This window comes from Dyadobacter ginsengisoli DSM 21015, assembly GCF_059568735.1.
On record NZ_JCANTY010000002.1, the window covers coordinates 865,072 to 922,742 of the forward strand.

Below are 57,671 nucleotides of genomic sequence, written 5' to 3' on the forward strand. Positions count from 1 at the left end.
TGAGGTCGATCAGCTCCTCGTCGGAGAACTGGGCAATCGCTTCATTATACACGGCGTCTGTTACATGCACCGCCGTCACCGCCTCGGCCCATGCCAATGCAGCGCGTTCACGATCGGTATAGTACGGTGTTTCGCGCCATGCGCTCAATCCATAGAGGCGCTGCTCAGTTTCGCCCATCGCGCGCAACTCCTTGGAATGCATATCCAGGCAGTATGCACATTGATTGATCTGGGACACCCTGAAATCGATCAGTTCGATCAGCGGGTGTTCCAGTGTTGTTTTTTTAAGATATCCGGCCAATCCGAAAAGTGGCTTCATTGCATTTTGTCCTTTTGCGAAAAAATTAATTCTGGATTCCATTTCGAGAAATTTTAAAGTTTAAAAACCCTATGACAATCCAGTTTTCCAATCTGGACAGAAAAGGAAAAAAATTTTCAGTTTTTTTCTGAAACTACTACCCTATGCGAAAAGGGCGTTTTAAATACAAAATAATTATCCCACAATAAAAGATAAAAAAGTCTTTTATTGTAAAAACAGCCATTATCTTTGTGACTGTTTAAAGAGTACGAAACCGAACCGGCCAGATGAGTATTTTTTCAAAAACGTGTGAGTACGCAATGCGGGCTGTGTTTTACATTGCGCAGCGCTCGGAGGAAGGCCAGAAGGTGGGAATCCGTGAAATAGCGGTCCATATCAACTCACCGGAGCCGTTCCTGGCGAAAATTCTACAAAAACTGAGCAGGGATGGCCTGATCCTGTCATCCAAAGGCCCGCACGGCGGGTTTTACTTCGACTCGGGCGGTCTGCTCCGCCCCCTGGCCGATATTGTCCAGGCCATCGAGGGGGACAGTATTTTCACCGGCTGTGGGATGGGCCTGAGCTATTGCTCCGAAGCGAATCCTTGTCCGCTGCACGACGAATTCAAGAAAGTGCGGACCCAGATTGTGCTCATGCTCAAAAATACAACCATCGGACAGTTCAATGAAGCCTTGCTTCGCGGACAGCTCACTTTAAGCAAGTAAAATTTTTTAACCAAATAAAGGACAAAAAAGTCTTTTATTTTAAACCATCGTTTTCATCATGTCACCACAACAAAAAGACCTCGTGAAAGCAACCGTGCCGGTATTGAAAGAGCACGGCGTACTGCTGACCACTCACTTTTACAATCGCATGTTTACCCATAACCCGGAGCTGAAACACCTCTTCAATATGGGTAACCAGCAGAACAAGCGGCAACAAACGGCTCTCGCAACCGCGGTGTTGGCGTATGCGGAGCACATCGAAGATCCATCGGTGCTACTGGCGGTAGTGGATACAATCGGCCACAAACATGCGAGCCTGGACATTCGCCCCGAGCATTACGCCATTGTGGGCAAACACCTCATCGCCTCCATTGCCGAAGTACTAGGGGAAGCGGCCACACCTGAGCTGCTTGAAGCATGGACAATCGCGTACAGGCAGCTGGCCGCATTGATGAGCGGGCATGAGCAAAGCCTGTATGATGAAAAAGTAAGCGTACCTGGCGGCTGGTCGGGGTGGCGGCCTTTCAAAGTCCGTGAAAAAATCAGAGAGTCGGAAGAAATCACCTCGTTTTATCTGTATCCCGTGGATGGAGGCGGGGTCGCTGATTTCAAGCCCGGCCAGTACATCAGCGTTCGCCTGTTCCTGCCTGAATACAATTTGCTGCAACCACGACAATATAGCCTATCCTCCGCCCCCAACGGCGAATATTACCGCATTTCCGTCAAAAGAGAAGCAGGTAGCCAACACCCCGACGGCATGATCAGCAACCGCCTCCACGATTTTGTACAACCCGGCGATGTACTGGACCTCTCGGCCCCGTCGGGTAACTTTACCTTGAACGGGCACGACGAAAAACCACGGGTCTTCATCAGCGGCGGAGTCGGTCAAACCCCGCTGATGGCCATGCTGGAAACGCTCGTCCGATCGGAATCAACTGCGCCCATTACCTGGATACACGGTTGCAAAAATGAGCAGGTCCACGCATTCAAGGCCGATCTCGACGCCATCGCCTCGGAGGTAGCGCATGTGCAGAACCACTTTTTCTACGATAGCGCCGACACGCTCGCCGAAAACGAGTACCGCGGATGGGTATCCCTGGATCAGTTGCCCGCTGACGCATTGCATCCCGAAGCCCAATACTACATTTGTGGTCCCGCTCCATTCATCCGGCAGCATTACCGGTTCCTGGTTGACCGCGGCATCGAAAAGTCGCGGATCCATTTCGAAGAGTTCGGCCCGCTATCCCTCTCGATGAATTAAGTCCGGCGGGGAGGTTACGCCCGCCGGAACCTCCCCCAGGCTACAAAAGCGGCCATAATTCCAAAAATCACATTGACCCCGATCACCGGCGCCTCTCCTCTCGCGATATGAAACAGACCGGCTGCCAGCATTAACAGCACCAGTCCTATCGCAGCCAGCGGCATAAGCGCCGGCCTGATCCCCAGCACCCCTGGCAGCACCAGGCCGGCGGCTGCCGACAGATCCAGCACCCCGGTAAGCTTCACTAACCAGGGCGCTATTTCGCCTGTCCACGGCCACATCGCGGAAAGGTCGTGGCCCGATTGAAACAGTTTCAGTGCCCCTGCCCACACCAGGCTAGCAGCCAGCAACCCCTGCACGATCCAGAGCGTAATATGAAGTACTTTGGAAGGTTTATTGTTTGTCATAAGGTGATGTTTTTGTGAATGCTCAAAACTAGCTACATTCGCTTTCCATCCGATAGCACTATCCACAGGGGAAAGTAATATCCGAATGGGAAGTAATGGCAAAAACGCAACATAACACATATGCTTACAGGAAGAGGCTGCCCGAAAACCGCATTATCCATCCGCGACGCGCTGGAAGCACTGGAAGGCCGGTGGAAATTACTAATATTGTTTGCCCTTTCGACAGGGCCACTGCGTTTCAGGCAATTGTCTGCCGAAGTACACGGCATTACCGATAAAACACTGTCAAAAGAACTTAAAAACCTGGAAATGAATCAGCTGGTAAACAGACGGGTGTATGATACCTTTCCTCCCACTGTGGAGTATTCCATTACAGAGCACGGCGCGTCGCTGGAAAAAGTCCTGGAAGAACTCCATTTCTGGGGCCTTACGCACCGCCAAAAGATCATGGCACGGTAACCGGATTTGCGGTATCTCACCAGCGTTCTTCTTCAATTTCTTTCGCCAGTCTCCCTGTTATATCCACCCGCGCATCACGAAAAACGAAGATCACAGTTCCATGTTCCCTGGCGAACGTGTTGGTGACCGAATCGGCTGTATAGGCGATGCCAAACAACGGACCGGTTCCTGCCATTTCGTCCCCCCGCTCCCACGTATTCTTGACCCGGATGAGGTGCTTGTACTTTTTATCCAGTTCAAACCAGTTCACATAGTCGGCATTAAAAGTGACCGCCCGGATCCCCAGCTTCGTGTAGTAATTGATGGCCCCTGCCTGACCGTAGTTGTCACATAACACGATGGTCGCTTCCTTGTCCGGCATACTGGCATAGGCGGCGTCCACCTTCGCCGCCAGCTCTTTCCAGCCCAGCATATCCGCAAAATCCTGCGGCAGTTGATGATCCTTTCCATCCTCCCAGCGCAGCAACCCTAGCTGCCGATACCGCTCCGGGTTACGGACGATCTCCTCAGGCTTTTTGTTTGGAAAAGCAAAGTCCAGCAATGGAATGAAAAAGAGTATCGGGATCATAACAAATATGGCCCGCAGCCAGCGTGATCTGACTTTTTCTGCCAGATAAACCGCGCCAAAGGCAATGTAAACCGGGTAAATGCCGATCGCATAGTAACTTTTTGCACGGAGAAAAGTAAAAATGGCTAATGTAAAAACGAATGCGAAGAAAAACGGCCTGTATCTCAAAAACGGCCTATCAAACCAAAGCGCATAGAGTCCTGCGGCAATTACAAAAAGAGAGCCAGCGAAAAAAAGCACCTGCTCTTTCAGAAAATCTGCTCGGCTTACATTCACGAGCTGGGTCTCAGCCAGCAACTTCATGTGGTGAAACACCGGGAAACCATTCTGATACTGCCAGACCATATTCGGGGCGATCAGCAACAGCGCGAGCAGCAGGGCCAGATATACGTGACGGTCCAGCAGCAGCCTGCGTTGCGAAGTTACGAGAACTGCCGGCAGCAGACCGACAATCAAAAATGCAATATTGTATTTGTTCAAAAAACCGATCGCGAATGCAGCGCCGAAGAAATACAGCCACCTCGGATTCCCGGAACCCAGGTACCTGATCAGCAAAAAGTAAAGGGTCGTCCAGCACAAAACATCCAGTGAGTTAGGCTGGAACAGCTGGTTGAGTCTCAGTAATACCGAGAAAAGGATGCAGGAAGCCGCCAGCACGCAGGCAAACAAATTCCCTTTCAGCGCTTCTACGGTTTTCCATACGACCAGGATCGTCATTGCGCCAAACAGTGCCGGAAACAATCGCACCACCCAGACCCCGTTCCCCATCCAGCCAATAACCGAAGCCACCCAGGACGTAACAGGAGGCACCGACAGGTATCCCCATGCGGGATGATGCGCCTGGTCCAGATGCAGGTATTCGTCGCGGTGCAGGTCATAATCGGGAATGATCAGGAAGTATTGCAGGAGGAATTTCGTGAAAATGAATGTTAACAGGATGGCTGTTCTGTTTTTCAAGCTCGGCATGGCTTCAGAGAAAAAGGGGATCGATGGACTCTGCTTCAAATCTAAAACAAAACCGACAGCATTAACAGGCCATCAACGACCGTCCGTCAAAAAGATGGCGGCCCGGAACAAACCGGACCGCCATTTCCCGAGAACAGCTTCTCAACACCTGATCTGATGCTACTGCGCTCCTGACGCCAGCACCGCCTGCGCACCCATCACCACCATCAGACTGCCCAGTGCATTGGAGGGATTTACGAAAACCAGGTATACGTCGTGGGGTTTCCCATCCGTGCCGGCCGCGGGTTTGAGCGGCAATTCTAGGGCTACCGGTTTGAAATCCAGCTTGTCCGACGGTTCCAGAAACTCCGATTCCCCGATGACCTTGCCTGTGGGACTATCCAGGCGGAGTTCTACTTTGCCACCGGATGCATTAAGCTGAGGCTTCGGAGCCATGGCCATGACGCGAAATGCCGTCACGCCATTCAGATCCACCTGTCTCAAACCCATATAGGCACCTGATTTGGAAGGAATGGCCAGGTTATTACCCCCATAGGACATTTTGTTTACATTGTCATACACATCAAATCCGTGCACATCCACGATTGAATTCCGCAAGACGAAAGTTTGTTCGGAGCGCAAAGCGGGCAACCCCTTGACGCCCCTGTCTTCATAAGAAGCCCTTACCACAAACACGCCTTTGCCTTTGTCACCGGCGGGCAGGCCTGCTGTGTAATTACCTTTCACCGGTAAAGACGCAGGAGCGGCTCCGTCGGCAGACAGGTTCAGGATATATTTCACCATCTCCGACGCGTCGGTAGCAGAAAGCTGGGGGTGGGCAGCCATGGCCGTCTCCCCCCACACGCCGCCGCCGCCATTGATGACTTTCTTAGTCAGTGTTTCCAATGCCGCACCGTTACCCTTGTATTTACGGGCAACATCTGCATAAGCGGGGCCGATGGATTTCTTGCTTACGCTATGACAAGCCTTGCAGTCACTTGCTTCGATCAGCTTTTTGCCTGTTGTAAACTGCGCTGCCGCATCGGCTGAGCGGTGCCCCTGTGCGATCGCCACCTTGTCGAATCCTTCGGGCAGGTAATCGATATTGACTGCCACACTCGCGGGATCGATTCCATTACCCAAAGTACCATCTTCCTTGTCCTTTACCTTTACATCATAGCTGAATGGCTTGCCCGGCACGAAGAAAGACTTATTGGCACCGGGCATATCCAGGCTCAGCACCGGCGCTTCATTACCCACGGTGATGTCTACGGATTGCGAATTAGTACCCCCTTTACCGTCATTAACCGTAAGCGTAGCCTTGTACAGTCCTGTTTGAGCGAGTGTTAACTGTGCGTTCTGCGTGCCGATGGTCTTGCTGAACCCGCTTTTGGAAGTAATTTTCCAGGAGTAAGTTAGCGCATCCCCGTCGGCATCGTCGGTACCAGCCGCGGTGAGTTTCAATGCAAGTGGTGCCGAGCCACCGGATTTGTTGGCGGCCATCTGTATTTTCGGCTTGCGGTTCCCTCCATTGTATTCGATCCGGATCAGGCGGGCATCGTCGTTGGCACTAAACCAGCCGGAACCATATTCCAGCATATACAGGTCGCCATTCTGCGCGAACTCCATATCCATCGGATTTGAAAATTTATAGCTCGGCATAAAACGCTCCATGGAGGCATAGTTGCCCTCCTTATCCATTGTCACAGCCATAATCCAACCCCGCATCCATTCATAGGCCAGCAGCTTTCCATTGTAGTAAGCGGGAAACGACTGAGGTGCATTTTTAAATTCTTCGGCATAAAACACAGGACCTGCCATGGCATTCCGCCCACCTGCGCCCACGAGCGGAAACTCGGGCGAGGCATCGTAAGGATACCAGATGAATGCCTTCTGCGCTGGCGGCAGTACCTTCAAACCGGTGTTATTCGGCGAGTTATTGGTCGGTGCAGCTACATCCCACTTATCCCCCGAAGTCGATGCTGTGAAATCAAACTTGTTGTAGGCTTTATTGTCGCCTACGAAATGCGGCCAGCCAAAATTACCGGCTTTCCGGGCCTGTCCTACTTCGTCATGACCCGCCGGGCCGCGATCAGCGCCGGGCTTGGCTGCATCGGGTCCCACCTCTCCCCAGTATACGTATCCCGTTTTCTGATCGACCGAAATCCGGAAGGGATTCCGGTGCCCCATCGTGAATATTTCCGGCCGGGTTTGTGGTGTTCCCTTCGCAAACAGGTTGCCTTCAGGAATGGTATACGTTCCATCCGGCTGGGGTTTGACCCGGATGATCTTACCCCGCAAATCGTTGGTATTGGCCGACGATTTCTGTGCGTCCCAGGCCGCCCTGCCTTCGCGCTCGTCACTGGGGCTGTACCCGTTCGATCCGTGCGGGTTGGTATTGTCACCCGTCGACAAATAAAGATTACCCGCTTTGTCCCAGGCAATGGATCCGGCTGTGTGACAGCATTCTTCCCGCTGCGTGGGCACATCGAGCAAAATCTTGCGGGACGTCATGTCCAGCTCATCGCCTTTCAGTTCGAAACGCGCCAGCACGTTCTTCGACTCCGCGGGATCGGAGTAGTAGAGGTATATCCAATGGTTCTTTGCAAAATCGGGGTCCTTGTTCAGGCCCAGCAATCCATCTTCTCCCATCGACTCTTTGCCTTCCCTGCTCACATATTTCGTACTGACGGGAATTTTGGCAATGGTTTTCAGTTCTTTGGTTTTGATATGATAAAGAAGGACTTCGCCTTTTCGCTGTATAAAAAGAATGCGTCCATCTCCGAGTACGCTCAGTTCCATCGGCTCATCGAGCTTCTCTGCCAGGATTACCTTTGAAAACCGGTTCTCTTCGGGCCGGGCCTTGGAAAAATCAATGGCACGGGGTGTTTCCCCTCCCGAAGTATAGCGGATTCCGGCCCATAAATGATTCAGAAACAAAGGCTCTTCAAATGTTTCGTCGGTATGGCCCATCGCCGTGTAAAACGACCGGCCACCATCGAATTCCTGATACCAGCTCATGGGGTGAAAATCCGGGTTCTTGCCTCCTGTATAGGTCTTTTCGTCAATTTTCAGGACTACATTAATTTTAGGAGAAATGTTTTTGAAACTGTAAAACTCATCGCTCCGCTCAAATTCATCCGGCATACCTTGTGTAGCCCAGTGATTTTTCTCTGTCACGATAAACTTGCCTTTCTGGACATTGTTGGGCATCGGGTGATCCAGAAACCAGGCTCCCGCCAATGCACCGTACCACGGCCATTCGTATTCCGTATCCGTGGCTGCGTGGATACCCACATAGCCGCCACCCGCCTGTATATAACGCTCGAACGCATTCTGTTGCTCAGCGTCGAGGATATCGCCGGTCGTGTTCAGGAAAACGACCGTATTGTATTTTTTCAGATTACTTTCCCGGAATAGCGACGCGTCCTCGGTAAAGCTTACAAGAAAATCTTTCTCCGCGGCCATTTTCGTCAGCGCCTTTTTCCCTGCTTCTATGGATTGATGCCTGAATGCAGCCGTTTTGCTGAATACCAGCACCTGCGTTTTGGAGGACTGCGCGAAGGCCTGCCCTATCAGAAGCCACGCACACCATAGCAACAGGCCGGCTCCCGGTATTTTTTTCTTCATCTCGGTAGATTAGTTTGGATTGAGTGATCAACAAATGTAGGCGAAAAATTATTATTGTCTATATTTGAGACAATAAATTTTATTCAATTTAATACCTTTGTAATACAATAATAAGTTACAAATACGTGGGCAAAATCCGTCGTGCACTCCTTTATGAAATGTTTCCCGCGCCTGCTTTGGGCAGGAAGGGACTATCGACGATATTGCCAGCTTAAACTGCCGATCAATTAACCAGGGGATATGCATTCACCCAGCGAACAAGACTACATCCAACAACTCTCTATCGACTGTGTTATCTTTAGCTACCGGGACGCACAGCTCCATGTGCTGGTGCCCAAGCTCAATTTCAAAGGTGATTTCTGGGCCTTGCCCAGTGGCTTCATCTACCAGAACGAGGGGATCGATCAGGCGGCGCGCCGGATCCTGGAAGAGCGGACAGGCATCAAGAACATCTATCTCGAGCAATTCAAAATATTCGGAGACGCCAACCGTACCAATATCCGTTTCCTGGAACGTCTGATCGGACTGAACCAGGACACGCCGGGCGACAAGCGTTTCAATCGCAAGGAGTTTGAATGGATCACCCGTCGGTTTGTTTCAATCGGGTACTACGCCTTGGTAGATATCAACAAGGTCATTCCTCAAAAAACGGAGCTTGATGAGTCCATTGAGTGGTACCCCGTAAAGTCATTGCCACCTATGATCATGGATCATGAGGATATGGTGCTGACTGCCCAGAATACACTCCAGCTCAATCTGGATCAGAAACTGATCGCATTCAACCTGTTGCCGGAAACCTTCACCATGCGGGAGGTTCAGGAACTCTACGAAGCTATTTTCGACCGCTCATTCGCCCGCAACAATTTCCAGAAGAAGATACTGGATCTCAATGTACTGGAACGCCTCGAAAAGAAATTTACCGGGGCTGCCAATAAAGCGCCATATCTCTACAGGTTCCGCAAGGAAGGTATTCTCGCCCCGGTCGGGCCGTGACAGGCAGCCGGAATACGCTGCACAGGTTTTCACAGCCGCCTCCCCACTTTGATCTGATCGCCGCTGTCGTCTATTTCAAACAAGAACGGAATGCGAATGGTACGTCCGCCAATGCTCCTGTGGCTGTGCACAGCCATCAGTAATTTCCCTTCAAATGTGCGAAACAGCATGCCATGCCCGAAATTGGGTGGCGTTATGGGTTTCGGCTCCTGCACCCAGGGGCCGTCGAGGGTTCCGCTTTGGGAATAGGCCACCCCCTGGGTATATACATCGTAAATCCAGCTTGTCCAGAGCATACCCAGCTTTCCGGTTTGCGTGCGGAACAGCCAGGGACCGTCGGTAACCTTGTTTGGACGATCTGTACCATCTTTGTTTTTCTCCCGGCTCCATGGCGAATCGCTGGCCAGAAACAAAACCTGAGGCGCCCCGGTGGTTCCCGTAAAATCGGGACGCAGCTTAATCTTTTCGACAGTTCCGTTGCCATTCTGCAACCATTCATGGCAGTATATCATATAAGGTTGGCTGTCTGTGTCGGTCCACAACGTTGCGTCGAGCGTGAGTTTATCTGCGGGCAAGAAAAGAGAATCTCCGGCGGGTACATATGGCCCCTCGGGTTTGTCGCTCAGGAGTATGTGACATGCGCGGCGCTCCAACCCCTCGCCGACTTTCACGGCCTTGTTCGTAAAAGTGGCGAAATAATAATACTTGCCCCTGTAAGCATGGAGCTCCGCAGCCCAGATCATCGGGGACGGTCCCATCCACGACTCCGGGTCCGGCTGAGCGATTGTAAAAGGTCCTGTCCATTTTTTCAGGTCTTTGCTTTTCCAGAGCTTCCCGCCTGTCCCTGTCATGTAATAGGTTGAACTGCTTTTATCTGCGAGGATAAAAGGATCGCTCAGCCGGATCGAGTCCAACGGGACGTCGTTTTTCAACGTTTGCCCCGCATTCTGGGAAAAGGCATCCATGCCGTAGAGGAGGATGGTCAACGTCAGCAAGATCTTTTTCATACAATTTCCTGATTGATGGATAGCACTTTTGCCAGACAACCCTTGTGTCGCAACCCGGCACACGACAGCCAGACAAAGCCGGGATCGCGTCGCTAATACTTTTTCCGTCCCCTAATATTTTAAACTCGGCGATACATTTACGCCCTGACGTTCCGGTTGTATAAAAACAATCCGGGCAAAATCATCGCCCGGATTGTATTATTCCATTTATTTTGACAGGCTTACAATCTAATCAGGTTCAACGTCGGCAGCGGCCCGCCGGGAAATTGTTGCAACTTTCCGCCCTCATCAAGTCTGCCCAGGTCCACACCCGCGAAACCAATCCTTTGAATTATACCGCCCACTACTTCTTTTGCATATTCGTCATTCCCGGAATAAAAAATAACCCGGTTTCCGCCGTTCTCTACCGGATCGGCATCGAGCACTGCCGGCGTCAGCGTGTTGAAGGCCTTTACCAGACTGGCCCCGGCACATAACCTGCCACTACTTCACTCGAAAGCATCCCTGAAAGATTGGGCAGTACGAATCCGGGCAGGATCGGGTTGGTGGGGTCTATAACGATCTTGCCTGCCCAGGACGGGATTTGTGCCGTGACTCTTTCAAATGCTGCCATGGCAAGCCGAGAAATATAACATCACTCTCCGCTGCTTCCCGGGGCGTTCCCGCCTTTACATCATCACCCCATATCGCTGCAACCTCTTTCAGCGAATCGGCGCCCCGGCTATTGCTGATGATTACTTCATAACCTGCCTCGGCTACTTTTTTAGCAAACGCCCGTCCGATATGGCCGGCCCCGATAATTCCTATTTTCATGATTTCTAAAATAATTAAGGTGTTGAAAGCCGGAGAAACTACTCCGGCACGAACCGTTGTGATCAGGCGTTCTGCCCGCCGTCCACAGTAATGGCGGAGCCGGTCATAAATGACGCGTCCGGACTTGCTACGAACGCTACTACCGCTGCAATTTCGTCCGGAGACGCATACCTGCCCAAAGCGAGCGTCTGCTTCACGTTTTCGGCAAATGCGGTGTCCTCCGGGTTCATTTCAGTGGCAGTCGGGCCCGGATGGATTGTATTGACGGTGATTCCCTTTGCTCCCTGGAAAACATCACCAGCACCGTATCCTCCAATGCCTCGATATTATTCACGGATGGTTTTCCCGTCAAGAGGCTCTCCCGGTCGCCAGCCCACCAGTTTTCGACTGAAAATTTAAGGATATACTCCACCCCTTTTGTCATCGGCACGGTACGTTCGCAGACATCCCTTGCATACGAAAGCATAATGTTTCCAGACATCGCCTTCCTGCAACAGATATTGCCGTCGTCTTAGCCTTTTCACAAAGCTCTTTTCGGCGATTCCGGCTATTTCCTCATCGGAGAAACTGCCTTTTGTATGCAAGTATTTTTGAAAAACATCAACCATTCGGCTGCGCTGTTAGGGTGCAAAAACAACCGGAAGATTATACCGGATACGAACGGGTTTCCCGTCCCTCGCCGCCGGCTTCCATTTGGGCATTGAAGCGATAACCCTTACCGCTTCGTCGGAAAATTCTTTGTGTGTCCAGTCCAGCACTTCGATGTGGGTCAGCGAGCCATCCGTGCCGACTACAAACGACACCAGTGCCTTCCCTGCCATACGGCGGCCAACTCCCGGGTGACGTGTATTCTTCCCGATATACCGGTACATGGCCTTCGTGCCTCCGGGAAATTCGGCACTTTCCAGAACGCTCTCGCTTCCGTCTTCCTTATAGAGCTTTTCTTCCAGCATCTTGCCTTCATCGTCAAACTTGCGGTAGGTATCGAGCTGTCCGTTTTCATAGTAATGCAGATCCTCACCAATGGCTACGCCGATTGCATAGGTGGTCCTTTGTTTCAGTTTACCATCAGCATAAAACCATTCGAAGAGCCCCTGGTGCCGCTTCATTTCTTTCTCGATAAAAGCACCCGACATCTGGACCTGACCGCTTTTGTAGAAATCGCGCACCTTCCAATATCCGTCTTCACCATTATAGGCAATCCTTTTGTATTCTGCCTTCGAAGAATCGGCAATTTCCTTCCAATCGGCATCGTAAAAAATATGCAGCGTGTCTGTCTGGCCAAAACCATGGATTGACAGGCTTACCCAAAAGCAAAAACTCAACACAAAAATGCGGTTCATGAAACTACTGTGTGGCTAGACCTGAATTCGTGCTAAGATAAGGAACGATGACATAAAACGGGATTTTTAATGGATTGAAATAATCTGACTGTACAGCTCAGTTTTATGGTCGGGATCGCTGGTGAAGGAAACCGCGTACTTGCCGGCAGGAACTGCGCCAGGGATATTGTAAGCCAGAAACACCATAAAGCCATCAAAAATACCGTAAGTCTCTCCCGCATATGCAATCGTGTACACTTTCCCGGTCGATAGGTCCGTCAGAACGAGATCGTTTCTGTTGGGAAACGGGCCCTCCCGCTGGACATATATGAGCAACGGCTCTTTTCTGGAAATCTGCGCGACGGATTCGTAATAGGTAAGCCCGACCGCGGGGCCCGATAATACAGGTTTGATGCCGGAAGGCTGGGTGACGATCCGCAGGATGGGCTGATCGGTATATTTCCGGATGTAAACCTGGTCGTCGCCCATATACCGGAGCGGACCAATCCTTCCTTCATAGGGATACACCACTTTGCCATTCTCCCAATAAGTAACTTTATAGTTTCCGGTCGCGATATCCTCCGGCACCTTCCCCGACAATATCCCCGCATTCTTATAGCTAAGCGGTATCCGGCGGCTTTCGATGAAATCATTCTGAATGACCGTCTCATATTTCGCTGTTTTAGAAATATTGTAACCCGGGATCTCGAAATATCTGCTATCCGGCAACATCAGCCATGTCCATCGTGCGAGCTGCGACGGTCCAGACCGCACCGAAATCTGGTTTGAAAATAGTTCCCGTTTTGTTCCCCAAACAACTTCCGCCAGATAATCCCCGGGGGCCACTGTGGCCGGGAATGACAATTTCAGTTTTTGGGTATCATCCTCGTATACCGCGTCGGGATAGATACTGTATGCAACCGCACCCGTCACTTTGTCTTTAAGCACCACAATCGGATTCTCAACAATCTTTCCGCTATCGTTTACCGTGGTGGCCGTGCCCTTCAAGCTAACCGGAAAGGGGATCATAGTCTGCGGCCCCAATAAAACCTGGTGATCTCTGGCTGGCTCCCCCAGCTCAACGGCCTTAAACGGCACCACACAAATCGTGTATGTTTTGGGCTGCCGGGTGTTGCTTTCCAGCGTCAGGCTGAGCCTTTTTCCCTCATAGCTAAAACCATTCACCAGATCCGAGTTGATCTGATAACCGGAACCCAGTACAATGTCAGGTTTAATAAAATCACCGGCCGGATAATTCTCCGGCAACCGGATCACGATGATGTCTTCCCCTACTGTAATATCTTTTGCATCAACCCCGTTAACAGCGAAATCAATGAATTCGATCTCTTTAACAGGGCCCGCTGCGGGCGCAGGATTCTCTTTATCCTTGCATTGAAGGAAAAACAAACCCATGAAAACGGCGAAGCATAATATCCTGTTCATAATAAGTTTAGCTAATGGTCTGTCGCAAACAAAACGGATGTTGTCTTTACTGATCCTAAGCGGTTGCGTCTTTCTGGACACGCATTGCCAGCGAGACGTTGCTTGCAATGGAAAATCGTACAGCGCAAATTTACGAACATCGGCAAGCCAATCAAACCTGCGGTGTGCACGAAAACATTAAAGATTTCAAGAGGAGATTCCCGGCAGACTTAACGATCACCAATATACGAGCTTCAAGCGCGTCAAACAGTAGATTTTTCAAAAACTTGCCCACGTTGCAAGCATACCCTAACTTCACGGCACCCCATTTCGAATTTATCCAGCTTGAACGTCTATGCGAATCCTGTTTTTCTCTGCCAAAAGCTACGACAAACATTTCTTTAATCTCCACAATCAGGAACACGGGCATCAGATCGAATACCTGGAAACGCATCTGGGTCCCCATATCGTCAACGCCATCGACGGGCAGGAAGCGGTGTGCGTGTTTGTTAACGACAAAGTGAATGCACAGGTTTTGGAAGCGCTTGCTGCTAAAGGTGTCAGGATCGTGGCGCTACGCTGTGCAGGATTCAACAACGTGGATCTGGATGCGGCACGCAAACTCGGAATAAGGGTGTGCCGCGTACCTGAATATTCACCTGAGGCGGTGGCAGAACACACCGTTGCCATGATCCTGACCCTGATCCGCAAAACGCACAAAGCTTATAACAGGGTCAGGGAGCAGAATTTTGCATTGAACGGGCTGCTCGGCTTTAACTTGCATGGCAAAACAGTAGGCGTGGTAGGAACAGGCAAGATCGGGAAAGCCTTTGCAAAGATCATAAATGGGTTCGGCTGTAAAATCCTGGCATATGACCCCTACCCGGATGCCACATTTTCGAACGTTACCTATGTCCCGCTGAACGAACTTCTTTCGACATCCGACATTGTGTCGCTGCATTGCCCGCTTACCCCGGAAACGCATTACCTGATCAACGGTGTGACACTTGCCGCCATGAAACCGGGCGTTACGCTTATCAACACCAGTCGGGGCGCGTTGATCAACACGCATGATGTGATAGAGGCGCTCAAACAACGTCACGTCGCCTACCTGGGTATCGATGTCTACGAGCAGGAGGAGCATTTGTTCTTTAAAGACCTTTCGGAAAGTATTATCGAGGATGATACCATCCAGCGTCTGATGAGCTTCCCCAATGTACTGGTCACCGCGCATCAGGCCTTTTTCACCGAAGAAGCCCTTACGGAAATCGCACAGGTAACGCTGGGCAGCATCACCGCGTTATCCAAAGGGATCGAGCCTGATACGCGTGGCGTTTTACTGATTTAATATAGCGCCGGTTAATGTAGTACAATAAACTTTCCACTCGAATATGACTCTTCTTTTGCCCATTCGATGCGATAAAAATAATTCCCTGCTGCATCCGGCAGCCAATATAAATCCATCAACCCCGTGTCGTCAGCCATAAAAGTTCGTTGGTGCCTGATATTGCCATTTTTATCAAAAATCCTCAGGACCGCCTGTCCTTCCGGGTAATCTCTGGGCGTGAATTTCACATATTGCATCGCCGGGTTGGGGGAAACAACCACTGCAACTTTGCTTTCATCGGCGGATCCGATACTGAATTCGATATAAAAAGGCTCCGCCATGTTCCCGGCCCGGTCTTTGATCTGCCTGACGGCCAGCTGATAGACTCCTTCTGTCAGTGTGCTCACTGGCAGCACGGTTCGAGTGGTTTTATTATCCGTTTGTATTGTAGAGATGTTAATACCATTCGCAAAATCTTTTCTGGGCGCGCATTCATTCTCACCGCAAGGGCAATCAGGGTCTTCACAGGATTTGATACTAATCTCAAACTGTTGCTCGTCGGGCAATAGCAGCCGGTCATCGGTAAGTAATAATTCTATCTCCGGTTTCAGCCCAACCGGGTCACGATTCTGTATCGTGCGTTTATTGAAGGTTACCGACAATACAGGTGCCACCATGTCTTTAACTGACTCAAAAGGATAGTAGTGATGCGCACTCGCCTGAGACCAATTGACCAGCAATTCACTGTAATTGTTCGCAATCTTGTCGTCCAGGGATAGATGGCGTGGATCGAGGGTTACCTCTATCCGAGTCAGGTCCGCACCAGCCCTGACATTTTCAAACAACACGGTTTCCTTATATTTTACCCCCGGAACGGTGCGACTCAAATGTTCCGTTTTGCCGCCCGCGAAATGGATCACCACGTCAATGTCCAACTTTTCTTTGGAATCATACATCCCTTTATTTTCAATGACAGCCTGTATCGTCAGGGATTTTACGTTGCCCAATGTCTCACCGTCAGGCGCCACCAGCCGGATCCCCTCGTCGGGGTGAATAGAATAATCGGGTTTATCCAGTGCAAAGATTCTCAGCGCAGGATCGCCCTGCAAGACCGTTTGATGCACATTGGCCACATCCGACGGATTAGTGTTATTTTTCAGGATTGCCTTAGCTACTTCTACCTGGATCCAGCCAATGGGCATGTCGGGATACTCTTGAAAAAGTTTGAGGTAAAGCTGATGGAGATAATTGGCGGATACCGAAAGATACGACTCAAAACTGTTGGCTAAAATCGCAATGGCGCCCCTTCCCGGTGCCAAGAGCCAATCTAGGGAAAGCGGCATCCTACTTGCTTCGGGTTGCGGTGAATAACTGTGCCGGTCGCTGAAAACATTCCCCGCACTGCATCCATTGAAATACATCAGTGCATATCTGGAATTGACTTCATACTGACGGTCCGGTTCCGTGATGTAGCCAAAATTATAATCCATCCGAACGGGCGAACCATGGCCGAGGTAGCTTATCAAACCCACCCCCGCATTGATCTCAGGTGTAATATTGGCCTCTATCGGTTCAAGGATTCCCCGTGGCTTCGCAAATGCCTTCACATCAGCACCCAATGATCCGTCGGTAGCGATGGGAGCCAGACCAGCAAGCATATTCTTCATCGTGGAAATCTCCTCCGTGGATTTTCCACCATTGACGTGGAGCACATTTTTCCGCCACATCAGGTCTTTCCCACCGACGTTCTCGTATTCTTTCACTTTTTGCAAATAATCTTTCACCTGTGTGTCGGCAAATGCTGCCAACCTGCCAATCGGCACCGCAGGAACATTTTCAGGGACGCCGTCCAATCCGTCCACCAGCAACACATCCGATCCGGGAAAACCAACGGTGGGTACCTCTCCGGGCAATTCCCGCACCATCCGCTCACTGTATGTAATGGATTTTCCGATCAGAAAAATGTATTTGTCCTTCTGATCGCTTTTGGAAAGAAAAAAACTAACAAAACGCTTAATGGCTATCGGACTGGGCTCACCATAATTGAATTGATTATACAGGTCAGCTACATCAACGACCAGGGTCTGGTGCCGGCCGCCGGCTTCCGAACTTCGATAAGCCGCATATTCTGCCGATACATCCAGCAATGCTTTGTGCGTAATAATAATGTAGTCATACTTTTCGGGCGCCAATGGCAACAACGGCACCGGCTTTACTTTTCCTGCCGGGATTTCACGGGCAGGGCCGGATATGATCATTCGCAAAGACATTCCTTTTTTCCGAGGAACCATCAAAGACGGTCCTGTACCTTGCAAAATAACCGGTTCGTCCGGGTCTGTAATGTCGAAGACAAGCGACCCGGCTTTTAGTCCCGGCGTCGAAACCCGGGTCCAAGGGTCATTTGTAGGGTATAATTTCAATACCTTACCTGGTACTCCGTCGATCTTCTGTGAATAGGTTACCTGGTAGAATGAAAGGGAGTAACTGTCTTTCATCGCATTGCTTTTGGTGTCGATCGCCAGAACACCTTTACCCGAAGCATCCAGGTCAGACGGTTTTAGCTGAAACGAACATCCATTACCAACAAAGTTGGAATTAGTTACGGATGCCTCCAATCGCAACGACTGATTATCCTTCCCGACATACAAATTGATGGTCCGGTCGTTGTTACTCCTCCCGTGCAAAAGCATACTGACCGTAACGCTGCCCGACGGCCATTCGGCAGGTTCCGTTAGCTTGATTGCGTGATAAACCCGCTCAGAACCGACCGTACTTGGCCCGGTTTTACTGGCGCCTTTTTCGTAGAAACTGTTAAAAAAATGAGCACGGAGAGGTTTGGCCGTACTCAGGGAATAATCGGAAAAGAAAGTGGTAATGTCCGTCTGTTCATGAACGCTGATTAGTGGGAGTTTGGCATCTGGCGTCTGGTTGACGACTTTGGCACGTTTGCCAGATTTCTCTGCGAAGGTTAAAAAATAAGCACTTTCATCCGAGAAGAGGCTATAATGGGGGTTCATTCTGGACTTCGCCGGCCGATACAACAGCGAATCCGTAGCACCGTCATTTTTAACCGCATAAAAGGTAAGACCGGCTTTGTCGGCAGATATGATGGCTACTTCCCTACCCCGATGCCATAGTTGAAGCAATTCGGGATGGGTAACATTGAACTCTTTCGGAAGTGTTGAAAATGAGAGATGGTATAAACCGTTTTCAGCGATGGAAACCTTGACATAAGGCTTACCGTACCCGATCCAGCTATTTGCAAACGGAGATCCCCACTGGCACAAACCGCTCGGAGAGAAAATAGTGTAAGATATACAGACTAGCAGCCCCAGAAAGACTGTTTTTGACAAATTTATATTCATTCCCGATTGGATTATTGAAGTTGTTGCTGCATCGGCTTCGGCGGGTGTCGTACTTCTTGTTCCGCCATGCCGTCAACGATCAGTCGGGAGTGCTATTATCAAACAATGACCCAGAGGTGCAAATGAGAAACTCTAAGGAGATAAAGATCTCTGCCCCCCGGCAAAATCCAATGCCATGACGTTTTGAACAAAGTCTTTTGGCGTTTTAAACAAAACAGCGTCTCTCTGTCCGGCCCTAGCTTTGTATCAGAAAAAAATCAGAAACACAATGAACAAAGACAATCGCAACGGGGCACTACAACGGCCTCTCCTTTCGGGCTTCAACGCCGGTTCGACCACTCATGACGTAATCAGGGGAATTGACCTGACCGGCCAGACCATTGTTGTTACAGGCGGCTACGCGGGCATTGGTCTGGAAACGGCAAAAACGTTTACGGAGGCTGGCGCCACGGTAATCGTGCCGGCACGTGATGTGAGCAAGGCTGCTAAAAATCTCGCCGGTATTAAACAGATACATATCGAAGCAATGGATCTCATGGATAGCGCCTCAATAGACGCATTCGCTTCGCGCTTTCTGACGGCTTACGACAACCTGGATATCCTGGTCAACAATGCAGGTATCATGTGGGTGCCGCTCCGGCGTGATGCCCGTGGTTACGAATCACAGCTTGCTACCAACCACCTGGGACACTTTCAACTGACGGCACGTCTCTGGCCGGCCTTGAAAGCACGAGGCGCAAGAGTGATCAATGTTTCGTCGTTCGGGCACCAGATTACCTCTTTTGATTTCGAAGACCCCAACTTCAATCAGCAGGAATACGAAACACTTCAGGGGTATGGCCGGTCCAAATCCGCTAACAACCTTTTCACCGTAGAATTTGACCATCGTGCCAAGGATTTTGGCGTGCGGGCATTCTCTTTACATCCCGGATCGGTGATAGGAACGGACCTCGGCAGAGTTGCACCTATGGAACTGTTCCGGCAGATGGGCACCCATGATGCCGACGGCAACCTGTTCCCGGAAGTTGCTGCCCGCTTGAAAAACCTGGATCAAGGGGCTGCCACGAGTGTCTGGTGTGCCACGAACCCGTTGCTCAACGGCATCGGAGGTGTTTACTGTGAAGATTGCGATGTTGCCGAGATCGATAACGGCAATATTGTGCACCAGTACGATGATCCGTCAACGCTACGAGGTGTCAAGCCTTACTCCCTGGATGCGGAAAATGCCGCAAAATTGTGGACATTGAGTGAAGAAATGACAGGGGTACAATTTCCCGTAAATTGATTACAACCAGCCGCATTCATGGAATTCGAAACAAAGTACATCACACCCGACATCAAATTGTCGGAATTCAGTGGCAGGCACTTTAAAACAGAGGTGGTGTTTGAGCATCATATGCTGGTCTGGTTTATATCTGGTGAAACGAAAATCATACAGGCCAGTGCGGTTCACACTTTCAATGCCGGTGATATTTTCTTGATTCCGCGAAACCAGCTGGCTACTGTCATCAACTATCCGACAGAAGGCCGACCGCATAAAGCGGTGGCGATGCACCTTACACGCGAAACACTGCGCGCATTTTACTCCCGGTACAAATCCACGGTGCGGATACGGGTCATGCCCCGGATTTTCTGCTTTCGAAACCATCCGCTATTGGAAAGTTGCCTGGCGTCACTGATCCCGTATTTCGACCTGGGAGATGCCCTGCCCGCGGACATCGCAGCGATTAAAATAGAGGAGGCTATCAGTATATTAAGATCTATCGACCGGGATGTAGACGGCATCCTGGCCGATTTCGACGAACCGGGTAAGATCAAACTGACCGATTTCATGGAGCAGCACTATATGTTCAACCTGCCCGTCGAACGGTTTGCCTACCTCACTGGCCGCAGCGTCGCCAGCTTCAGAAGGGATTTCAAGAAACTTTTCAACACCACTCCTCAAAAATGGCTGACCGCCAGACGGCTTGACCTCGCCTATTACGAAATCATGGAAAAACAACGGAAACCCGTCGATGTGTTTCTCGAAGCGGGTTTCGAAAACTTGTCTCACTTTTCGTATGCTTTCAAAAACCAATTCGGGCATTCACCAGGATTGCTGGCAAGATCAGCTCCTGAACGTCAAAAACAAGATTCCAGGTCCCCAATCGGGTACCCGGAATCGGTCACTACACACTAAACCCTGCCGATACACGGTGCTACCCAATACGCAAGCGTAAACGATAGCAGACAGGTAAATCAAACGCAATATTTAGAAGAGCCCCAAGCTCATCGCAGATCTGGCCAGTGCCTCATCTACTGATTACAATTTTTTGGTTTACGACTTCGCCGCTTTTTGTAAGAATCCTGGCAGTATAGACTCCCGCTGTGAATCCGCTCACCGCAATTCTCTCCTTGGGTATTCTGCCCGAACTGTAAACGCGTCTACCCGCTCCATCGAACAATTCAACCGATTTAAGTTTGGCCAGAACGCTCGCACTGGTAATCAGGTATTCGCTCGCCGGGTTGGGGAACAAAGCGATCCCTTGTCCTTCGAATAAGATATTACGTATAACACTATACGCACTTGTTCCATCCTGATCAATCATGTGCAGCCGGTACAGGTTTTCCCTTTGAAAAGGCTCTTTGTCAGTTGCAGAATAGGTCCGGGTTATTTTGCTCTCTCCAGCTGCGTTTACAGTGGCGATAATCTCCCATTTCTTACCATCCTGGCTTCGTTGCACATCGAAACGTTCACTGTTGATTTCCTCAGCAGTCTGCCAGGTCAATAGAATAGTCCCCGCTTCCTTTTTTGCATTGAAATCAATAAGAGATACTGGCAGAGTAGGTTGCGTGTCCGTCATTTGCGTACCCTCAAGCATAATGGGACGACGATCCTGACCAGCAACGTTGGTCCATGAACTTCCCATTTTTGTCAAGGACCCCCTCGGGAAAATTTTGTTTGCAGGAGAAACTGGTCCTGAAAAACTCACCGTAAAGGTAGCAAGCTTTGTAAAGTCGCTGGTAGTAATGTCGTCTTGCTGCACGTCGCGCGTCACCGTAAAACCTACCTCTGCCCTATTGAGTCCGGGTGCTCCAGGAACGGCGGGCTGTACGCCGGCGCGATTGGCGTGAGCAGGATCGGCTACACCAGAGCCGCCGGTGACAACAACACCAGCAGGAACTTCAACATCCAGCCTCAAATTAATCGCCTGCCAGTTGTCATTATCCGGCCCGTCGTAAAGTGGATTGTTCGTGGCCGACCCCTTGGCAACGAGGTCAAAAGTCCAGGTGAGTCCGTCCGGGCTAACCGCTTTGTTAGCAAAATCTACGATGATTGTTTGTGCTACGCTACTCTCACACATCGCTCCTGCAATACCGAGCAGCGTTAATGTCTTGATTAACCATTTCATATTAATATCTGTTAATTTAAATGCTCAAATTTTCGGCTAACTCTTTCGAATGTAGGGCCGCGTTTTAACGACCGCGGCCCTCATTCTGAACTGGCTAGAATTTGCTGATAATGGAATATAACCCTTTGTAGAAGTTGGCATTCAAATATGATACGTCAACATCATCGACAGAGCCGTCCATATTCAAATCCTCCTTAGCGTATTGATCCATCACACCTCCATGGAATGCATCCAGCATCAGGTCCCGATCCTCAACGGAAAGGGCATCGGTGGCGTTCAAATCGCCTGCCGGCATACACCAGGTTCCTTTCACAGAGATCATCTGCGCAGGTGCAGAGCCGTCATTATAGGCCTGTCCCTCTGCATCTGTGAAATTATAGATCACATCCCCGGTAGCGAAGGAATTGATTACATTGGTCATAATCGGTAAGTGATTCCGGTGTCTTACTACGATGTGGATTGGTTGTAGTTGCGGTTTGAAGCCAAGTTGTGCCGATCCGTTTAATCCCTGAACGTGACCATCCGGTTCCAGCAAACCCACGTTTTCATCCAATAGAACCGATGGATCCGCCGCACTTCGTATTTCGACTTTTATCCAATCAACTAAAAGGGGAAATGCGCTATTAGGGCGCGTTCCGCCCATCCCATATGGATCTGTCAACGGTAGAAGACCGGACTGGTGTAAGTTCGTGTGCATATCAGCCGAATTGGCATCGATCGCACCTTGAAGTTTCACCCGAAGATTTACAAAAACCTTACACTCATTGATTGTGACTATTACCTTCGCTGTTGAATTGTCGGTATTATAACAGTCATTCGCAGCATCGTAGAGAAAAAGATAGTAGGTTCCAGCGGGAACATGGTTCGGATTAGCAACTAGATTGCCTGGCGTATGATTGGGATCGGTGAACCACTGATGAATTGTGTTCGCCGGAGGACCACTTACTATCAATGTGTTGATATCAACACCATCAGAGGGGCAGACATTCGACGCACCGCTACCAGTCAACGGGACCTGTGTAGAAGGTGCATTACAAATTTTCGGACAAGGACTCGTAATTGTCACTACGACTGACGAGGTAGACCATCCAGTATTATAGCAATCGCCATTGATATCATGCAAGAATGCATAGTAAGTTCCGCTTACACCTACTGCAAATGGATTGGCGACTTTGGAACCAAAGCGATAAGCATTGTTATACCACACTACTTCTAGACCTCCGGGAATTATCCCGCCAATCACAGAATTCAAATTGACGGTCAGAGAATGCGGACAATTATTGGCAAGTGCGTTATTTGTGAGGGTCACCTGTTTGGATCCTGTTGCAGCACAAGGCGTACAATCCACAATGATTACTTCTACCGTAGCTGTCGAGTTATCGGTATTGAAGCATCCTGTTGTGCTGTTGAACAAAAAAGCATAATAGGTTCCCATTGTACTAACATTGGCCAGGACAAGCGTACCATTAGCATGATTAGGTGTGCTATAAAAGACTACCTCGTAGCCGGATGGCGCACTGCCGCTATACGCAGAATATAGGTTTACGGTCTGGGAAGGACAAGCGTTGACAAGCGTATCGGTATCTAATTGAACTTGAGTCGCATTGATACCGGAAACGATAACCTGAGCCGTCGAAATGGCAGCATTATAGCAGTTCGCAGCCGGATCGTATACAAACGCATAATAGGTCCCCACAATTACGGCTGTCGGATCCGCAACTTTGGTATTTACGTCGTGATAGGAAGTTGTGAACCATTCGACTGAAGTACCAGGTTGAAAATTGTTATTGCTGGCGATTAAATTATTCAGATTGGCTGTTTGCCCGCATGATAGGACGACACTGTTTGAAGTCAGTTTTACCTGCTCATTACCCGCCTTGCAACATGGCGTATTAATGATCACACTCAAAGAGTTGGTTGCCGTAATTGTGCTGTAACATTGGGAAGTTGTATTGTACAAAAACGGATAATAAGTCCCGCTTTGTGAACCAGCAATCAATGGATCAAGTTGTGGGCCCGAATGATCAGCATTGTCGAACCATCTTACGACATGTCCCGTGGGTAGGGGAGAAACGACATATGACCCCAGCGTAACTTTGGTTTCCGGACAGGCATTGGTCGCCACGGTCGTTGTTAATTTGACTTGCGGATTATCTCCTACCTTAACTGCGGACTTGCTCACTTGCCGGTTGTAACACTCATAAACAGGATTGTATTGAAATACATAGTATGTACCCTTTTGTACATTGGACTGATCTGCTGCTGCTACTTCTGTCCCCGGTAACATCCCCGAGGTCGTAAACCATTTGTTTTCAATTCCGGCTGGCGGAACGTTAACCAGTGTGTTCAAATTAAAGCCTGTACTGGGACATAAAATGTCTACATCCGTCTGGCTAATAGGCACATCTCCCGTCACCGTTGAAGCACATGGGAAAGGATAGTTGTTTATATCGAAATTGACATATCCAATCTGGCCCTGATCCATTTGCCCCGCAGATAACTTAAACACCAGCGTGCTGGCCATCGCTGTAAAAGTAAATGTTCTGGTAATCCAGGTATTATAGGGAGTAGGCTGAAATCCAAACACCGTCTCTTGCTCCCCAACCAGTACCGAAGGTTGCCCGGGCGTACTGATGGTCACCTTGGCTGACTTCCCAAACGTCGATGATGACAACCGAGAAGACAGGACAGCATATACAAAAGTATAAGACTGACCTTGCTTAAATCCACTCACAGTAGTTGAAATAGCCTCCTGAATATCCCCCTGAACGTTGTTCTGACTATACAAGGAAACAAAATGGTGCGTGATATTACCTAGATTATGCGAATATTCGGAGGGAGGATCCGGCAGTGGGGTGGGTTGCCCTAGGTTATTCGTCCAGGTTCCCTGGATCTGTCCCCAATAGGTTGGGCTCGACACAGCGGGTTGATAGCTGGGATCTGCTTTGGAATATCCCTCGGGTACACAGTTACTACATAGTTCATCCGCAGTAGGCGGAAATGTCGGCTGTGCGTAAAGCCTGGTAAATGCTAGCAGCACAAGCAGGAACAGGATGAATTTCAATTTAATAAAAAGTGTGTTCATAATTGAATTGATTAATTAAGTAAAAGTGTGTCCGAATCATACTTAGAAATCCATTAAGCCACCTGATTGCCTAATGCGCCGCAAATATTTCTTTTACTTAGAGGAGGATGCCCGATTAACCGATTAAATGCGAGAGCTCTTCACAAATATTCTGTTATTGATCGTTTTCTTGTAATCCGATGACCCAGAGGCAACCGGCCGATGATTCTGCGGTATTTCATCCGCGCCATTTCTGCGAATGCTGATTTTCAGTCAGCGGCAAAAAGCTACGAACCTGAATATCCCCGACTCTAAACCCAATCAAAAACACAGGGCCCGCAAGTGTTTGCGGGCCCTTATAAGGGACAGGACGTCCTTTGAAGAAAAGAAAGAAACTTGCGAGAAAACAATGCAGGCTAATTTTCCCGCACGTACCTGGTTTTGCTATCGGTACACGCCTGAGTCGAGAGACTGTCACCTTGTAATGTAAGCTGCCATTGCGGACACACGCCGCACAGCACCAGGTAGCAATTTGGGCCAGCCGGCGGCGCAGCACCAATGGTTTTGATTTCAAACGTGTTGCCATTCAAAAGATAGGACGATGGCGGACAGCACGAGCTTTGTCCCAGTTCGTCGAGCAGAATCCCGTCATAGCGGAATTGGATGAAACGACTGTTTTCCTTTGATACTACATCCTTGACTACCGTATCGCCACGGATGTATTCGTATTCCACCAGCCGCCATTTCCCGACCAGGTCTTTCAATTCCGGTAAGGGTTCGGGGTCCTTTTTGTCTTTGCAATCTACCAGGGCGAAAGCCATCAGAAATAACAGCAGATATCTGTTCATAAGTCAATGTTTTTTACCTAAGAGTCATGCAGTACCTTGATCGTTGGAAGCTGACGGCGCAAAAATCTTGCAAAAACTATTATCAACTTTTAATACACAAAAAAGCACCCCACTTTTGTCGTCCAAACCGCTGTTTATTGACAAACAAAACTACCCGAATTTGAATTCTTTTTTTCCCCGCCTGCAAGGATATTGGCATGATATGCTGGGTAACAGGGACGCTTTCACATTACAAAGCCGCATATACCATTTTGCTTGCATCGCCACCATTGTGGTTATGCTGTATGTGCTGATTTTCAGCATTGCCGTTGGCATGAGACCCTATGCCCTCATCACAACGGCACTAATCCCGCTTCAGGTCTCCCTCTATTATCTGTCTCGGGTGAAGCGCCGAACTGCCTTGTCGTCCAGTATTTACTCTCTGCTTTTCCATTGCTTTTTCGTTGTAAGTTATCGGCTGACCTCGGGTATAACCGGTTCTACCCTGCTTTCCTTCTGCCTTGTTTATTTTCTTTCTCTCGCCATCGCTTCACGCCGGCAATATGCGATTCTGACGTTGGTCAATCTGGGTTTCGTAGGAACGTTGCTCGTCTTGGAGTATAACGATCCTGCGTTCATACTCGGCGACTATACAGATCGAAAGGAGCATTTTATTGACATTGCATCAACTTATACGGTCAATATCGTATTATTCCTGATCGGGTTGGGCTTCATTATCAGGAATTATAGTAAGGAAAAAGAGAGAGCCGAGGAAAGAGCCATGATGCTCGATGAGTTGAACGAAGAAAAGGCCAGACTGATCTCCGTCATTTCTCACGACTATCATACACCGCTTGTATCCCTGAAGAAATACCTGGACATCATAGAAAATTATGACATAACACCCGATGAGCGGCGGATGCTCGAAAGTGAAATACGCCAATCTATTGTCAATACCCAGAACCTGCTGATGAATTTGCTCGATATGACAAAATCCGATATCCAGCGATCCGGCCTCAGCAGGTACTTCGACATCCAGGACGCCATCGGAAACACCCTGCATGTCTATAGTGACATTGCCAGGGCCAAAGGACAGCAATTCAACATCTCGCTGCCAGAAGATCTCCGGCTGCGGGGGAATCCTCACCTGTTTACGATCGTTATCAGAAACCTGATCAACAATGCAGTCAAGTTTTCAAAAGCGGGTTCGACCATCAACCTGACCTATGAGTTGCAACAAGGTCGGCTTCATGTTTTTTGCATTGCCGACAGCGGACCTGGGATCCCGGAGGCTGCCCAGAGAGAAATCATCGAAAGTTGGAAAAATCCATCCAGAAATACCTCACGCTCCGGCGGCCTGGGACTGGCATTATCAAAAAAATACACCGAAGCCTTCGGAGGGGAGCTCACATTTATAACCAGTGAAGGCCACGGCACATCTTTTTACGTCAAAATTCCATTGGCTTAACAGAGCAGCATTCTAACATGCAAACTGTGTTGTTTACCGAAATCTACTGCCATTACAGAGAGTCAAGGGTTGAAATAATGGCATTGATCAGCCCTTTATCAATATGGTTCGCGTCTCCGGAAGCATCGATCACCCGATACGCACGATCCTCATCTTTTTCGAAGATCAGTTTACGCCCCTCAACCTGGATATGCAGCTGATAGGTATAGCCTAATGTGACCAGTTCAAGAGGAAATTCGTGCGTAATACCAAGGTAAGAAACGGGGAGTAAAATGGATTCAGTCATGCACAAAAATAACCCGAAATAGCGATTTGGCCAATTTCTGCCTCTGCTAACCGGGCCAATGCCTTCACCATCAACGCGAGAATTTCCTGGAACCTGCCACACACGCGATAACGCCCGCCGTAATTCCCCACATGCCTGCGCTCACCTGCTCGTGAAGCAGGGAAGCTGCCAGCACAAAACCAAAAAATGGTTGCAACAACTGTAATTGCCCAACAGCAGCGATACCCCCCTGGGCCAGTCCGCGATACCAGAATACAAAACCAAGAAACATGCTGAAAAACGACACATAACCCAGACCTATCCAGCCGGAAGCACCCACTTCCGACAAATCAGATGGCAGAAGAATCCAGGTGAGCGGCGCCATAACCGGCAGCGAGAGTACCAAAGCCCAGGAAATCACCTGCCAGCCGCCCAGCATCTTGGAAAGCCGGGCTCCTTCCGCATACCCCAGCCCACAAAGCAGGATCGCCAGCAACATCAGAACGTCGCCAACGGGTGATGCCGAAATGCCCTGCATCGCGGCGTACCCCGCGACGAGTAAACTGCCCGCCAGAGAAAATATCCAAAACGCCGGTCTTGGCCGCTCGCTCCCGCGAAACACGCCGAAGATCGCTGTCGAAAGGGGTAACATACCTGTGAAAACAATGGAATGTGCCGACGTAATATATTGTAATGCCAATGCGCTCAGCAGCGGGAAGCCAATCACCACCCCAAGTGCAACAATCGCCAAAGGCAGAAGCTGGTTCCGCGTGGGCCGCTTTTCCCGGAAGATCAGCAACACGCCAATAGCCAACGTACCGGCGATCGTCGCCCGGGCAACCGTCAGAAAGATGGGCGACATGTCGGCCACAGCCGCCCTCGTAGCCGGAAGCGAGCCACTAAAGATTAAAACGCCGATGAATCCGTTGATCCATCCACCGGTAGCATTTCCCGGGAGCTTGTAAGAAATTGATTGATCACTCATATTGAACGATTACTTTATGGCCCAAAATTAGAGAAGATATCAAGACGACCACAGTATCAGTTTTGAACAAAGTAATGGATACAGTTATATTTGCATGATGGGGAAAAATTTTCTGTATAACGACATCGCTAATAACATTGCCGGTCAGATCAGGACCGGTGTTCTGAAGGCGGGTGACCGGCTACCCTCGGTGAGAATGCTTTGCCAACAGCACAGCGTAGGTATGAATACGGCCAAAAGGGTATTCCTGGAACTGGAAGCACAGTCCTTGATCCACTCCAAACCGCAATCGGGTTACTTTGTTAGTCAGCCGGCGTACCTGAAACTTCCGCTTCCGGCAGCCAGCAGGCCTTCGCCCGTAGCACACCATCAGGAACCGAACGAATTGATCAGCAGGGTTTATGCCAACATGGGACGGAATGATCTCACGCTTTTTTCCATTGCGGCTGCCTCCGGCGATCTTTTACCAAAGGCAAAACTGAAAAAGGAAATAATGCTCGCCATGCAGGGATTGGGGGCCGGCGGTACCGAGTATGAATCCGTGCAGGGAAATGCCAAACTCAGGAGAATGATCGCCGTGCGATCCCTCTCCTGGGGCGGAAATCTAACGGAAGACGACCTGGTTACTACTACGGGAGGCATGAACGCATTGTCCTTCTGCCTGATGGCATTGACCAAACCCGGCGACACAGTGGCGATCGAAAGCCCCTGTTATCCCGGTATTCTGCAACTGATTGTCAGCCTAGGCCTCAAAGTGCTGGAACTGGCGACGCACCCGGTTACCGGAGTAGACACCGACGCCCTGACGCGGGCCATTCCCACTATCAACGTCTGCCTGCTGGTCCCAAACTTCAATACCCCGCTGGGCAGTTGCGTTCCTGACAACACCAAAGAGAAAATCGTGACGCTCTTGTCTCAACACAACATTCCCATCATCGAGGACGATATTTATGGTGACCTCTACTTTGGTACGCGACGTCCCAAATGCTGCAAAACATTCGATCAGGAAGGGAATGTACTCTGGTGCGGGTCCGTCTCCAAAACACTGGCGCCGGGATTTCGGGTGGGCTGGATCGCGCCCGGCAAATACAAGGATCAGATCCTGAAACTAAAACTGGTGCATGCCATTTCAGCTACTTCGCTCGTTCATGAAGCGGTTGGGAATTTCCTTCAGACAGGGCGGTACGAAAACCATCTTCGCCAGCTCCGCCGCACTTTGCAGAACAATTATCAGCATTATGCCAGGGCCATCACCGACTATTTCCCTGAGGGCACCAGAACCAGCCGGCCACAGGGCGGGCTGGCGCTCTGGGTGGAATTCGGAAAGAACATCGACACTGCGGAACTGTATGAGCTTGCCATGAAGAAGTCCATCAGCATAGCGCCCGGCCGCATGTTCACGTTGCAAAATCAGTTCCAAAATTGCATGAGGCTATGCATCGGACTGCCATGGAGCGAGGAACTCGATTTTAAATTGAAACAACTCGGGGATCTTGCGAAAACACTGCATGAACGCGCTGCACCGCAGGTCGCTTCAAATCCCGATTAGCGCAAAATTGATATCTTAAACCCGAAACCATCATGAAAAACGTCGTCTCTATGCGTTTAACACTTGCCTGCCTTTTACTTGTCGCTTTTCAAACCATTGCCCAACAACTACCCAAACGGCCTGTGATTACCTACCGTAACCCGGTCATTGCGGGGGATTTTGCCGACCCTTCGGTGATACTTGTCGGTGATACCTATTACGCAGCGGGCACTTCGTCGGAATGGGGGCCTGCTTATCCTGTTTATACATCCAAAAACCTGGTAGAATGGGAATATGTAGGTCCGGTGTTTGAAAAATTGCCGCCTTGGACGGTCGGCAGCTACTGGGCGCCCGAGTTGTTTTTCCGGAATGGCACTTTTTACGTGTATTACACAGCCAGACGCAGATCCGATCAAAAATCCTTCATCGGCGTGGCAAGTACTACCGACCTCCGTAAAGGTTTCAAAGATCACGGCTTATTGCTGGAATGGACCAATGAGGCGATCGATGCTTATGTGCTCGAAGACAATGGTAAACTATATCTCACCTGGAAAGCATATGGTCTCGACAAGGGTAAGGGAATCGAAATTCTGGGAGCAGAGCTCAGCGCCGACGGTCTGAAAGTGACCGGAAAGGCGTTTCCGATGATCAAAGCCGATGCTGGCAACTGGGAAGATGGCGGGGCGGAAGGCCAGGCGATTTTCAAAAGAGGAAAATACTGGTATATGCTTTACTCAGGCAATGCGTGCTGTGGCGTCAATTGCAATTATCAGGTAGGTCTCGCACGCGCGGAAAAAATCCGGGGTCCCTGGGAAAAGTACACCGGTAATCCGGTACTGTTTGGAGATGAAACATGGAAATGCCCCGGGCACGGTACGGTGGTCGTTACCCCCGACAAACGTTACTTTTACTTACACCATGCATACAATACAGCTGGTTTCAACTTCCTCGGGCGGCAAGGCGTGCTGAGCGAACTGGTTTGGGAGCCCGCTTCACAGTGGCCGTCGTTCCGGTATGGAAAAGCCACACCGATCCAGGCTGAGGCCCCGCTCTCTGCTACATCCATCTCCAATCCAGACCTTTATGCCAACTACGAGCGCGATACATTACGTCTGCCCTGGGTCTTCGACGCCCGTTTCAAGAAACCAGACTATATTATCGAAAGAAGCGCCCTCCGCATTTCGAACGACAATCCGGCCCTGACCGGCAATTTTCTGGGACTCGTGGCGAAAAAAGGCAGCTATACCTTTTCGGCCGAAATGACGGCATCGCCCGATCTTGCCCAGCATATCATTCTGTATGGAGACGCTGATAATGCCATCGGACTGGGTGTCAAAGGGCATACCATCGAGTTGTGGACTTTAAAGGAGGGCAAAAAGGAAACTGTGAAAACCCAGGAGATTCCCGACAGATACCAGGACGTAGAGCTGCAGGTAAAAACCAGGTTCGGACAATTCTTTGAGTTCAGCTGGAACGTTGCCAGGCATAAAATCGATTCGCTCGCAACGCCTGTCCACATGGAAGCGCCATGGCTCCCCCGCTGGGACCGCGCACCACGTATAGGTGTAAATGTATCGGGAAATGGCGCCGGGACAGGCCAGATCAAGTCTATCCGGTTGAAATACGAATGAGTGTATTCAGCTATTGTCCAGGACTGTGATAAAACACCTATAAAGCGCTGGTATCCGGCCACGAGCCGACCCGGAAGTACAAACGGATCTTCACGTGCAGAATGAAGAAAAGGAACCCGGAGAAAGATGCGATGGGCATAAAAATCTGCCATGAATGCGGCTTTGCAAAGAACTACTTTGCGGAAACCGCTGTCCCGACCAGCGAACAATGCGCCCTCTTCCCGGTGATAAAAGATGAAGACCTCGCCGACCTTATCAAGCAAGCTGCTGTTCGACAGCTCATTCCCGGCATTGTCTCCTACATCGGCCCCCGTCAAAGAAATCCCGGCGGGCGGCATCACAACTCTCTCGACCGATTTCAGGTTCATGGGAAAAACCATGGCACAACTGATCGACACAAAGGCGATCTGCACAGTCGGAAATCCCTGGCAGCTGAATACAAGACGGTCGTCGTAAGGAGCTCCATTGCCAAACTCTTTGCAGCTTCAATGCACCTTTACAACCTTTCGGGGTGGCTATTCTTATTTCAAATTTCAAGATGTCCAACAAAAATTAACGCAAATTTAATTCAATAACGATACGTTAATTTTAGACATTTCTGCAAAAAATATTTAATTAAAAACGAATACAATAGAAGTCTCTTTTACCAGTTATATCGATAGTAACCCTTCTAGAAAAATACTATTATTTTTGATAATAGCATAACAAAAAACATCATATTTTAATCATCCATAAAGTAATTCGTTTGTAGATCTTTCTCGACAAATGACGGCAACTCCCTATGCCTATTTTAAATTAGGATTAGCATTAAATTAATATTCAGCATTCCTTAAATCAATTCTTTCATTTCAAAAAAACGACGCTATGCCTGTTCAAGAGTTTGATTCGATCAGAAAAATAAGTACGCTTCCATTGGACGCCAACTCCATGAAGTCAGACGGAACACCTTACACATCGGTTACGGAGGCGCACAACAGTGTCCCCGCGGGACATATCGCAGTGGGTGACATCCGCATCGTCAATTCCGGCAGCGGCATTCGCGAATTCTGGTATAAGGGCGGAACAGCGCTGGTGAATCTGGTAAAAAAATATCCTGACAGCGGATTCGGTGAAACATTCAGCGATATTATTCTGCAAAACAGACAGGCGGGCTGGGGACCATCGATCGTCAGCACGGCGTCCAGCGCCGAAGCCAACGGAGGCGATGTCGACGCGCTTCATAAGACGATTACAATTGGATCGGGAGCAGGAACAGGGATCGGCACCTACCTCATGAAATCGTTCTCCAGTGGCGATTTTGCCGGATATGAGGTAGGAGACGCTATAAAAATCCGCCTTTTGCTAACGGAGAACTCTCCCGTCCTCATCGGGAACATTACCTCCGTAACATTGACCTCCGGAGGCACCAACGTCCCGCTGGCACCCGAGGATGTGGTCACCAGACCCTATCCGGAAGATAATCTCAAAGTGGAAATCATCATTTCCTACGTGCTCCGGGCGGCTAGCGAAGCCCTTGCCGTCAAGCTGTCTATTGTGGGCAGTACACCTCCGATCACCACGCTGCGAATTGTAAGCTGGGAATCGTTGAATGTGATGAACGAAACGCAAAGCTACATAGCCGCTACGAACATCGTGGACCAGGCTGTCCGGAATTTTGAAAAGCTGTACCCATTTTTTGAGCGAAGTGCCGTGATATCCATGGCGGATACCAATGTAGCGGTCGACAACCGTGCCAAGTTACAGGACGAGTTCGAAAATGCCCGCCAGAAAAGTGGTGTGATCATATTACCCAATGGCACCATAACCGTGAGTGATACGCTCAATATCAATGGCGGACTTTATATTAAAGGACGTGAGAATACGGTCTTTAACCCCACAACCACAGTAGCCAATAAATCACTATTTAACGTAAATACTGCGGATACCATCCAATGCGAAAGCTTCACAATCCATCGTGGAAATAGCAACACCTCGCTTACCAGCTTTAAATTCAATTCAACATTTATAAGCAAAGAGAGTATATTCAAGCGGATTGTATTTTCCAACATGGTCAATGGTTTGTTTTTAGATTATGCGGATGGATTTGTCATCGAAGAATGTTTATTCCTGGGTGGTGAAAAAGGATTGATCCTCGGCAATGTTGCACCAGGCTCCGTGAAGAATATAACCGTACGCAATTGCAGATTTGAAGGCAATTCGATTAATGGCATATCATCCCAGTCAGGAAATGATCTGAGGATCACCAACAATATTTTCAGGGTCGGATCTAACGGCCATATCGCAAGGTGCATTTCCATCATTCCCGCAGGAGGGGTAAGCGGAACTCCCGTCACTTTCGAAAACACGGTGATTGGGGATAATGTGTTCGAATCCTTTACCCAACATGCCATCCGGGTAGCAGCTTCCGCAGATTCCAGACTATCCAGTCTGCAAATCAGCGGCAATTTCTTCCGTGATGAATCTACGGCTACCGATTGTTCCCCGATCAATGTAAATGGAGTTCTGACAACCGACTCCACGCCTGTGTACAGCTTAAATTGTGTAAACATTGCCAACAACCAGGTCAGGAACAAAAACAGGGCGGTGTGGGTCGAAAAAGCTTCCAACCTATTAGTATCCGGCAACCTGCTGGTAAAGGACGGAAGTTACGCCGGTGCACAAGGACTTTACATCGATTCATGCCCCGATCCGAAAGTCACCAGCGGAAATGTCATCTCCGGGCAGATTGTAGCCGATCATATCACTTTCTAGACGCAAATCACTTCCACTATGCCTGTCACCATCACTACCACGTCGTCGGTCGTACCCGATGACTATATCAATAACAAGGCGAATGCGATTTATCCCGTCTTTGTGGACAATCTGCCATATAGTTCATGGGTTTCTGAACATGTCATGGACAATTCACCCGATCATCCGGAAAAAGACCATTTTCAACTGAAAGCTACCGGGGCCACCACATTCACATGGTCGCTCGTTTCAGGCAGTCTCCCAACCGGGCTGACACTGGCAACAAATGGAAAAATTTCCGGAACGCCGGTAGAGGAAGGACTTTTTAATTTCAGGGTTAAAGTAGTAACAGATGCCGGCAACGCAGAGAAAGACCTTTCCGTTACCGCATTCCCGGAACGATCCCGCTGGCTACGAGACGCCCGTTTGGGTGTCACCGTTCACTGGGGTAGGTTTACGGATCCTCAAATCAAAACACTTCCACCATCCGGGATTACAGATTTTCAAGACCGGGTAGATCAGCTGGATCCCATCGCATGGGCCACGCAATTTGGTCAGTGGGGTGCTGGCTTTATCGAGTTTTCCGGAATTTGGCAGGACAGTTTCCGCAACTGGAATTCTCAGACTGCCACCAGGTATCAATTACATGTTGATTCAAGCCATGACTACCTTAGCCAGATCGTAACAGCATTTCATAATGCTAACCTAAAGGTACTGTCTTATTTCCCGCCGGATTACAATGGCAATATCATCGATAGCAAAGATCCTGTCGTCAGGTATTCCCTGACCGATGGGGATGCCAACGGAAACTGGGGGGGACCTAACCTGGGCTTTGTCCGAGAACTTGTTGTGGACAAAAAATTGGACGGCCTATGGATCGATATCGGTGGAGCTTCAGATGTATATCCGCCCGTCGCGATAAATCCCGGTTGGTTTTACTGGACAAGTGTGTTGCCGGTCATCCGATATAACAATCCCTTCTTCATTTTTGGTGTTAATCCGGGTGTCAGGGACTCTGTTTTGAAAGTAAAGAAAGGTAGTACACAAGTGAGGTATCCTTATGCCGACTTCGTTATCTATGAGAGTCTGCAAACAGATTCCACAAGTGCAACACTTCTGGAAACCGCGACTCCCCTGCTTTCAAAGAAAAAAATGGCGGTTTACGTCTCCAACCAGATCAGTAATCGCTTCGCCTGGGGACCACTCGCACCAAGCGCGCCGATCAAAAATACACAGGGGACACTCGATAATATCGCCAAAAACTGGGAAGCCGGAGCGACTGTTTCGGTGGCTTTGCCTGTGCAGAAGAGCGGCTTTTTGCTCCACGAGCATTATCAGCCTATCATGACTGCCATCGGGCAGTACGTTACGGATAATAAGGCTTTCAGTGCCGACCTGAAAATCGAGTACGTCGATGGAAAAGTAGTCATTACCTCGCCGGTACCTGCCCGGATATTCTACACTTTGGATGGCAGCAATCCCGACACCACCAGGCACATTTACTCTGGCCCTATTGCCTTGACACATAACACCAAAATCAAGGCGCGAACCAAAGAGGTCGGAAAATTCATCGGATTTGTAAAAGAGCTCTATGTTGAGTCGTTTCCTAATCCCAATTATGGCTGGAAGCTATTCAACGGCACGACAGGCGACGTGACCAAGAAGGAGGTTGCCGGAAAGCCTTACTACCGCGGGATGCAATTCACCGTAGGCAGTTCGCCCATTGTCCTGACAGCCGTAGGCAGAAAATCGTCGGGTACGATAAGCGGTCCTCACGACATCATCATCAAGCGGTATTTTGACGAATATCCGGTCTACTCAGGCTCGATCAAGCCCTCGGACACGGAAGATGATGGCTACCGTTACAGCAACACTGCAGAAATCCGCCTGGAAGCAGGAATGACGTACGTGGTTTGCATCCAGGAAAATGACGTGGACGACTATAAATCCAACGCTTTTGGTTCTGTTCCGTTCAGCCAGGATATACGGATTACCGCTCCCTTCATTCTGAGCATTAACGGAGATTTCTTCCCTATTCCGACCGATAAGATCGGACAGCTGATCAATCTTAAATATCGCGTCATAGAATCCGAGCGAAGTACCAATTTTGCCTTGGGTAAGCCAGCAGTCTTTATGAGCAACAACACGCCCACCTATGAGCTGGGAGCTTCGTCGCTGTATTTTGCCAGCAACGCGACCAACGGCAACCCGGAAGCGTGGGCGCGCGCGGGCGGTGAATATGCATACACATTGGAAGTCGACCTGATGACGGCAGTACGGATCGACCGCATCGAGATCCTGTTCAGAGAGGAGGCTTTCGCTACTCAGTTCGTTGTGCAGACGTCCATGGACAAAATCGCAAAAACAACGATAGCCGAGCGAAAAGACAACAATCAAAAGGCCATTACAATCACTTTTGAACCGGTTGTAGCCCAATATATCCATATCAAGGCATTGCAACCCAGTGCGCAGAATCAGCCCGGAGGCCAAATGGCCATTGCCGATCTCGGCGTTTTCTGTGACAATCCATCATTTAACTGATCAATTCATGAGTTTACCTGTCAGCGATTTAGATTTTCAGAAAAGTCACACCAAGTTTATCATTGGAAATGAGGATGTGATTATCATCAGCAAAGGCCTGCACGCGACCAACGGTATTTTTTACCGTATTACACTCACCGCAGGGCTCAATGTTTTCGACGAGCGTGGTGGTTACAGAAGTATCGCTCAAACCAGTATCGATGTTTATAACTATGAGATTCTTTGCCTGTCGGGCAGCATTGGATCATATAGTGACCCTCAGATTTACATCAAAGGCTCTGGTCAACAATTGTATCTATACAAGTTCCCATTTAACGAACTTTCCCAGACAGAGCCATTGGAAGGATATGCCGAAATCGGCGCGGTACTCAATTTCGTATGGACATCACAGTATCCCTCTTTCGACGGCCGAAAGACCAGGTTCCAGAAAGCGCACGCCAAATTCATCATTGGAAATCCGCAGGGCATTTCCATTATCGATAAGGGCGATACAGTTACTGTCAAGGTCGAAGGAGTATATGTTTTTGATGAAATCGGTGGATACAGAGTCGTTCACTCATCGAGTATAACACTGAGTAACAATGAAATACTCTGTCTTTCAGCCGCCCAGGGGAGCTATTCAGATCCCAAACTCTATACCAAAGGTGCCGGTGAAACCTTGTATCTCTACAAGTTTCTATTCAATGGGACGACCCAGCTGGAAGCCCTTCCCGGCTATGCGGAGTTGGGGGCTGTCATGAACCGCGTTTGGACTCCCTACAATCCTTCGTTTACGGAAAAGGTGTACGACCGCTTTCGTGATTTCGAAGAAAAAGGCCTTTTGATGAAACGGTCGGACGAGCACTCTCCATTTCGGGACAAGATCCCCAATTTTGTAAAAAAATGGAGAAACCGCCGAGAAGACATTAACATCGTCATGCTCGACGGTTCCATCAGTACCGATATGGGTTACAGCGTCAAAAGGACCGATGAAGCATACAGGCCGCCGTGCTGCACGGAAAGAAACATTCCGTCTTTCATTGAGGAGAAATTGAGATGGAAGCAACAGCAATACCGAAGATACGACGCCAAGGTAGAGAATAGCCCTTCAAGCGATCCCGTTTTTACTGAGGATTTCTCCGGCGGAACCGCCGTTGTTACCAACAAGGATAAGGCATGGGACTGGGTTTATAAAGACAGCAATGGCAACTACATCGATCCCCCGGTCGCGAACTACAATGGACTTACCCGCATTCTGTCGGGGGCCAATCCCGAAGTAAGCTATGCTTTCAGGAGTACGTGGAAGCGATGTGATTTTGTGCACCGGACTGATTACCTGTCGTCAGCAAATCTTCAGATTACCGTATTGAATGCCAGCCAGCAACCGGTAAACGGGATTATCAAAGTATACATCGAAACATCCGACACCTGGATTGAAGCCAATGGCCATATCTTTTCCGCAAAGGAGACCGACGAAATATTGGCAGGGAGCTTCCAGATGACGACATCTTCGGGACTCATCACGTCGACCGGCCTCCGGAAAACAATATTTCAGAAACGGCTCAAAATGCTGAGAACAGGAACGGGCGAGAACACGATTTCCATCAGGAGTACCGATGGAGGACGTCTTTGCTACTGGGGCATTCAATATTCCAACACCGAGCAAATGTTCAACCTTATCGACTATGCAAGGGGCTCTCACAACATTGCATCTTTGAAAGTGTTCGAGTCCTGGGCAGTCGACTACTGGAAGCCGCAACTGATTTTATATGCGTGCAACACGATTAATGAAGGCGCTAGTTGCGCCCTCCCCACATCATTAGATTCGCCTCAAACTTTTGCTGGAAAATTCAAAACGTTTATAGATAGTCTGCTGATAAAACCTTATCAACCAGAGATCATTGCTTACATACAGTTTTGCATGCGTAATCAGAAACTGGTTGATGCCAGCGATGCTGTGAGTTCGACGTTCATCAACGGTTATGGTTCCGCTACCGTGTTTGACTACCATGATGCCCTGTTTCAAACGCTTCAGGAACTGCCTATTGCCTCTGCCAATGCATTCTACGAATTCTGGAACATCGCAAAGAGACGGTCCGAGTATTATGGCACGTCTATTTACAATGAAATGCATGGTGCGGCAGGCGCGGCGAGCGACAGTTTCACTATCGATACCACCCATCTCAACGAATATGGTGCGATGGTAGGATGGCGGTTTTTGGAGAAATATTTCAATTTTTAGAATCTTCTGTTCCCATAAAAGTAAAAGGTCCATTCTACGGATGGTCCTTTTACTTTGACTGCTACCCGGCTGTTCAGCGGCGCCTCTCATCATAAAAATAATCGCTTTTTTTATCAGATATTTCCTATTCAATTAATTTATCATACATTTGCCGCAATGGTCTCCGCGTTCCCGGAGACTAGCTAACCGCTTTATTTGAGACCTTATCTTCCTGACGATGTCTGAAACATCATTGCTACATGAAGACGTCACATTGCTGCACCGTATTGCGGGCGGTGACGAACAGGCTTTCAGGATCATTTTCAACCGGTATCACCACCGGCTCGGTGCGCACATTTACAGGGTTACGCAGTCGCGCGAGCTCGCGCAGGAAATCACGCAGGATGTTTTCCTCAAAATCTGGATCAACCGGGAGACGCTGACCGACATTGCGAACTTCAAAGCATATCTGTTTACCGCTTCCAAAAACCAGGCCCTGACCTATTTAAGGAAGATGGCGATGGAAAAGAACCGCGTTACGGCTCTCGAAAACACGATGGATGTACAGCACGACGACGATGCCGACGAAAATGCAAGGTATCTGCTCATCGATGAAGCCATTGACCACCTGCCGCCCCAACAACGCCAGGTATACCTCCTCAGCCGCCATGAACGTCTGAAATACACCGAAATAGCCAGCCGCCTGAGCCTTTCCCGCGAGACGGTGAAAAAGTATCTGCAACTCTCATCCGAGTCGATCAGTAACTATATTCGTAAAAAGTTAATTATCAACACATTACTAATAATCTCAATTTTTATTTAAAAAAAGCGACGGGACACTACCCCCTTTTTTCCTACTTCTTTCGTCTTTCATACAAGATTCTGATTTTTTCAGCTTGACTAAACCATTGGCGCGATGGCAACATCTCCAGAGAGGCTTTCTTTGCTGTTCAGGCGTTACTATTCGGGCATTGCGACGTCCGGAGAAACGAACGAGCTGTTGGACCTCATCCGTTTTTCAAAAAGTGATGAAGCGCTCGCCGATGCACTCAGGCAGGCCTGGGAACATCTGAACGAGCATGAGAAACAGTTTTCGGAGGCTGAAAGCGATAGCATGCTGAATGCCATTCTGAATGATATCGAAAACGATGAGCCCGCTCCGGCGACCTACCGGCTGCGCTGGTGGCGCTACGCTGCCGCGGCCGTTGTTTTGATCGCCGGTGCATTACTCTTTTACCAATACAAACACCGTACGGTATCGCTACCCGGGGTGGTTGAAACGCCCCGCATTACCAACGACGTTGCTCCCGGTGGCAACCGCGCCCTGCTGACCCTGGCCGATGGCTCCAATTTTGTCCTGGACAGCGTACCCAAAGGGCTATTGGCGAAAATCGGTTCTTCGGAAATCATCAAAACGAACGAAGGACAGCTTGCCGTCGCCACGGAAAACGCTCTATCAGGCATTGATTTACAAGCAAATACGCTATCTACTCCCAAAGGTGGCCAATACCAGCTTCTGTTACCGGATGGTAGCAAAGTATGGCTGAATGCCTCGTCATCCATTAAATTCCCTGCACTTTTCTCAGCTGCGGAACGAAAAGTCGAAATCACCGGGGAAGTTTACTTTGAAGTTTCGAAAGACAAAAAGAAGCCTTTCAAGGTCAAGTTTGGCGATTCCGAAGTAGAAGTACTGGGTACCAGTTTCAACATCATGGCCTATCCCGAGGAAAAGAGTTCGAAAACCACGCTGGTGGAAGGCTCCGTGAAGCTGAGAAGCACCGGCAAGTCCAGAATGCTGGTGCCCGGGCAACAAGGAGCTATCTTTTCAAACGGAACAATCGTGACGGCAACGGTGGATACCGAGCGGGAAACGGCATGGAAGCAGGGGCTGTTTTATTTCCGGGATTCGGGGATCAACGAAATCATGCGGGATGCCTCGCGCTGGTACGATATAGAGGTTGTATACCAGGGCAAAATGCCGAAGCGACAATTTACCGGGAAGGTATCCCGGAATGTCAATATTTCCGAACTACTTAATATGCTGCGCTATGCCGGGGTCAACAGCAAGATCGAAAATAAGAAAGTGCTGATCTCCATGTAGTGTCGTATATAGCAATGCGTTAACACTGTCATTCCTGAACCCACATCCTTAAAATCATGAAATACACTGGAAACTCTCCGCCCCGCCAGTGGCCGGCATAGACGAATAGATAATAAAACAGGGAAAATGCTGCGAACATCTCCCCTGAAAACGTCCGGGCTATGCACTAAGCTTCCGTCAAGAAAGTCATTGTTCACTTACCCAAACCTTACAAATATATGCAATTAATCCACTTACTCCGGAGCCGGGGGTGCCCTCGCGTATCCATACCTCCGAAACTGATCCTGACAATGAAACTGCTCACGTTTCTCCTTCTGGCAACACTCTCGCAGGTTTCGGCCGACGGTTTTAGCCAGAAGATCACCCTCGACGAGAAAAACGTTCCGCTGGAAACAGCGCTATCGGCTATCGAAAAGCAAACCGACTACCTCTTTCTGTACGATAAGCTCGATATGCCCAGGGGGCAGAAAGTGAATTTGCAGATCCGGAATGCTTCTATTCAACAGACGCTTAATCTGTTGCTCCGAGACCTGCCGCTTTCTTACAAGATCTTCAATAAAAGCATCGTGCTCAGAAAAGAAATCAAAGGGAAAGAGGATACACCGGTTGGCACCGGCAAGAAACCCGAAGCCCGGCAAACCGTTAACGGACGGGTTACCGACGGTCAGGGAGAAGCATTGCCCGGCGTGAGCATATTGATTAAAGGAACGCAAACCGGTACCACTTCAGATGTGCAGGGCCGGTACAGTATTGAAGTCGACGGACCTGAGGCCGTTCTGATTTACAGTTTCGTAGGCTACATCAGCCAGGAGTTGCAGGCCGGCAATCAAAGTGAGATCAACATTAAGCTCATCGGGGATATCAAGGCTCTGAATGAGGTGATCGTGATCGGCTATGGAACGATTAAGAAAACCGACCTGACCGGCGCTGTCGGCACAGTAACCGGAAAACAAACTGAAAACCAGGCAGTACCCACATTAAGTCAGGCATTGCAAGGCAAAATGGCCGGCCTTACCGTACGTCAGGAAAGTGGAAATCCGGGTGCCGGTGCCGAAATACGCATTCGCGGAATGGGTAGCTTCGGAGCGAAAGCTAACCCGCTGGTCGTCATCGACGGCATTATCACCAATGGCGGGCTCACCGACCTCGATCCCAACAGCATCGAATCGGTCACCGTTTTGAAAGACGCCTCGTCTGCGGCCATTTACGGTTCCCGGGGCGCCAACGGAGTGGTCCTGGTTACTACCAAACGAGGCAACACCGGCAAGGAAGTGATCAGCTTTCAATCTTTTTACAGCTTCGACAAGGTGATCAGCAAAATCGGCACGGTAGACGCCTCGACTTATGGTTCGATGGTCAATGATTTTTATGTCAACCAGGGCAAGGAAGCTCCGTATGCCAATCCCGCTTCGCTTGGGAAAGGCACCAACTGGCAGGATGAGATTTTCAGGACCGGGGGCAAACAGAACTATTCACTTTCGCTTAGCGGCGGGACCGAAAAGAACCTGCACGCCATTACCATGAGCTATTACAAAGGCGACGGGATCGTGATCAATTCCAAATACAGCCGCGCCAATTTTCGCGTCAACAACGATATCAAACCACTAAAAGGACTCAAACTCAGCAGTAGTTTCGGGTTTAGTTACGGCGCATTGAAACAGGGTGACCCGCAGGGGGCCGTGAATGCTTCACTGATCTACGCGCCCAATGTGGTGCCCTACAAGGAAGACGGCAGTTACGGCATCGCCGACCGCGCAGGCCAGCCTACCACCATGACGGCCCCGCTCGTGTACGCCTACGAAAGAAACAACCGTGAAAACCGGCTGGGCTTACTCGGCAATCTCTTTGCGGAATATGAGATCCTGCCCGGGCTGAAATTCAAAACAAGTATCGGAGCGGAATATATTAATCTGGATATCAAGAACTTTGTACCCTCCTACAACTTCGGCCTCGGCAACTCCAACGGAATCGCGACGCTGAACCGGGAATTGAGAAGTACCAAAAACTACATTCTCGACAACATCCTGACTTACAGCAAAACCTTCGGCACAGCGCACCATCTCGACCTGATGGCAGGATACACTTTCCAGGATGAACGTTACGAATTTGTGCGCGCGTTCCGGAACACTTTCAGCCGAAATGATGAAAACCTGCAAGTGCTCGACGCAGCGACTTCCAATGATCTGGCGCGGGGAAATTATACAGAATGGGCGTTGCAATCGTATCTGGGCCGCATTAACTATACATTCAAGGAAAAATACCTGCTTTCTTCCAGCATCCGGATCGACCAGTCGTCCCGTTTCGCCAAAGAAAACCGCACAGGGGTGTTCCCGTCCCTCTCAGCCGGTTGGGTGCTCTCAAACGAAGACTTCATGGCGAATAAGCTTGGGCCGGTCAGTTACCTCAAATTGCGGGCCGGTTATGGTGCACTGGGCAACCAGGATGTGGGAATCTACCCTTACCAATCTCTGATCGACTATGGCCTGAGCTACGATTTCGGTTCATCCCAGAATGTAGTGGCCGGAGCGGCGCCAACCGCGTTGGCAAACCCGAATATTTCCTGGGAGAAAACGACCACCACCGGCGCAGGATTGGAATTCAACCTGTTTCAGGATAAGCTCTCTTTCATAGTGGATTATTACGACCGACGCACCTCCGATGTACTCGTACGCGTGCCGCTGCCGGGCATTTCAGGGATGGCTACCTACCCGTATCAGAATGTCGGCAGTGTCCGCAACAGCGGGATGGAATTCACCGTCGAATACCGTGGCAATGCATTGAACCAGGAACTTAACTACAATGTTGGCTTCAACCTGACGGTCAATAAAAACAAGGTAACCAAACTCGACAAGGGATTGGATATTATCCAGGCAGGTGGTGGCCAAGGAGGTGTAGAAACGCGCACCTCACAGGGCCAGGGCATCAATGCGTTCTACGGCTATGTGCAGCAAGGCATTTTCCAGACCGAGGATGAAGTAAAAAGCTCACCCCTTCAACCCAATGCAGCACCGGGTGATATCAAGTTCAAAGACCTTAACAACGACAACGTCATCGACGATCGTGACCGGACCTACATCGGAGATTTTCTGGCCAAACAGATTATTGGCTTTAATGCCGGGGCACGTTACAAAAACTTCGACCTGACCCTTTCCATCACCGGTGATTTTGGCAGATATCAGAACATATTTGCAAGCGGATTTGCCGCCGCACGCGCCGCTGAATCAACCAACATCATGTGGGCCGACCGCTGGACAGGGCCGGGAACCAGTAACCATGTTCCACGCATCATTGGGGGAGACCCGAACAACAATTCAAGATCTTCGGACTTCTGGGTAAGAAGCCAAGACTATGTACGTCTGCAAAATGCACAACTGGGTTACGACTTTTCGGGCAAGGCAGTCAAAAAGGCTGGCCTGGGCAAGATAAGGCTCTACATCGCTGCACAAAACCTGCTGACTTTCACCAAGTACCCGGGCTTCGATCCTGAAACTACCGCTACCGCCTATCCTATCCCACGTTCGGTTTACATGGGTTTGAACCTGGGCTTTTAACCACATCCGCATTGAATGTAAACGGTCATTATCATGAAAAAAAATAGCTATACTTTATTCCTGCTGGCCTTCCTGACCTGCGCCTGCAACGGGAAACTCGATATGGAACCGATCGGCTCGGTTTCTCAGAATTCCTTTTACACTACTGCTGATGACGCCAATGCGGCGGTAGTAGCCTGCTATAATGCCATTCTCGCGTATCATACGGGCGGGAGCGGCAGCAACGTCACAGGGATGGACATGTGGGGAGATATCCAGAGTTCGGACGCGGAGCCACACCCGGACGGCGTGGCCTGGAACCAGATCTATCAATACACCCTCCAACCCAACAACGGCGAACTGTCCAACCAATGGTTCCAGATCTATGAAGGCGTTTACCGCTGCAATCAGGCCATGGAGAAAATACCAGGGATCACGATGGATGAAAAGATAAAATCCCGACTGATCAAGGAAGCCTATTTCCTGCGCGGCTGGTGGTTGCTGCGCCTGGCGAAAATGTACGGCAATGCGCCATTGGTAACCAAAACCCTCGGTATCGACGAGTTGCTCGTTCCGAAATCGACCCGCCAGGAGATTTTTAACCAGGTTGAAAAGGACCTTTTAGAAGCATCGACCCTCCCCGACTCCTATGATGACGCCAACCTGGGCCGGGCTACATCCTTTGCCGCCAAAACCGTACTCGCCGAGCTGTATCTCTGGGAAAAACAATGGGCTAAGGCCAAACCCCTGCTGGAATCAGTAATCAATTCGGGCCGGTTCAGGTTGCTGGACTCGTATGCTGCATTGTTCGACGGGTCGGTTGAAAACCATGCGGAATCTATTTTTGAGATTCAGTATAAAGCCAATACCGGCAAAAACCTCGGCAACTTCTCGACGACTTACAGCGCACCGAATGGCGAAGGTTATGTACCTGGCGGAGGCTGGGGCTGGATCAGACCTACCAAGGATCTGATCAATGAATATGAAACAACACCCAAGGAAGATCCCCGCCTAACCTATTCCATCTTCCGCAAAGGCGACAATTTCGAGGGACAGGTTTTCAAAGACGTGGTGAACGGAACCGGTTTTGCGATCAAAAAATGGGTGATATCCGGCAAGACAGGTGCGGAAATAGAGCAGAATTATCCATGGCATACCTCCGCTAACTTTGCGCTCTACCGCTATGCTGAAGTACTGCTGATGTACGCCGAAGTATTGAACGAAACCGGCGATCCGGTTGGCGCTGTGGGCTACATCAACAAAGTCCGCGCCCGCCCTTCGGTAGCCATGCCCGCATTGGCCTCCGGCCTCAGCAAAGCACAGGTTTTTGAAGCTATCCGCCACGAGCGCCGGGTTGAATTCCCGTTTGAAGGCAAAATCGCTTACGATCTGCGTAGATGGGGCATTGCCGGCAGCTTTTTAAGGTCAAAGGAACGCTGGCAGAACGATGTCAAGATCAACCCGCAATGGGGTGGCAACTTTTTCAAGTATGTCGACGGCAAACATGATATTTTCCCGATCCCGCAATCGGAAATAGATAAATCCGGAGGGACATTAGTACAAAATGAAGGGTGGTAATCAATAGGAAGGAAATGATGAAACAATTGAGATCATATAGTCGGATGCCCGGGCAGGGACTGTTTTTACATTTTGCCATTCTGATCGTCTTCGTCATGGGCATCCCGGATGCCGTCGGCCAGGAACCAGGCAAAACAACTTCTCTTTTTGACGGCAAAACGCTCAAAGGATGGAAAACAGCAGACCCGGCCGAACTGAGCCAGTGGCAGGTAGTCGACAGCGCCCTGGTCAGCGGCGATGGCGTCAGTAAAATACCGGCTAACCGCTACCTGTTCACGACCGGGGAATACCAGGATTTCGAATTCCGCTGTCTGTTCAGACTCACGGGAGATCCTAAAACGGGCCTCATTAACAGCGGTATCCAGTATCGCTCCGTCGTCGAAGGAGGTAAGGTAGTCGGTTATCAGGCCGACATCGGTACCGGTTACTGGGGCGATATCTACGACGAACACCGAAGGGGTAAACTCGTAGGCGGCGACCTGAAAACGCTAAGCCATCTTCTCAACGAAACCGGCTGGAACAGCTACATTATCCGTTGCAGGGGAAACCGGCATGAGCTCTATATCAATGGCGTCAAAACCTGTGACTATGTCGAAACCGATTCCAAGATCCCGAAAAAAGGGTTTATCGCCGTTCAGATCCACAGCGGCGGGCTGGCAAAGGTAGAATTCCGGGATCTGGTCATCACTGAACTATGACCTTTTTGATCTAAATAACACAAAATCATTACGATATGACGCTTAGGAGTATTTCGTTAGCACTGATTTCACTGGCACTTTTGGGGGGTTCTGAAAGTACATTCGCCCAGCGAAAAGATAAAACACAATCGATCCGGACGGGCGTGTACACCCCTGAACAAGAACTAGCCGGTTTCAAACTGGCGCCCGGGTTCGTCATCGAACTCGTGGCCAGCGAAAGGGACAGCATTGTCAATCCGGTGGACCTCACCTTCGACGACGCGGGGAGGCTATGGACACAAACCGCCCGGATGTACCCGCTCGACCCCATTGCCGATATTCAATGGAACGACTTGCTGCGGCTGATGGACGACCAGAATGCGCAGAAAACCCATCCGGCCTTCAAACGCATTCTCGATCTGTACCAGGGAAAAACGAAAGGAACAGACAAAATTCTGGTCATTTCCGATCTGTATGGAAAAACACCTGCCAAAACCGCGATTTGGGCTGAGGGGCTAACCATTCCAATGAGTATTCTACCCTACAAAAACGGTGTTTATGTAGCGCAAGGCTCAGAAATGTTCTTCCTCGATGACGCCAACAAGGACGGCAAAGCCGACCAGCGCGTTCCGCTGCTGACCGGTTTCGGGTTCACGGACACGCACACGATGGCGCATACCCTCATGCGGGCACCCGGCGACTGGATCCATTTCAGCCATGGCGGCCTCAACAAAGGTGAGGTAACTTCACTGACCGGCCCCGGCAAAGCCAAGATCGATTTCAGCAAGATCGGCCGGTTTTCGCTCGATGGAAAAAAGGTGGAGGTCGTCAGTTCCGGCCTGAATAATATCTGGGGATTTCAGCTCAGGCACAACGGACAATGGTATGGTTCCGAAGCTAACGATCTCGGTTATTCAGTCGTGCAACTGGAACCGGGTGTGGGCTTTCCAGGCATTGGTAATGACCGGATCCGGCCTTATCAGCCATTCATGCCGCCTTTGCACCAGTTTAGGGTCGGCGGGACCGGCATATCCGGGACTGCGTTCCCCGACGATGCCTCCGGCTCCTTCCCGGACGAATACAAAGACGTCGCGTTTCTCGCCAACCCTATTACGAGCTCCATCAATGCGGTGAAAATGGTGCGTAATGACGACGGCACCGTCACTTCCAGCCATCTGCCCGACCTCCTCACTTCCGAAGACGACTGGTTCAGGCCAGTCAATATGGAATTCGGGCCCGATGGCTGCCTGTACATCGCCGATTGGTACAACAAAATCGTATCCCATAACGAGCTGCCGACCACGCACCCGGATCGGGACAAAACCCACGGAAGGATATGGCGCATCCGCCACGTGAGCCAGAAACCGCGGGAAGTACCTGATTTTTATCAAATCAAAACCGTGGACCTGCCAGCCTACCTGACCTCCCCCTCCCTATGGCAAAAACGCGCCGCCTGGCACCAGATATCCGATCGTCCCACGGCTGAAACATCGCAGCTGGCTCCCCGGCTGGTCGCTATCGCTTCTGACGAAGCCAATGATCCCGTCTCACGCATTCACGCTTTGTGGTCGCTTGAAGGTGTCCGGCATTATGATGCCGCATTACTGGCTTCATTACTGAAAGCCAGCTCACCCGACCTCCGCCGCGAAGCAATCCGGTCGCTGAACAGTTTCGGCTTAAAAACGGCTGCTATTGCCACTGCCGTCGCATCCCTGATCGAAGATCCGAATCCGGCAATCCGTTCGCAGGCGATCCGTACGCTGGAAGAAGCAGAACCAGCCGATCAGCAGGTGATCGCGCTACTTGTAAAAGCGGCCAAACCGGAATTGCCCGGCAACAATATGGGCGGTAGCTATGAGCGGCGTTTCGAAAGATACCTCGTGCGTAAGGCATTGGAACAGTCGCCCGACGAACTCCAGAAATTCATCGCTTCGCCGGCGGCGCAGGCAGTTCCGCCCATGCATATGTTATGGGCCGTGCAGGCATTGCCCGCACCACGGCGTGAGCAGGCGTTCGCGCAATTCTGGCCGAAAGCGAAGCTGACGGTACTCGACGAATCGACATTTGTAAGCATGGCAGGCATGCTGGCCAACAACGACATCGATCAGGCTATGAAACAAATGCTGGATAACCGGGCGAATGCGAAAACCTACCTGACATATGCATTGCAAAATCAGTCCCAGGTGCAATCGCGCCAGATTTCAAAGCTGCTGGCGAGCCCGGTAAGTGCATTGCTGGAAAGTCCTGCCCAGGGTGACAAAGACCTCGCACTGGACGTAGCCGGGCGTTTCCGGGTCGCGAATGCGAGAGATGCCGCCACTGCATTGATCCGGGAAGAAACGCCGGAGCCTACTTTGAAACTGGCACTCAAAGTCCTGGAAACTGATCCATCGAAAAGCGAGCCGACCTACAAAAAGATAGTCACCGACAAGAAATTCAGTTTCGATATGCGCGCCGCGGCCCTCAACAGCCTGGCCAAAGCCAATCCCGCTGCCGCACAACAGGCCGCCGCCCAATGGCTTCCCGGTCTGAACGAAACGGAGAAGAAGGATCTTGCTAATACCCTTTCCGCTTCTCCCCAGGGATCTGACCTGCTGCTGACCTTGCATGAAAAGAAGCTGCTTTCATTGTCTTCCATTGACCTGCCTGCCGCGGAACGCATTGCCGGTTCCAGCAAGAACGACGCCCGGAGCGCGGCGATCATGAATGGCGTAAAAAAACGGGAAGAGACTAAAAAGAAGGAATTCAAAGGAAAACTGACGAAATACATGACCATCGCCGGAAAGCATAACGGCAATGCAGAAGCCGGAAAGGTGCTTTTCCAGACCTGTCTGCTATGCCATCAGGTAGGGAATCAGGGGCAAACCATTGCCCCGGCGCTGGACGGATCGGCCAACCGCGAAAACGAAGCGCTGCTCACGGCGATCCTGAATCCTGACGCTGCCGTGGAGTCCGGATATTCGGTGTACCGGGTCACCAAGAAGGATGGTACGAATGTCGAAGGTTACCTTGTCAGTAAAGACAACCAGGGCACGACTCTCGCATTCATGGGTGGCAGCAAGGTTTTTATTGAAGCCAGCGCCATCCGGTCCCAGACCTTCCTTGGCGGCCGGTCATTCATGGTGAGGGGCCTGATCGACGGCTATTCCGACCAGCAGGTCGCCGACTTGCTGTCGTACATCAAAACCCTTAAGTAAGCTTTTGATCTGTTCCATTTAAATTCCTGAAATAATGGTGAGACATTTTGGTGTTTTTCAATTCAAACCGGCCGTGACCGACGACCAGATTGCCTTTTGTTTTAAAACAATGAAAGAAATGGTCGGACAGATTCCCGGCCTGCTCGATATGGAGTACGGCCCCTACAACAGCACAGAAGGGCTGAATGAAGGTTTCACGCACGGTTTCCTGATGACATTCGACAGTCTAGCGTCCAGGGATGCTTACCTGCCCCACCCGGTACACGAGCATGCCAAGGAAATCGTAGTGCCGAACCTGGAACGGGTGGTTGTTTTTGATATCGATGTTTAGTTATAATTGTATATGTCACTTTCAGATCAAAGTATTCTGGTACTCGGGTGTTTCGACACCAAAGGGGATGTCTTCTCGTACCTCCTGGAATGTATCCGGGCGCGGGGCGAAACCGTCATTACCATCAACACAGGCATTTTCGGAACAACCGGCGCCTTCCCGGTCGATTTCGAATCGGATAGCGTCGCCGCCGAGGCCGGTCACAACATTACCGACATCCGCAGGGACCGCGACCGCGGCAAAGCCATTGATGTCATGGGTAAAGGAGCTTCAAAGCTGGTGTTTCGTTTGTACGCCGAAGGCAAGATCAAAGCCATGATCGGAATGGGCGGAGGAGGAGGCACATACATTGCGCTTTCCGCCATGCAGCCAATACCGTTCGGAGTGCCCAAGCTCTGCCTTACCACCCTGGCCACCAAAGATTTGTCCCGGCAGATCGGCGACAAGGATATCATGCTGATCCCGTCCGTGGTGGACGTGGCAGGCATGAATCATATTCTCAAAATGCTTATCGAACAGACTGCCGCCGCGATCTGCGCAATGGCCAATGTGGAACGGGCTGCCGAAAAGAAAACCACCGGAACCATTGCCATCAGCATGTTTGGCAACACCACTGCATGCGTAGACAAATGCACGGAGCTCCTGACGAACGCAGGCTACGAGGTACTGGCTTTTCACGCAACCGGCGTGGGTGGGAAAACCATGGAATCGCTTATACGTGAAGGTTTTTTCGATGCGGTTCTCGACATTACCACCACGGAACTCGCCGACGATCTTTGCGGGGGAATATGCAATGCAGGTCCGGAACGGCTGACTGCCGCTGCCGATATGGGCATCCCGCAGGTAGTGGTCCCGGGCTGCATGGATATGGTCAACTTTGGGCACCTCGACACGGTTCCACCCGCATTTGCCGACCGTCACCTGTACAGCTGGGCACCCGACGTGACGCTCATGCGTACCGACGAGCGGGAAAACAGCATTCTTGGCGAGCGGCTTGCGCGGAAAGTAAGCCGGTCGCCGGTGCCGACGTCCGTCGTGCTCCCCTTGAAAGGCATCTCGCAGGTCGATTCCGAAGGCGGTATCTTTTACCACCCTGCCGCGGATCAGGCGTTATTCGAAGCAATCAGGCGGCATGTATCCGGACGCGTGGAGGTGGTTGAATCCCAGACGCATATCAACGACCCTACATTCGCCCACTTGCTGGTCGAAACCCTGCTGGAAGTAATGCAAAAAGCAAATAATGCATCGGTAGCTGAAAGGAGATAGCCGTCATCCGCTACTTTTGAAACGCAAACCAGTTTATCATTTTTATAATCACATCAAGAAAACGTTATGCCCAACCCATGGACAGGTAAGGGAAATCCCTACACCAAACAGGAAGTAAGAGACCGTTTGAAAACCACAACAGACCAGGGAAAAGCCATTATCGCGGCCGGCGCCGGTACGGGTATCAGTGCCAAATTCATTGAAAAGGGAGGTGCAGACCTGATCATCATATACAATTCAGGCCGTTTCCGGATGGCGGGGCATGGCTCCACGGCAGGCTTAATGGCCTACGGCGACGCCAATGCTGTGGCCATGGAGATCGGCGAGTTTGAAGTGCTGCCGGTTGTGGAGGAAATCCCGGTGATATGCGGCGTGCACGGCTCGGACCCGCGTCGGCGCATGTGGCACCATTTGCTGAGGGTAAAGGAAATGGGCTTTTCCGGCGTCAATAATTTTCCGACACACAGCATTGTGGACGGGCATTTCAGACAGGTACTGGAAGAAACCGGCATGGGATTTGCGAAAGAAGTAGAAATGATCCGGCTCGCGACGATGATGGACCTGTTTTCCATTGTGTATGTGGCCACACCGGATGAGGCGCGGCAAATGGCCGAAGTGGGTGCGGACGCCATCATTGCACACGTGGGCACTACCGTCGGTGGCTCAGTGGGTGTGGTGGATGCTACCTGCAGCATGGATGAGGCCGTCGAACGCACCCAGCTGATTGGCAACGCCGCGCGGAATGTCAATCCGGATGTCTTCATTCTTGCACACGGTGGTCCCATCAACACACCGGATGATGTACGTGCGATTCTATCCAGGACCGATGCACACGGCTTCGTTGGAGCATCTTCCCTCGAACGCATGGGCGTAGAGCAATCACTAACCAACCTGACGCGGGATTTTAAAAGTATCACGCTGAATAACTGACAGATTTTGTCGGGCTTGCGTCATCGTTTAAAGCGAAATGTGCGCAAGCCCGAAATTCGAATCGCCGCCATTCTCATCGCAAATTCCCCCTTAATCCAGATTCCCATTTTGCCAACTTGGTAAAGAAGCGTAATTTCCGGCTTTGAAATCTTCCTATTAGCCGATTGACCATTGATGAGTTTTCGAAATTTCCTGTTAAGCGCTTTTACTAAAAAATCCCCCGCCGGGCCCAAAAAGTCGTCTTTTTACCTTAGCATTTGCGGCATTGTAAAAGACGAAAATGATTACCTGGAAGAATGGATCAATTATCACAGGCTCATCGGCGTCGAACATTTTTATATATATGACAACGGTAGCCAGGTTCCGGTGAAGGATACGATCGAACAATTGGGTTTTGGCCCTTTTATAACAGTCATCGATTTTCCTGGAAAGAACCAGCATGTGAAAGCTTACGCGCACTGCCTGCGACACTACGGAGAATCTTCCCGCTGGATCGCCTTCATCGATATCGACGAATTTATCGTACCTAATACTCCCGGACATTCCCTGCCGGAGTTCCTCATTGATTATGAGGAGTATGGTGGCCTGGGCGTAAACTGGCTGATATTCGGATCAAACGGGCATCAGCACAAACCTGCATATGCACAGCTTGAAAGTTTTACGAGGCGGTCGGAAACGGGATTCCATCCTAACAAGCATATCAAGAGTATCGTCCAACCGAAGTTTGTGAAGTCTGCTTTCAAATCGCATTGTTTTCAATACATCCCGGGCAAACATTGCGTCAATGAACATTTCCTGCCAATTGCCGACTCTTTTTCAGAAAACAGCACATCAAAAATTCAACTGAATCATTACTACTGCAGGTCTTTCGAAGAGTATCAGGCCAAAATCAAACGGGGAATCAGCGACACCAAAAGAAAAAGAAAGATCGAAGAATTTCACTACCACGATGCTGAATCCAATAAAGTGGAAGATACGCTCATTCTGAGTATCCTGAACAGCAAGAAGCCAACCTGATCGGAAAACGAAAATAGCCGGGCTCCTGGTCACGAACTCCGGTCGGAAATGGCAGAAATTGCCTGAAGAGTAGATCTCCGTCTTTTACAACTTCCCCAACCGAGCCCGGCAATTTTCTGACTGTGTATCACCGAATCGCGGGGCGTCCAGCAACCAAAACTGACTCGGTTATGAAAAAACTCGCGCTACTCGCCTGGGCGCTTCCCACGCTCGCATTCGGACAATCCCCCTCATTACAACAAGGCTTTCAAACCCCTCCCGATGCCGCCAAGCCCCGCGTATGGTGGCACTGGATGAACGGAAATGTCACCAAGGAAGGCATTACCAAAGACCTCGAATGGATGAAGCGCGTGGGAATCGGCGGTTTTCAAAACTTCGATGCCAGCCTTTTCACCCCCAATGTGACACCCAAAAAGCTGGTGTTTATGACACCCGAGTGGAAGGACGCATTCAAGCACACCACAGACCTCGCTCAAAAACTGGGCCTCGAAATGGCCATTGCCGGATCTCCCGGATGGAGCGTGACGGGCGGGCCGTGGGTACCGGCGAGCGACGCGATGAAAAAATACGTCTGGACTGAAACCCGCATAACCGGTGGACAAGCATTCAACGGGAAACTGGCTCAGCCGCAGGCCGTCACCGGCAAATTTCAGAATATACCTCTGCCGGCCAACGACGGGATAGCAGGCCCCACCGGTGAGTTGCCGACCTTCTATGCCGACGCCGCCGTGATCGCTTACCGACTACCTGCTTCGGAAAGACCAATGACCTCCCTGAACCCCAGGTTAACTTCCAGCGGAGCTGCATTCAACGTTTCGCAACTCACGGATGGGGATCTTGGCAAAACCACATTGCTTCCGCCCCTGGAGGTAGGCCAGGACATGTGGATCCAGTATGAATTCGATAGCCCGCAGACATTCAAGGCATTAACTATTGTAGGGGCGAGCAGCGGAGGTGCATTGGCCGAATTTAACGGAGCACCCAACAACCGTACGCTGAAAGTAAGCGACGATGGTATCAATTTCCGTGACGTCGTCGCCATCAAGGGTAGCATTGTGCCCGAGAATACGGTTGGCTTCGCTCCCGTCACCGCCAAATTTTTCCGGATCGCTTTCAAGACATTACCACCGCCGTTCAGTCCGTTTGCCGCGATGTTTGGCGGAAATGCGCAACCAGCCAAGCCAGAGGGTGTGGAAGTAGCCGAAATCATATTCCATAATACCGACCGCGTCGATCAGTTCGAAGAAAAAGCGGGATTCAGTCCCTGGAAGGAAAACACGGCATCGGTAATCGCCGCAAATGCGGATGCGATACCCGCCGCCGACGTGGTGGACCTGACTTCCCAAATGAGCTCTGACGGCACCCTCAACTGGACACCGCCTGCGGGCAACTGGATGGTAGTGCGATTGGGCTATTCGATTACCGGCCGCAAAAACCACCCCGCATCGCCCGAAGCGACGGGGCTGGAAGTAGACAAACTGGACAAAGACGCCGTACGCAAATACATCGACACCTACCTGGACATGTACAAGGACGCTACGGGTGGCCAAATGGGCGCGCAGGGACTTGGCTACATGGTCCTCGATAGCTATGAGGCCGGTCATATGACGTGGACCAAAGCGATGCCCGAAGAATTCAGGAAAAGACGTGGCTATGATCTCACACCCTGGATTCCGGTACTGACCGGCCGGATTGTGAAGAGTGCGCAGGCCAGCGAACAATTTCTATGGGATTTCAGGAAGACGATCGGTGAAATGATTGTTGAAAACCATTATGAAGTAATTGGCGACGCCCTGAAAGCACGAGGAATGAAACGCTATACGGAGTCGCACGAAGGCGGGCGCATATACCTGGCCGATGGCATGGATGTGAAGCGAAAGGCGGATATCCCGATGTCGGCAATGTGGACGCCGGGCAGCCTGGCTGGCGGAGCGGACGAGGAAGTACGTAGCGAGGCCGATATCCGGGAATCCGCGTCGGTGGCGCATATTTACGGCCAGAATCTGGTAGCTGCGGAATCAATGACCTCTGTCGGAAACGCATTTACCTGGTATCCCGAAAAGCTCAAACGGACCGCAGACCTCGAAATGGCGTCAGGGCTCAATCGTTTTGTTGTGCATACCTCGGTACATCAGCCTTTAGACGACAAAAAACCGGGTTTCTCACTCGGGCCATTCGGCCAGTATTTTACACGCCAGGAAACATGGGCTGAGCAGGCCCGGGCATGGACGGGCTACCTGGGCCGGAGCTGCTTCCTTTTACAGCAGGGCAAACCGGTCGTGGATGTGCTATATTACTATGGGGAAAACAACAACATCACCCAGCTTTGCTCGCAGAAACTGCCTTCCATCCCCGCAGGCTACTCATTCGATTTCGCCAACGCGAATGTGGTCAAAAACGTGCTCAGTGTCAAAAACGGATCGATCGTCACCACGGGAGGCCAGGAGTACCGCATACTGGTACTCGATTCATCGGCAAAGACTATGACGCTGCCTGTGCTTCAGAAGATCGGGGAGCTGGTGAACGCGGGCATGCAGGTAGCGGGTGTTAAACCGGAGAGCTCGCCCAGCCTGAGTGACGATCCGGCGGCTTTCAGTGCATTAGCCAGTAAAATATGGGGCAATCCCCTCGTTTCCAGTCAACCTCTGGAAGCCGCATTGCGCAATATTACACCCAAGGACGTCGATATTACTGGTGAAAAAGCCAGAATCCTGTTTGTACACCGCCAAACAGCCGATGCCGATATTTACTGGCTCGATAACCGTAGTGATAATACCAACGAGGCGCAAATCAGCTTCCGGGTCGCAGATAAAGTTCCGATACTGTGGAATCCGGAAACCGGCAAAACGCAGCAGGTATCCTACCAGATCAAAGACGGCCGGACTACGATCCCATTGAAATTCGATTCCTGGCAGGCGTATTTCATTGTCTTCAGTGGAAAAGCGGCCGGTGCGACCCATACCGAGCCGGCAGTGAGCGAATTGGAAGTCTCGATCGTAAAGGGCACCTGGACGGTCAGATTTCAGGAAGGACTCGGTGCGCCGGCACAAGCCACATTGAATACGCTGGCCTCACTCGCTGATCATACCGATGCCGGTATCAAATACTTTTCGGGAACGGCCACCTATGAAAATGCATTGAACGTACCGGTGCTGGCCAAAAACAGCCGCTACTGGCTCGACCTGGGGGATGTTAAAAACCTCGCCGAAGTAATTGTGAATGGACAAAACATGGGGATCGCGTGGAAAAAGCCTTTCCGGCTCGACGTCACCGACGCATTGAAACAGGGCGGCAACGCCATTCAGATCAAAGTTACAAACACATGGGTCAACCGCCTGATCGGCGATGCCCAGCCAGGGGTAACCAACAAGGTCACTTTCACCACCATGCCTTTCTACAAACCCGATTCTCCATTGCTGCCGAGTGGTCTGCTCGGACCTGTGAAATTGATGAGTGCGCCCCGGAAGGCTTCCGGAAAGTAATAGCCTACACCAATAAAAGCCGAACGCGGCCCCGTCATGGGGCCGCTTCGGCAAAATGGGTGCTGGGTTATTCTTAACACAGGCAATTAACGCAAGTTTGAAATAACCTCATGCAGGTAATTCGATACTTTGTGGCCAAAGTTGGTATTCCTGGGGTGAATAACCGGGATCTGCGGGTATGCATTCTCAGTGTAGAGAACAGGTTACTAACCGCCGCTTTGTACCGCCCGAATGCTTGTCTGATCGGAATTGAACTGACCAAAGCCAACGTTAATGCCAATTTACACCCGGGTTTTGCCACGGTATTTCCGCCCGATTAGCGAGTCTAATTGCTCCGACTTTTTTATATCTTTATGATAGTCTGATATTTAAACCCGAAGAGTCCCCAT

The 57,671-nt window shown here is 50.3% G+C and carries 44 protein-coding genes (2 of these 44 only partly in view); 27 read left to right on the plus strand and 17 right to left on the minus strand.

Annotated features, from left to right (window positions below):
* Positions 1-361: the 5' portion of a carboxymuconolactone decarboxylase family protein gene (locus tag BP71_RS09835; protein ID WP_496378586.1), read on the minus strand. 92 nt of this gene lie to the left of the window's left edge; the window shows 361 of its 453 coding nt (coding positions 1-361); it begins with the start codon at positions 359-361; its stop codon lies off the left edge, out of view.
* Between the two features lie 224 nt (positions 362-585).
* On the opposite strand from BP71_RS09835, the gene BP71_RS09840 reads away from it, so the two are divergent.
* Together BP71_RS09840 and hmpA are read left to right on the plus strand one after the other, a co-directional pair.
* On the plus strand, positions 586-1,023 hold the full coding sequence (locus BP71_RS09840) for an RrF2 family transcriptional regulator (protein ID WP_496378588.1): 438 nt from the start codon (positions 586-588) through the stop codon (positions 1,021-1,023).
* 58 nt (positions 1,024-1,081) lie between these two features.
* A complete protein-coding gene (gene hmpA, locus BP71_RS09845) occupies positions 1,082-2,284 on the plus strand; it encodes an NO-inducible flavohemoprotein (RefSeq protein WP_496378590.1) in 1,203 nt (400 codons plus the stop codon).
* 14 nt (positions 2,285-2,298) lie between these two features.
* Here hmpA and BP71_RS09850 read toward each other — a convergent pair whose 3' ends face one another.
* Entirely contained in the window at positions 2,299-2,691 is a 393-nt protein-coding gene (locus BP71_RS09850) for a DoxX family protein (RefSeq protein ID WP_496378592.1), read from the minus strand.
* A gap of 120 nt (positions 2,692-2,811) precedes the next feature.
* Between BP71_RS09850 and BP71_RS09855 the strand changes: the two genes are divergently transcribed.
* Positions 2,812-3,150, plus strand: coding sequence for a winged helix-turn-helix transcriptional regulator (locus tag BP71_RS09855; protein WP_496378594.1), 339 nt, complete (start codon positions 2,812-2,814; stop codon positions 3,148-3,150).
* A gap of 16 nt (positions 3,151-3,166) precedes the next feature.
* On the opposite strand, the gene BP71_RS09860 is transcribed toward BP71_RS09855, so the two are convergent.
* On the minus strand, positions 3,167-4,684 hold the full coding sequence (locus tag BP71_RS09860; protein WP_496378596.1) for a glycosyltransferase family 39 protein: 1,518 nt from the start codon (positions 4,682-4,684) through the stop codon (positions 3,167-3,169).
* A 159-nt stretch (positions 4,685-4,843) separates the two neighbouring features.
* Positions 4,844-8,293 carry a ThuA domain-containing protein gene (locus BP71_RS09865; protein ID WP_496378598.1) on the minus strand — a complete coding sequence of 1,150 codons (3,450 nt, stop codon included), beginning with the start codon at positions 8,291-8,293 and terminating at the stop codon, positions 4,844-4,846.
* Positions 8,294-8,533: 240 nt separating this feature from the next.
* On the opposite strand from BP71_RS09865, the gene BP71_RS09870 reads away from it, so the two are divergent.
* Complete coding sequence (locus tag BP71_RS09870) at positions 8,534-9,286, plus strand: NUDIX hydrolase (protein ID WP_496378600.1); 753 nt, start codon at positions 8,534-8,536, stop codon at positions 9,284-9,286.
* A gap of 29 nt (positions 9,287-9,315) precedes the next feature.
* On the opposite strand, the gene BP71_RS09875 is transcribed toward BP71_RS09870, so the two are convergent.
* From BP71_RS09875 to BP71_RS09905, 7 genes are all read right to left on the minus strand, one after another.
* Entirely contained in the window at positions 9,316-10,293 is a 978-nt protein-coding gene (locus BP71_RS09875; RefSeq protein ID WP_496378602.1) for a glycoside hydrolase family 43 protein, read from the minus strand.
* A 221-nt stretch (positions 10,294-10,514) separates the two neighbouring features.
* Positions 10,515-10,718: a hypothetical protein gene (locus BP71_RS09880; RefSeq protein WP_496378604.1), complete on the minus strand. Its 204-nt coding sequence runs from the start codon at positions 10,716-10,718 to the stop codon at positions 10,515-10,517.
* Positions 10,719-10,845: 127 nt separating this feature from the next.
* Positions 10,846-11,217: an NAD(P)-binding domain-containing protein gene (locus BP71_RS09885; RefSeq protein WP_496379019.1), complete on the minus strand. Its 372-nt coding sequence runs from the start codon at positions 11,215-11,217 to the stop codon at positions 10,846-10,848.
* Positions 11,169-11,336, minus strand: a complete 168-nt coding sequence (locus BP71_RS09890) for an SDR family oxidoreductase (protein WP_496378606.1) — start codon at positions 11,334-11,336, stop codon at positions 11,169-11,171. Before BP71_RS09890 ends, BP71_RS09885 begins: the two co-directional genes overlap by 49 nt.
* The gene (locus BP71_RS09895) at positions 11,333-11,587 is read right to left on the minus strand and encodes a hypothetical protein (RefSeq protein WP_496378608.1); all 255 of its coding nucleotides are present in this window, start codon (positions 11,585-11,587) and stop codon (positions 11,333-11,335) included. Before BP71_RS09895 ends, BP71_RS09890 begins: the two co-directional genes overlap by 4 nt.
* A gap of 139 nt (positions 11,588-11,726) precedes the next feature.
* On the minus strand, positions 11,727-12,449 hold the full coding sequence (locus BP71_RS09900; protein WP_496378610.1) for an energy transducer TonB: 723 nt from the start codon (positions 12,447-12,449) through the stop codon (positions 11,727-11,729).
* 66 nt (positions 12,450-12,515) lie between these two features.
* Entirely contained in the window at positions 12,516-13,871 is a 1,356-nt protein-coding gene (locus BP71_RS09905; RefSeq protein ID WP_496378612.1) for a hypothetical protein, read from the minus strand.
* Between the two features lie 334 nt (positions 13,872-14,205).
* On the opposite strand from BP71_RS09905, the gene BP71_RS09910 reads away from it, so the two are divergent.
* Complete coding sequence (locus BP71_RS09910) at positions 14,206-15,198, plus strand: 2-hydroxyacid dehydrogenase (protein WP_496378614.1); 993 nt, start codon at positions 14,206-14,208, stop codon at positions 15,196-15,198.
* Positions 15,199-15,209: 11 nt separating this feature from the next.
* Here the strand turns inward: BP71_RS09910 and porU2 are convergent, their stop codons facing one another.
* Entirely contained in the window at positions 15,210-18,542 is a 3,333-nt protein-coding gene (porU2, locus tag BP71_RS09915) for a putative type IX secretion system sortase PorU2 (RefSeq protein WP_496378616.1), read from the minus strand.
* Positions 18,543-18,810: 268 nt separating this feature from the next.
* Here porU2 and BP71_RS09920 point away from each other — a divergent pair, with 268 nt between their 5' ends.
* Complete coding sequence (locus BP71_RS09920; RefSeq protein ID WP_496378618.1) at positions 18,811-19,827, plus strand: SDR family NAD(P)-dependent oxidoreductase; 1,017 nt, start codon at positions 18,811-18,813, stop codon at positions 19,825-19,827.
* A gap of 18 nt (positions 19,828-19,845) precedes the next feature.
* Positions 19,846-20,721 (plus strand): AraC family transcriptional regulator, encoded by an 876-nt coding sequence (locus tag BP71_RS09925; RefSeq protein WP_496378620.1) that lies wholly within the window; start codon positions 19,846-19,848, stop codon positions 20,719-20,721.
* Between the two features lie 112 nt (positions 20,722-20,833).
* Here BP71_RS09925 and BP71_RS09930 read toward each other — a convergent pair whose 3' ends face one another.
* The 3 genes from BP71_RS09930 to BP71_RS09940 form a co-directional block, all read right to left on the minus strand.
* The gene (locus tag BP71_RS09930; RefSeq protein WP_496378622.1) at positions 20,834-21,934 is read right to left on the minus strand and encodes a T9SS type A sorting domain-containing protein; all 1,101 of its coding nucleotides are present in this window, start codon (positions 21,932-21,934) and stop codon (positions 20,834-20,836) included.
* 94 nt (positions 21,935-22,028) lie between these two features.
* Positions 22,029-25,019 (minus strand): hypothetical protein, encoded by a 2,991-nt coding sequence (locus tag BP71_RS09935; RefSeq protein WP_496378624.1) that lies wholly within the window; start codon positions 25,017-25,019, stop codon positions 22,029-22,031.
* A 395-nt stretch (positions 25,020-25,414) separates the two neighbouring features.
* Positions 25,415-25,846: a hypothetical protein gene (locus BP71_RS09940; RefSeq protein WP_496378626.1), complete on the minus strand. Its 432-nt coding sequence runs from the start codon at positions 25,844-25,846 to the stop codon at positions 25,415-25,417.
* Between the two features lie 160 nt (positions 25,847-26,006).
* Here BP71_RS09940 and BP71_RS09945 point away from each other — a divergent pair, with 160 nt between their 5' ends.
* Positions 26,007-27,293 (plus strand): sensor histidine kinase, encoded by a 1,287-nt coding sequence (locus BP71_RS09945; protein WP_496378628.1) that lies wholly within the window; start codon positions 26,007-26,009, stop codon positions 27,291-27,293.
* Between the two features lie 52 nt (positions 27,294-27,345).
* Here BP71_RS09945 and BP71_RS09950 read toward each other — a convergent pair whose 3' ends face one another.
* Positions 27,346-27,579 carry a hypothetical protein gene (locus tag BP71_RS09950; RefSeq protein ID WP_496378630.1) on the minus strand — a complete coding sequence of 78 codons (234 nt, stop codon included), beginning with the start codon at positions 27,577-27,579 and terminating at the stop codon, positions 27,346-27,348.
* A gap of 70 nt (positions 27,580-27,649) precedes the next feature.
* The gene (locus tag BP71_RS09955; protein WP_496378632.1) at positions 27,650-28,543 is read right to left on the minus strand and encodes a DMT family transporter; all 894 of its coding nucleotides are present in this window, start codon (positions 28,541-28,543) and stop codon (positions 27,650-27,652) included.
* Between the two features lie 94 nt (positions 28,544-28,637).
* Here BP71_RS09955 and BP71_RS09960 point away from each other — a divergent pair, with 94 nt between their 5' ends.
* The 19 genes from BP71_RS09960 to BP71_RS10050 all read left to right on the plus strand — a co-directional run.
* Positions 28,638-30,092, plus strand: coding sequence for an aminotransferase-like domain-containing protein (locus tag BP71_RS09960; RefSeq protein ID WP_496378634.1), 1,455 nt, complete (start codon positions 28,638-28,640; stop codon positions 30,090-30,092).
* Between the two features lie 32 nt (positions 30,093-30,124).
* Positions 30,125-31,702, plus strand: coding sequence for a glycoside hydrolase family 43 protein (locus tag BP71_RS09965; RefSeq protein WP_496378636.1), 1,578 nt, complete (start codon positions 30,125-30,127; stop codon positions 31,700-31,702).
* A gap of 101 nt (positions 31,703-31,803) precedes the next feature.
* On the plus strand, positions 31,804-32,277 hold the full coding sequence (locus BP71_RS09970) for a hypothetical protein (protein WP_496378638.1): 474 nt from the start codon (positions 31,804-31,806) through the stop codon (positions 32,275-32,277).
* Between the two features lie 289 nt (positions 32,278-32,566).
* Positions 32,567-34,453: a right-handed parallel beta-helix repeat-containing protein gene (locus tag BP71_RS09975; protein ID WP_496378640.1), complete on the plus strand. Its 1,887-nt coding sequence runs from the start codon at positions 32,567-32,569 to the stop codon at positions 34,451-34,453.
* Between the two features lie 18 nt (positions 34,454-34,471).
* Positions 34,472-36,973, plus strand: a complete 2,502-nt coding sequence (locus BP71_RS09980; RefSeq protein WP_496378642.1) for a discoidin domain-containing protein — start codon at positions 34,472-34,474, stop codon at positions 36,971-36,973.
* Between the two features lie 7 nt (positions 36,974-36,980).
* A complete protein-coding gene (locus BP71_RS09985; RefSeq protein WP_496378644.1) occupies positions 36,981-39,194 on the plus strand; it encodes a hypothetical protein in 2,214 nt (737 codons plus the stop codon).
* Positions 39,195-39,411: 217 nt separating this feature from the next.
* Complete coding sequence (locus tag BP71_RS09990; RefSeq protein WP_496378646.1) at positions 39,412-39,996, plus strand: RNA polymerase sigma factor; 585 nt, start codon at positions 39,412-39,414, stop codon at positions 39,994-39,996.
* Positions 39,997-40,089: 93 nt separating this feature from the next.
* The gene (locus BP71_RS09995) at positions 40,090-41,274 is read left to right on the plus strand and encodes a FecR domain-containing protein (RefSeq protein ID WP_496378648.1); all 1,185 of its coding nucleotides are present in this window, start codon (positions 40,090-40,092) and stop codon (positions 41,272-41,274) included.
* 290 nt (positions 41,275-41,564) lie between these two features.
* On the plus strand, positions 41,565-44,825 hold the full coding sequence (locus tag BP71_RS10000) for a SusC/RagA family TonB-linked outer membrane protein (RefSeq protein ID WP_496378650.1): 3,261 nt from the start codon (positions 41,565-41,567) through the stop codon (positions 44,823-44,825).
* A gap of 33 nt (positions 44,826-44,858) precedes the next feature.
* Positions 44,859-46,382, plus strand: a complete 1,524-nt coding sequence (locus BP71_RS10005; protein ID WP_496378652.1) for a RagB/SusD family nutrient uptake outer membrane protein — start codon at positions 44,859-44,861, stop codon at positions 46,380-46,382.
* 14 nt (positions 46,383-46,396) lie between these two features.
* The gene (locus tag BP71_RS10010; protein ID WP_496378654.1) at positions 46,397-47,080 is read left to right on the plus strand and encodes a 3-keto-disaccharide hydrolase; all 684 of its coding nucleotides are present in this window, start codon (positions 46,397-46,399) and stop codon (positions 47,078-47,080) included.
* A gap of 35 nt (positions 47,081-47,115) precedes the next feature.
* Positions 47,116-50,256, plus strand: coding sequence for a DUF7133 domain-containing protein (locus BP71_RS10015; protein ID WP_496378656.1), 3,141 nt, complete (start codon positions 47,116-47,118; stop codon positions 50,254-50,256).
* Between the two features lie 34 nt (positions 50,257-50,290).
* A complete protein-coding gene (locus tag BP71_RS10020) occupies positions 50,291-50,587 on the plus strand; it encodes a Dabb family protein (RefSeq protein WP_496378658.1) in 297 nt (98 codons plus the stop codon).
* Between the two features lie 12 nt (positions 50,588-50,599).
* Entirely contained in the window at positions 50,600-51,853 is a 1,254-nt protein-coding gene (locus tag BP71_RS10025; protein WP_496378660.1) for a Tm-1-like ATP-binding domain-containing protein, read from the plus strand.
* 66 nt (positions 51,854-51,919) lie between these two features.
* Positions 51,920-52,783: a phosphoenolpyruvate hydrolase family protein gene (locus BP71_RS10030; RefSeq protein WP_496378662.1), complete on the plus strand. Its 864-nt coding sequence runs from the start codon at positions 51,920-51,922 to the stop codon at positions 52,781-52,783.
* Positions 52,784-52,957: 174 nt separating this feature from the next.
* Positions 52,958-53,800 carry a glycosyltransferase family 2 protein gene (locus BP71_RS10035; RefSeq protein ID WP_496378664.1) on the plus strand — a complete coding sequence of 281 codons (843 nt, stop codon included), beginning with the start codon at positions 52,958-52,960 and terminating at the stop codon, positions 53,798-53,800.
* 170 nt (positions 53,801-53,970) lie between these two features.
* Positions 53,971-57,282 (plus strand): glycosyl hydrolase, encoded by a 3,312-nt coding sequence (locus BP71_RS10040; RefSeq protein ID WP_496378666.1) that lies wholly within the window; start codon positions 53,971-53,973, stop codon positions 57,280-57,282.
* Positions 57,283-57,392: 110 nt separating this feature from the next.
* On the plus strand, positions 57,393-57,602 hold the full coding sequence (locus BP71_RS10045; protein ID WP_496378668.1) for a hypothetical protein: 210 nt from the start codon (positions 57,393-57,395) through the stop codon (positions 57,600-57,602).
* Between the two features lie 67 nt (positions 57,603-57,669).
* A protein-coding gene (locus BP71_RS10050) for a serine hydrolase domain-containing protein (protein ID WP_496378670.1) crosses the window boundary here: on the plus strand, positions 57,670-57,671 show a 2-nt sliver of it. The gene runs 1,168 nt beyond the window's last position; a 2-nt sliver of its 1,170-nt coding sequence is all that appears in the window; its start codon straddles the right edge of the window (only 2 of its three bases are visible, at positions 57,670-57,671); the stop codon falls past the right edge of the window.

Excerpts from the sequence above, each read along its gene's own strand:
- BP71_RS09840 (WP_496378588.1), top strand. The coding sequence starts at position 586 with ATGAGTATTTTTTCAAAAACGTGTGAGTACGCAATGCGGGCTGTGTTT.
- hmpA (WP_496378590.1), top strand. The coding sequence starts at position 1,082 with ATGTCACCACAACAAAAAGACCTCGTGAAAGCAACCGTGCCGGTATTG.
- BP71_RS09850 (WP_496378592.1), bottom strand. The coding sequence starts at position 2,691 with ATGACAAACAATAAACCTTCCAAAGTACTTCATATTACGCTCTGGATC.
- BP71_RS09855 (WP_496378594.1), top strand. The coding sequence starts at position 2,812 with ATGCTTACAGGAAGAGGCTGCCCGAAAACCGCATTATCCATCCGCGAC.
- BP71_RS09860 (WP_496378596.1), bottom strand. The coding sequence starts at position 4,684 with ATGCCGAGCTTGAAAAACAGAACAGCCATCCTGTTAACATTCATTTTC.
- BP71_RS09865 (WP_496378598.1), bottom strand. The coding sequence starts at position 8,293 with ATGAAGAAAAAAATACCGGGAGCCGGCCTGTTGCTATGGTGTGCGTGG.
- BP71_RS09870 (WP_496378600.1), top strand. The coding sequence starts at position 8,534 with ATGCATTCACCCAGCGAACAAGACTACATCCAACAACTCTCTATCGAC.
- BP71_RS09875 (WP_496378602.1), bottom strand. The coding sequence starts at position 10,293 with ATGAAAAAGATCTTGCTGACGTTGACCATCCTCCTCTACGGCATGGAT.
- BP71_RS09890 (WP_496378606.1), bottom strand. The coding sequence starts at position 11,336 with ATGAACCCGGAGGACACCGCATTTGCCGAAAACGTGAAGCAGACGCTC.
- BP71_RS09895 (WP_496378608.1), bottom strand. The coding sequence starts at position 11,587 with ATGTCTGGAAACATTATGCTTTCGTATGCAAGGGATGTCTGCGAACGT.
- BP71_RS09900 (WP_496378610.1), bottom strand. The coding sequence starts at position 12,449 with ATGAACCGCATTTTTGTGTTGAGTTTTTGCTTTTGGGTAAGCCTGTCA.
- BP71_RS09905 (WP_496378612.1), bottom strand. The coding sequence starts at position 13,871 with ATGAACAGGATATTATGCTTCGCCGTTTTCATGGGTTTGTTTTTCCTT.
- BP71_RS09910 (WP_496378614.1), top strand. The coding sequence starts at position 14,206 with ATGCGAATCCTGTTTTTCTCTGCCAAAAGCTACGACAAACATTTCTTT.
- porU2 (WP_496378616.1), bottom strand. The coding sequence starts at position 18,542 with ATGAATATAAATTTGTCAAAAACAGTCTTTCTGGGGCTGCTAGTCTGT.
- BP71_RS09920 (WP_496378618.1), top strand. The coding sequence starts at position 18,811 with ATGAACAAAGACAATCGCAACGGGGCACTACAACGGCCTCTCCTTTCG.
- BP71_RS09925 (WP_496378620.1), top strand. The coding sequence starts at position 19,846 with ATGGAATTCGAAACAAAGTACATCACACCCGACATCAAATTGTCGGAA.
- BP71_RS09930 (WP_496378622.1), bottom strand. The coding sequence starts at position 21,934 with ATGAAATGGTTAATCAAGACATTAACGCTGCTCGGTATTGCAGGAGCG.
- BP71_RS09935 (WP_496378624.1), bottom strand. The coding sequence starts at position 25,019 with ATGAACACACTTTTTATTAAATTGAAATTCATCCTGTTCCTGCTTGTG.
- BP71_RS09940 (WP_496378626.1), bottom strand. The coding sequence starts at position 25,846 with ATGAACAGATATCTGCTGTTATTTCTGATGGCTTTCGCCCTGGTAGAT.
- BP71_RS09950 (WP_496378630.1), bottom strand. The coding sequence starts at position 27,579 with ATGACTGAATCCATTTTACTCCCCGTTTCTTACCTTGGTATTACGCAC.
- BP71_RS09955 (WP_496378632.1), bottom strand. The coding sequence starts at position 28,543 with ATGAGTGATCAATCAATTTCTTACAAGCTCCCGGGAAATGCTACCGGT.
- BP71_RS09960 (WP_496378634.1), top strand. The coding sequence starts at position 28,638 with ATGATGGGGAAAAATTTTCTGTATAACGACATCGCTAATAACATTGCC.
- BP71_RS09965 (WP_496378636.1), top strand. The coding sequence starts at position 30,125 with ATGAAAAACGTCGTCTCTATGCGTTTAACACTTGCCTGCCTTTTACTT.
- BP71_RS09970 (WP_496378638.1), top strand. The coding sequence starts at position 31,804 with ATGAAGAAAAGGAACCCGGAGAAAGATGCGATGGGCATAAAAATCTGC.
- BP71_RS09975 (WP_496378640.1), top strand. The coding sequence starts at position 32,567 with ATGCCTGTTCAAGAGTTTGATTCGATCAGAAAAATAAGTACGCTTCCA.
- BP71_RS09980 (WP_496378642.1), top strand. The coding sequence starts at position 34,472 with ATGCCTGTCACCATCACTACCACGTCGTCGGTCGTACCCGATGACTAT.
- BP71_RS09985 (WP_496378644.1), top strand. The coding sequence starts at position 36,981 with ATGAGTTTACCTGTCAGCGATTTAGATTTTCAGAAAAGTCACACCAAG.
- BP71_RS09990 (WP_496378646.1), top strand. The coding sequence starts at position 39,412 with ATGTCTGAAACATCATTGCTACATGAAGACGTCACATTGCTGCACCGT.
- BP71_RS09995 (WP_496378648.1), top strand. The coding sequence starts at position 40,090 with ATGGCAACATCTCCAGAGAGGCTTTCTTTGCTGTTCAGGCGTTACTAT.
- BP71_RS10000 (WP_496378650.1), top strand. The coding sequence starts at position 41,565 with ATGAAACTGCTCACGTTTCTCCTTCTGGCAACACTCTCGCAGGTTTCG.
- BP71_RS10005 (WP_496378652.1), top strand. The coding sequence starts at position 44,859 with ATGAAAAAAAATAGCTATACTTTATTCCTGCTGGCCTTCCTGACCTGC.
- BP71_RS10010 (WP_496378654.1), top strand. The coding sequence starts at position 46,397 with ATGATGAAACAATTGAGATCATATAGTCGGATGCCCGGGCAGGGACTG.
- BP71_RS10015 (WP_496378656.1), top strand. The coding sequence starts at position 47,116 with ATGACGCTTAGGAGTATTTCGTTAGCACTGATTTCACTGGCACTTTTG.
- BP71_RS10020 (WP_496378658.1), top strand. The coding sequence starts at position 50,291 with ATGGTGAGACATTTTGGTGTTTTTCAATTCAAACCGGCCGTGACCGAC.
- BP71_RS10025 (WP_496378660.1), top strand. The coding sequence starts at position 50,600 with ATGTCACTTTCAGATCAAAGTATTCTGGTACTCGGGTGTTTCGACACC.
- BP71_RS10030 (WP_496378662.1), top strand. The coding sequence starts at position 51,920 with ATGCCCAACCCATGGACAGGTAAGGGAAATCCCTACACCAAACAGGAA.
- BP71_RS10035 (WP_496378664.1), top strand. The coding sequence starts at position 52,958 with ATGAGTTTTCGAAATTTCCTGTTAAGCGCTTTTACTAAAAAATCCCCC.
- BP71_RS10040 (WP_496378666.1), top strand. The coding sequence starts at position 53,971 with ATGAAAAAACTCGCGCTACTCGCCTGGGCGCTTCCCACGCTCGCATTC.
- BP71_RS10045 (WP_496378668.1), top strand. The coding sequence starts at position 57,393 with ATGCAGGTAATTCGATACTTTGTGGCCAAAGTTGGTATTCCTGGGGTG.